Annotated in this window: 45 protein-coding genes (2 of these 45 only partly in view); 21 read left to right on the top strand and 24 right to left on the bottom strand. The window is 53.9% G+C overall.

The window, feature by feature from the left end; genetic code table 11:
• From ACW9KT_RS17760 to ACW9KT_RS17750, 3 genes are all read left to right on the top strand, one after another.
• Window positions 1-533, top strand: the end of a protein-coding gene (locus tag ACW9KT_RS17760; protein WP_457082846.1) for an ABC transporter ATP-binding protein. It extends 559 nt beyond the left edge of the window; 533 of the gene's 1,092 nt are visible here — the last part of the coding sequence; its start codon lies beyond the left edge, outside the window; its stop codon occupies window positions 531-533.
• Window positions 521-2,086 (top strand): ABC transporter permease/substrate-binding protein, encoded by a 1,566-nt coding sequence (locus tag ACW9KT_RS17755; protein ID WP_457082844.1) that lies wholly within the window; start codon window positions 521-523, stop codon window positions 2,084-2,086. The genes ACW9KT_RS17760 and ACW9KT_RS17755 overlap by 13 nt, the downstream gene beginning before the upstream one ends.
• Window positions 2,087-2,283: 197 nt before the next feature.
• Window positions 2,284-3,933, top strand: a complete 1,650-nt coding sequence (locus ACW9KT_RS17750) for a DUF4394 domain-containing protein (RefSeq protein WP_457082842.1) — start codon at window positions 2,284-2,286, stop codon at window positions 3,931-3,933.
• A gap of 71 nt (window positions 3,934-4,004) precedes the next feature.
• Here the strand turns inward: ACW9KT_RS17750 and surE are convergent, their stop codons facing one another.
• Window positions 4,005-4,859 (bottom strand): 5'/3'-nucleotidase SurE, encoded by an 855-nt coding sequence (surE, locus tag ACW9KT_RS17745; protein WP_457082880.1) that lies wholly within the window; start codon window positions 4,857-4,859, stop codon window positions 4,005-4,007.
• A gap of 141 nt (window positions 4,860-5,000) precedes the next feature.
• On the opposite strand from surE, the gene ACW9KT_RS17740 reads away from it, so the two are divergent.
• The 8 genes from ACW9KT_RS17740 to ACW9KT_RS17705 all read left to right on the top strand — a co-directional run bounded on the left by ACW9KT_RS17740 (window position 5,001) and on the right by ACW9KT_RS17705 (window position 16,012).
• The gene (locus ACW9KT_RS17740) at window positions 5,001-5,681 is read left to right on the top strand and encodes a hypothetical protein (protein ID WP_457082840.1); all 681 of its coding nucleotides are present in this window, start codon (window positions 5,001-5,003) and stop codon (window positions 5,679-5,681) included.
• Window positions 5,682-5,792: 111 nt separating this feature from the next.
• A complete protein-coding gene (locus tag ACW9KT_RS17735; protein WP_457082838.1) occupies window positions 5,793-6,227 on the top strand; it encodes a DoxX family protein in 435 nt (144 codons plus the stop codon).
• Between the two features lie 314 nt (window positions 6,228-6,541).
• Window positions 6,542-8,122, top strand: a complete 1,581-nt coding sequence (locus tag ACW9KT_RS17730) for a DUF4394 domain-containing protein (RefSeq protein ID WP_457082836.1) — start codon at window positions 6,542-6,544, stop codon at window positions 8,120-8,122.
• A 377-nt stretch (window positions 8,123-8,499) separates the two neighbouring features.
• Window positions 8,500-10,116 (top strand): DUF4394 domain-containing protein, encoded by a 1,617-nt coding sequence (locus ACW9KT_RS17725; protein WP_457082834.1) that lies wholly within the window; start codon window positions 8,500-8,502, stop codon window positions 10,114-10,116.
• A 385-nt stretch (window positions 10,117-10,501) separates the two neighbouring features.
• Complete coding sequence (locus ACW9KT_RS17720; protein WP_457082832.1) at window positions 10,502-12,136, top strand: DUF4394 domain-containing protein; 1,635 nt, start codon at window positions 10,502-10,504, stop codon at window positions 12,134-12,136.
• Window positions 12,137-12,313: 177 nt separating this feature from the next.
• A complete protein-coding gene (locus tag ACW9KT_RS17715; protein ID WP_457082830.1) occupies window positions 12,314-14,056 on the top strand; it encodes a M14 family metallopeptidase in 1,743 nt (580 codons plus the stop codon).
• Between the two features lie 90 nt (window positions 14,057-14,146).
• Window positions 14,147-15,043, top strand: coding sequence for an ABC transporter ATP-binding protein (locus ACW9KT_RS17710; RefSeq protein WP_457082828.1), 897 nt, complete (start codon window positions 14,147-14,149; stop codon window positions 15,041-15,043).
• A 201-nt stretch (window positions 15,044-15,244) separates the two neighbouring features.
• Window positions 15,245-16,012 (top strand): ABC transporter permease, encoded by a 768-nt coding sequence (locus ACW9KT_RS17705; protein ID WP_457082826.1) that lies wholly within the window; start codon window positions 15,245-15,247, stop codon window positions 16,010-16,012.
• 96 nt (window positions 16,013-16,108) lie between these two features.
• On the opposite strand, the gene ACW9KT_RS17700 is transcribed toward ACW9KT_RS17705, so the two are convergent.
• The 6 genes from ACW9KT_RS17700 to dnaG all read right to left on the bottom strand — a co-directional run bounded on the left by ACW9KT_RS17700 (window position 16,109) and on the right by dnaG (window position 23,902).
• The gene (locus ACW9KT_RS17700; RefSeq protein WP_457082824.1) at window positions 16,109-16,924 is read right to left on the bottom strand and encodes a hypothetical protein; all 816 of its coding nucleotides are present in this window, start codon (window positions 16,922-16,924) and stop codon (window positions 16,109-16,111) included.
• Between the two features lie 43 nt (window positions 16,925-16,967).
• Window positions 16,968-18,212 carry a bifunctional 3,4-dihydroxy-2-butanone-4-phosphate synthase/GTP cyclohydrolase II gene (locus ACW9KT_RS17695; RefSeq protein WP_457082822.1) on the bottom strand — a complete coding sequence of 415 codons (1,245 nt, stop codon included), beginning with the start codon at window positions 18,210-18,212 and terminating at the stop codon, window positions 16,968-16,970.
• Between the two features lie 212 nt (window positions 18,213-18,424).
• Window positions 18,425-19,240, bottom strand: coding sequence for a pyrroline-5-carboxylate reductase (gene proC / locus ACW9KT_RS17690; RefSeq protein ID WP_457082820.1), 816 nt, complete (start codon window positions 19,238-19,240; stop codon window positions 18,425-18,427).
• Window positions 19,241-19,334: 94 nt separating this feature from the next.
• A complete protein-coding gene (locus ACW9KT_RS17685) occupies window positions 19,335-20,507 on the bottom strand; it encodes a glycosyltransferase (RefSeq protein ID WP_457082818.1) in 1,173 nt (390 codons plus the stop codon).
• 11 nt (window positions 20,508-20,518) lie between these two features.
• Entirely contained in the window at window positions 20,519-21,703 is a 1,185-nt protein-coding gene (locus ACW9KT_RS17680; protein WP_457082816.1) for a glycosyltransferase family 4 protein, read from the bottom strand.
• Window positions 21,704-21,847: 144 nt separating this feature from the next.
• Window positions 21,848-23,902: a DNA primase gene (dnaG, locus tag ACW9KT_RS17675; RefSeq protein ID WP_457082878.1), complete on the bottom strand. Its 2,055-nt coding sequence runs from the start codon at window positions 23,900-23,902 to the stop codon at window positions 21,848-21,850.
• Between the two features lie 168 nt (window positions 23,903-24,070).
• Here dnaG and ACW9KT_RS17670 point away from each other — a divergent pair, with 168 nt between their 5' ends.
• On the top strand, window positions 24,071-25,174 hold the full coding sequence (locus tag ACW9KT_RS17670) for an Mrp/NBP35 family ATP-binding protein (protein WP_457082814.1): 1,104 nt from the start codon (window positions 24,071-24,073) through the stop codon (window positions 25,172-25,174).
• A gap of 173 nt (window positions 25,175-25,347) precedes the next feature.
• Window positions 25,348-25,683: a NifU family protein gene (locus ACW9KT_RS17665; protein WP_457082812.1), complete on the top strand. Its 336-nt coding sequence runs from the start codon at window positions 25,348-25,350 to the stop codon at window positions 25,681-25,683.
• Window positions 25,684-25,847: 164 nt separating this feature from the next.
• Here the strand turns inward: ACW9KT_RS17665 and ACW9KT_RS17660 are convergent, their stop codons facing one another.
• The 3 genes from ACW9KT_RS17660 to ACW9KT_RS17650 all read right to left on the bottom strand — a co-directional run bounded on the left by ACW9KT_RS17660 (window position 25,848) and on the right by ACW9KT_RS17650 (window position 28,510).
• Window positions 25,848-26,558 (bottom strand): hypothetical protein, encoded by a 711-nt coding sequence (locus tag ACW9KT_RS17660; RefSeq protein ID WP_457082810.1) that lies wholly within the window; start codon window positions 26,556-26,558, stop codon window positions 25,848-25,850.
• Between the two features lie 246 nt (window positions 26,559-26,804).
• Entirely contained in the window at window positions 26,805-27,722 is a 918-nt protein-coding gene (locus tag ACW9KT_RS17655; protein ID WP_457082808.1) for a bestrophin family protein, read from the bottom strand.
• A 398-nt stretch (window positions 27,723-28,120) separates the two neighbouring features.
• The gene (locus tag ACW9KT_RS17650) at window positions 28,121-28,510 is read right to left on the bottom strand and encodes a hypothetical protein (protein ID WP_457082806.1); all 390 of its coding nucleotides are present in this window, start codon (window positions 28,508-28,510) and stop codon (window positions 28,121-28,123) included.
• Window positions 28,511-28,651: 141 nt separating this feature from the next.
• Here ACW9KT_RS17650 and fahA point away from each other — a divergent pair, with 141 nt between their 5' ends.
• From fahA to ACW9KT_RS17635, 3 genes are all read left to right on the top strand, one after another.
• A complete protein-coding gene (gene fahA / locus ACW9KT_RS17645) occupies window positions 28,652-29,932 on the top strand; it encodes a fumarylacetoacetase (RefSeq protein ID WP_457082876.1) in 1,281 nt (426 codons plus the stop codon).
• A 377-nt stretch (window positions 29,933-30,309) separates the two neighbouring features.
• Window positions 30,310-31,449, top strand: a complete 1,140-nt coding sequence (locus tag ACW9KT_RS17640) for a zinc-dependent alcohol dehydrogenase (protein ID WP_457082804.1) — start codon at window positions 30,310-30,312, stop codon at window positions 31,447-31,449.
• Window positions 31,450-31,476: 27 nt separating this feature from the next.
• The gene (locus ACW9KT_RS17635) at window positions 31,477-32,022 is read left to right on the top strand and encodes a hypothetical protein (RefSeq protein ID WP_457082802.1); all 546 of its coding nucleotides are present in this window, start codon (window positions 31,477-31,479) and stop codon (window positions 32,020-32,022) included.
• 61 nt (window positions 32,023-32,083) lie between these two features.
• Here ACW9KT_RS17635 and acs read toward each other — a convergent pair whose 3' ends face one another.
• The 10 genes from acs to ACW9KT_RS17585 all read right to left on the bottom strand — a co-directional run bounded on the left by acs (window position 32,084) and on the right by ACW9KT_RS17585 (window position 46,058).
• Window positions 32,084-33,994, bottom strand: a complete 1,911-nt coding sequence (gene acs / locus ACW9KT_RS17630; protein ID WP_457082800.1) for an acetate--CoA ligase — start codon at window positions 33,992-33,994, stop codon at window positions 32,084-32,086.
• A gap of 88 nt (window positions 33,995-34,082) precedes the next feature.
• Complete coding sequence (locus ACW9KT_RS17625) at window positions 34,083-36,008, bottom strand: propionyl-CoA synthetase (RefSeq protein ID WP_457082798.1); 1,926 nt, start codon at window positions 36,006-36,008, stop codon at window positions 34,083-34,085.
• Between the two features lie 214 nt (window positions 36,009-36,222).
• Window positions 36,223-36,606 (bottom strand): response regulator transcription factor, encoded by a 384-nt coding sequence (locus tag ACW9KT_RS17620; RefSeq protein ID WP_457082796.1) that lies wholly within the window; start codon window positions 36,604-36,606, stop codon window positions 36,223-36,225.
• Window positions 36,607-36,705: 99 nt separating this feature from the next.
• Window positions 36,706-39,477 carry an ATP-binding protein gene (locus ACW9KT_RS17615; protein WP_457082794.1) on the bottom strand — a complete coding sequence of 924 codons (2,772 nt, stop codon included), beginning with the start codon at window positions 39,475-39,477 and terminating at the stop codon, window positions 36,706-36,708.
• 100 nt (window positions 39,478-39,577) lie between these two features.
• Window positions 39,578-39,799 (bottom strand): hypothetical protein, encoded by a 222-nt coding sequence (locus tag ACW9KT_RS17610; protein ID WP_457082792.1) that lies wholly within the window; start codon window positions 39,797-39,799, stop codon window positions 39,578-39,580.
• Between the two features lie 240 nt (window positions 39,800-40,039).
• Window positions 40,040-41,533, bottom strand: a complete 1,494-nt coding sequence (locus ACW9KT_RS17605; protein ID WP_457082790.1) for an MFS transporter — start codon at window positions 41,531-41,533, stop codon at window positions 40,040-40,042.
• Window positions 41,534-41,643: 110 nt separating this feature from the next.
• Window positions 41,644-43,269 (bottom strand): hypothetical protein, encoded by a 1,626-nt coding sequence (locus tag ACW9KT_RS17600; RefSeq protein WP_457082788.1) that lies wholly within the window; start codon window positions 43,267-43,269, stop codon window positions 41,644-41,646.
• A gap of 139 nt (window positions 43,270-43,408) precedes the next feature.
• A complete protein-coding gene (locus ACW9KT_RS17595) occupies window positions 43,409-43,831 on the bottom strand; it encodes a transposase (RefSeq protein ID WP_457082786.1) in 423 nt (140 codons plus the stop codon).
• Between the two features lie 157 nt (window positions 43,832-43,988).
• The gene (locus ACW9KT_RS17590) at window positions 43,989-44,867 is read right to left on the bottom strand and encodes a M28 family peptidase (protein ID WP_457082784.1); all 879 of its coding nucleotides are present in this window, start codon (window positions 44,865-44,867) and stop codon (window positions 43,989-43,991) included.
• Between the two features lie 648 nt (window positions 44,868-45,515).
• Window positions 45,516-46,058, bottom strand: coding sequence for an RNA 2'-phosphotransferase (locus ACW9KT_RS17585; protein WP_457082782.1), 543 nt, complete (start codon window positions 46,056-46,058; stop codon window positions 45,516-45,518).
• Between the two features lie 74 nt (window positions 46,059-46,132).
• Here ACW9KT_RS17585 and ACW9KT_RS17580 point away from each other — a divergent pair, with 74 nt between their 5' ends.
• Window positions 46,133-47,062: a flavin reductase family protein gene (locus ACW9KT_RS17580; protein WP_457082780.1), complete on the top strand. Its 930-nt coding sequence runs from the start codon at window positions 46,133-46,135 to the stop codon at window positions 47,060-47,062.
• Between the two features lie 5 nt (window positions 47,063-47,067).
• Here ACW9KT_RS17580 and ACW9KT_RS17575 read toward each other — a convergent pair whose 3' ends face one another.
• From ACW9KT_RS17575 to ACW9KT_RS17560, 4 genes are all read right to left on the bottom strand, one after another.
• On the bottom strand, window positions 47,068-47,916 hold the full coding sequence (locus ACW9KT_RS17575; RefSeq protein WP_457082778.1) for a GNAT family N-acetyltransferase: 849 nt from the start codon (window positions 47,914-47,916) through the stop codon (window positions 47,068-47,070).
• 191 nt (window positions 47,917-48,107) lie between these two features.
• Window positions 48,108-49,334: an alanine dehydrogenase gene (locus ACW9KT_RS17570; RefSeq protein WP_457082776.1), complete on the bottom strand. Its 1,227-nt coding sequence runs from the start codon at window positions 49,332-49,334 to the stop codon at window positions 48,108-48,110.
• A gap of 97 nt (window positions 49,335-49,431) precedes the next feature.
• Window positions 49,432-49,872 (bottom strand): tRNA (adenosine(37)-N6)-threonylcarbamoyltransferase complex ATPase subunit type 1 TsaE, encoded by a 441-nt coding sequence (gene tsaE, locus ACW9KT_RS17565; RefSeq protein WP_457082774.1) that lies wholly within the window; start codon window positions 49,870-49,872, stop codon window positions 49,432-49,434.
• 24 nt (window positions 49,873-49,896) lie between these two features.
• Window positions 49,897-51,504, bottom strand: coding sequence for an ArnT family glycosyltransferase (locus ACW9KT_RS17560; protein ID WP_457082772.1), 1,608 nt, complete (start codon window positions 51,502-51,504; stop codon window positions 49,897-49,899).
• 190 nt (window positions 51,505-51,694) lie between these two features.
• On the opposite strand from ACW9KT_RS17560, the gene ACW9KT_RS17555 reads away from it, so the two are divergent.
• The 4 genes from ACW9KT_RS17555 to ACW9KT_RS17540 all read left to right on the top strand — a co-directional run.
• Window positions 51,695-52,951 (top strand): pyridoxal phosphate-dependent aminotransferase, encoded by a 1,257-nt coding sequence (locus ACW9KT_RS17555; RefSeq protein WP_457082770.1) that lies wholly within the window; start codon window positions 51,695-51,697, stop codon window positions 52,949-52,951.
• Window positions 52,952-53,354: 403 nt separating this feature from the next.
• Window positions 53,355-55,766 (top strand): outer membrane beta-barrel protein, encoded by a 2,412-nt coding sequence (locus ACW9KT_RS17550; RefSeq protein WP_457082768.1) that lies wholly within the window; start codon window positions 53,355-53,357, stop codon window positions 55,764-55,766.
• 482 nt (window positions 55,767-56,248) lie between these two features.
• Window positions 56,249-56,944 carry an HAD family hydrolase gene (locus tag ACW9KT_RS17545; protein ID WP_457082766.1) on the top strand — a complete coding sequence of 232 codons (696 nt, stop codon included), beginning with the start codon at window positions 56,249-56,251 and terminating at the stop codon, window positions 56,942-56,944.
• 11 nt (window positions 56,945-56,955) lie between these two features.
• On the top strand, window positions 56,956-57,671 hold the 5' portion of the coding sequence (locus ACW9KT_RS17540; RefSeq protein WP_457082764.1) for a UbiA family prenyltransferase. It continues 322 nt past the right edge of the window; the window shows 716 of its 1,038 coding nt (coding positions 1-716); it begins with the start codon at window positions 56,956-56,958; its stop codon lies off the right edge, out of view.

Below are 57,671 nucleotides of genomic sequence, written 5' to 3'. Positions count from 1 at the left end.
GGGAGTTAGAAGAGCTGCGCTCCAAAACCATAGTTCTCGTAACGCACGACGTAACCGAAGCCTTTGAGCTCGCCGACCGAATTGCTCTGCTCAATGGGGGGCAAATACAGCAGTTGGGTACCCCATACGAGCTGCTCTTTCAGCCAGCCAACGAGTTTGTGCGCACCTTCTTTGCCGCCGAGCGCCTAGCCCTGCAGCTACGCACCTTGCGCCTGCTTGACCTAGTCGATTATCTTCCCTCTAACGAGGAAGACACAGCAATTCATGGCAACATCTCGTCTCAAATAAACTCTTCATTATCAGATCAAAATCACTTAGCACTTAATCATTCGGTTCAAGAATTACTAGAACTGCTAACTGAACCAGAGCCGGCCTCCAAGACACTACCGGAACTGCCACTCAATAGGCCGGCTCGTCACCTTTTAGTTCGAGGAGCAAATGAAAATGCCCCCCCGCGCCGCGTCACGTTGCCCGAACTGATGACTGCTTTTGCTCACGCCATTCGTCAAGCCGAAACGCCATGGAAGTCCTAACTGAGCTGCTTGCTTTTTGGCAATCCCAAGCCGGGAAGCTTGGCCACCAAACCCTGCAGCACATTGGCCTGACGGCGGCTTCGCTGCTGTTGGCAGTGCTGGTAGGCGTGCCGCTGGGGCTGCTGCTCACGCGTCGGCCGCGGCTGGCGCCGGCGGTGCTGGGCTTTACGGGCGTGCTCCAAACCATCCCCAGCATTGCCCTGCTCGGCTTCCTGATTCCGCTGTTGGGCATCGGACCGCAACCGGCCATCTTCGCGCTTTTTCTGTATTCTCTGCTGCCCATTGTGCGCAATACGTTGGCTGGTGTGCAGGGCGTAAGTCCGGCTGTGGTAGAAGCGGCTCGCGGCCTGGGCTTCACCGACGGTCAGGTGCTGCGCCGGGTGGAGCTGCCGTTGGCGCTACCCGTATTGTTTGCCGGTATTCGCACCGCTACGGTTATCAATGTGGGTGTGGCCACGCTGGCCGCTTACATCGCGGCGGGCGGCTTGGGCGAGTTCATCTTTGGGGGAATCGCCCTGAATAATCCAGCTATGATTCTGGCCGGTGCTATTCCGGCTGCGGCCTTGGCGCTGGCTTTTGATGCGGCACTGGCCCGGCTCCAACAGCTCAGCGCCCGCCGTCTTACCCGCGTGGGGGGCATTTTGCTGGCGTTGCTTCCCTTGCTGGCTGGCCTGTACCTACTGCCCCGCGCCACGGGCAAGCTGCTGGCGGGCTTTAGTCCCGAGTTTGTAGGGCGGGCCGATGGGCTGCCGGGCCTGCAAGTGAAGTATGATTTGAATCCGCTGCCCAACGTAATTCTGGCGCCGGCACTGGTGTACGAAGCCGCCCGCCACCGCGACGTGGACGTAATCGACGGCTATTCAACCGACGGCCGCATCAAGGCCTACGACTTGCGCGTGCTGCGCGACGATCAGGGGGCATTTCCTCCGTATTACGCCGCGCCCGTGGTGCGGCAATCAGTGCTGGCGGCCCACCCGGAGCTGCGCCCCGTGCTAGAAAAGCTCGCCGGTCGCATCACCGATTCTGTGATGACGGAGCTCAACTACCGCGTCGATTACCGCCACGAAACGCCCCGCGCCGTGGCTCAGGATTTTCTTCGCCACCGCGGCCTTTGGCACGACCCGCTGCCCGTGCGCGGCGCCACCATCCGGCTAGGCTCCAAGATCTTTGCCGAGCAATATATTCTGACGGAGCTGTACGCGGCCCTTATCCGAGGCTACACCAATCTGGATGTCGTTACTAAAACCGGCCTGGGCGGCACCAGCATCTGCTTCGAGGCCCTGCGCACCGGCGCCATCGACCTGTATCCGGAGTACACCGGCACGGGCCTATTGGTGCTGCTCCAGCCCCCGCCAGCTACTCTGGATTCGCTGGGGGGCAATCCGCGGGCCGTGTATGACTACGTGCAAACGGGCTTTCGACAGCGCTATCAGTTGGAATGGCTGAGTCCATTGGGTTTCAATAACACCTATGCGCTGCTTATGCGCCAGCAGCAAGCCGCCCGATTGCAGATTGCTTCGGTATCGGAGCTGGGGGCTTATTTGCGCCGATAGCCGCTTGTTTCTATGCTGTTAGTAGGGTGTGCTGCCATTCATACACTGCCTATCATCGGATAAAAGAGATCATTAAGTTTGATAGAAAAATCAGAAAAATTATAAAAATTAGTAGCATCTAAATATAGCAGAGTAGCGTAGAGGATGCATTGTTGTAGTTCAATCTTTTCTTCATTCCATCCTACTATATTGCTTATATGCTAAAAACTTCTTCCCTCGCCAAGTGGGGCGCGGCCGTCCTGCTCATGACCTCGCTCAGCAGCTGCGAAGACATCTTCGAGCAGTATTTCCCCAAGCCCAATCCTACACCGCCCCCTACTCTCCCTACCTTTCCGCCTTTAGGCCAGGATATTACGTTCTATGCCCTCTCGGGCGGCACCAAGCTCGATGCGTACTCCACCACGAACCCCGGCACCCGCATAAGCTCGGTTTCCATCACGGGCCTGGGCAGTGGCGAGACCATCCTAGCCATTGACTTCCGCCCCGCTACCGGTCAGCTCTATGGGGTAAGCAGTGGTAGCCGCCTCTATGTGATCAACCAGAATACCGGGGCCGCTCGGGCCCTGACCACCGAGGCTTTCCGGCCGGGGGTAGCGGGGAATCAGGTGGCGGCCTTCGACTTCAATCCCACGGTGGACCGCATCCGCCTAATTACCAGCACGGGCCAGAACCTGCGCCTCAACCCCGAAACGGGCACGGTAGCTAACACGGATGGTTCGATCAACGGAGCAGCAGGCGCCACCATCACCGGGGCCGCGTACACCAACAATGTGTCTGGGGTTACGACCGCGGCACTGTATGATCTGGACCCCGCTACCGATCAACTCTACCGCCAGGACCCGCCTAACGATGGTACACTCGTGGCCGTGGGGAGCCTGAACCTGAACATCTCGGGCGACGGCGGCTTCGACATTGACGCCAAGACAGGGACGGCCCTGGGCTTGTACTCGGTGAGTGGCAATCCTACCTTGTTTGCAGTGGATCTGGCTACCGGAGTGGCCCGCCCCCTAGCCCAGTACGCAGCTACAACCAACTATACCGGGCTAGCCATTCCTACCCGGCCTGTGGCCTATTTAGCGGCAGAATATACGATTTTGGGCACTGGAATATTAACACGCTTCTATATTTTTGACCCAACTGATCCATCTAATCCAACTGCTCGCGTGAACAGACCTTTGGTGGGGCTTCAGCGCAATGAGGAAGTTGCCGGGTTAGATTTTCGCCCTGCTACTGGGCAGCTTTATGCGCTGGTTTTAGGCAGCTCATCTCGGTTTGGCAGCGCCGAACCTTCGTTGCCAGCCAGCACGCGCCTTTACACCATTGACTTGGGTACCGGCCAGCTTACGCGCGTAGCTGATCTGAGCGTTCCTTTACGGTTTGGGCGCCCCCACGCCTTTGACTTCAATCCAGTGGCCGACCAGATTCGCATCGTGACCGATGAGGGCCGCAACCTGCAGGTGAATCCGGCGAACGGTGTAGTCACTGAAGACTCGCCCATCAATCCGAGCGGCGTGATGATTAGTTCGGCGGCTTACACCAACAGCTTTGCCGGAGCTACTACTACCAGCTTGTACGCCCTTGGATCTGGTAAGCTGTACCAGATAGACCCACCGAATGCTGGTACGCTGGTAGAGAGAGGTAATGCACCACGTAATTTCCTGATCGATATTGGTGGTACCACTAACACTGCTTATACATTAGCGTCTGATGCAAGCGCTTTTTTTAACTATAATGTTAACACAATCAATTTATCGACGGGCGCAACCACCGTTGCTCGCCCCCTTACCCTTGAGCCGGGCACTCCCTTTTTGTCCCCTAGAGGTTTAGCGGTAGGCTTAGGCTTCTAACAAATACAATGATGAACATTAAAAAAGCCCCCCAGAAGCTGTCTGGGGGGCTTTTATGTTATGATTTATTCTTACGGATTCACAACTCCATAATCCTCCGGCTCCACGGGCTGAGCGGCTGGAATACTAGTAGGTTCCGGCTGGCCAGGCAGCTGTAGCTCCCAGCCCTGCTGCATCTGCTTTAGGCCAGCGCGGGCAGTCAGGTCGAATTTGCAGGGCACGATTGACACGAAGTTGTGAGCCAGGGCCCACTCGTCGGTTTCGTCGCCTTCGTCGAGGTTCACGAAGCTGCCTATTAGCCAGTAATAGGGGCGCTTGTGCGGGTCGTGGCGCAGGTCGAACTCCTCCTGCCACTTAGCCCGTGCCTGACGGCACAATTTGGCTCCCAGAATGGGCGTGTCCGACTTCTTGGGAATGTTCACGTTCAGGGCCGTACCAGCCGGAATACCGTGCTCTAGTGCCTGGCGCGTGATATGCTCCACCCACTCTTCGGTGTGAGAAAAATCAGCCGAGTGTCCATAGTCGCACAGAGAGAAGCCGATAGCTGGCAGCCCTTCGATGGCCGCTTCAATTGCCGCCGACATCGTGCCCGAGTATAGCACATTTACCGACGAATTGGAGCCGTGATTAATGCCCGATACCACCAGATCTGGCTGGCGGTCCTTGAGCACGTGGTGCTTGGCTAGCTTTACGCAGTCGGCGGGAGTGCCGGAGCACTCATAGGCTTCAATGCCTTCGAAAATAGTGCTGGCATCGAGCCGCAGCGGGTGGCCGATGGTAATAGCGTGGCCCATGCCCGACTGGGGCGAGTTGGGCGCCACCACTACTACTTCGCCGATCCGGCGCATCACGCGCACAAGTGTAGCAATGCCGGGGGCTGTGATGCCGTCGTCGTTGGAGATAAGAATCAGGGGTCTGGAGGATATAGCAGTCACTGGCAAAGAACAGGTTAAGTGTTAGGTCGAGTCGCAAAGGTAGGCAAGGCAGTCGGCTTGCGGCCATGAAGCCTGTGTTAAGTAACCTCAGAGTCAACGACTAGTACGCTGCTACCGTATGGTTTTGATACTATGTTCTACTATTCTGCTTCCATCCGGGTTGTGTTAGTGTTGCTGGCGCTATCTGCCCTTGGCGCCTGCGATTCTTCCCCTACCCAAACGCCCGCAGCCTCTAGCGACGATCAGCCATTCGTTTCTGAGCGACCGGCTACTACGCCTCCCCCGCCTGGCACGGCTAAGGAACCCGTATCAGCCACTAACCCCACCACCCCCGACTCCCTGCACCTCATCAGTGAAGATCGGGTTGGCCGTCTGCGTCTGAACACTCATGAAAAGGCCGTATTATATCTGATTCCGGAAAGCCGCCGCCGCAAGTCTATGCGTACCAGCGGCAACACCACGTACCCAGTTTATGAAGTTACGGATGCGCAACAACCCGCGGCGCCTCCTTTATTACTGGAAATGGCAGCCGACACTCAGGGAAGCTACCGCATCCGGCGCATTCGGGTTATGGATCCACAGTACCGCACGGGCGATGGCATTGGTGTGGGCTCTCCCTATGGCGCGGCTCGCCAGCAGTATGGTATTAGTTCTGTAAAGCATACGCCCGATGGGCTGGTAGCTATGTCGGACGCTGGGAATATTGCGTGGCTCCTTGATGAGCAGTCGTTGCCAACCAAGCACCCCGAGCAAATGGCACCCGCCGATGTACCTACAGCCACCCGAATCATAGGAGTATTAATAGGGCGCTAGCCTTGAGGGAGCCGGTTGCGATTCGTTGCATTTCTTGTACTTTGGCAACGTCTCCGGCCTCGCTGGGGGGCTTTTTAGTATCTCACTCCCCTAAATAGTTATTTCCTGCCTATGACTTTTTTTGAAAACACCTACCGCACGCGTGATTTTGGGTTGTTGGTTTTACGAGTGGGACTGGGCATGATGTTTACTATTCACGGCTACCCAAAGCTCATGGGAGGCCAAGCCGCATGGACTGAGGTTGGTGGTGTAATGAAGCTCGTCGGGCTTGATTTTGCTCCTACTGCCTGGGGGTTTTTAGCCGCAGCAGCAGAGGCTATTGGGGGGCAATTATTGGCGGTAGGATTGTTCTTTAGAATCACGTGTTTCGCCCTTCTCATCACCATGATAATGGCCGCCATTATGCACGTAAGCAAAGGCGATGGTTTTGGGGGTTATTCTCACGCCGTCGAGGCAGCTTTCGTGTTTTTGGGTTTGCTATTTATTGGTCCGGGCCGCTACAGCGTAGACCAATTGCTTTTTCCAGAACAAGCACAGCTGTACTAGTCCAGAATTAATTTAATTCTGTAAAGCCTTCAATAAAGCGCTACTCTTATTCAGAAAGCCTCCGCTACGGGGGCTTTTTTTGTCCTATATACAGAGCGGAGGCCTCTTATTTTTCATTGTTTTATGAGATTTATAAATCAATTAAATATCAACGTATAAGCTCAAAAAGGCCATTTTCAGATGATGAGTAACAAGCATTGAAAATTAATATATCAATTTACTATAGCATCAACATCCGTTTGCTCAGCAGCAACGTAAGGCTTACACCAGATAAACATAATTCTTTCTCACTTTCATCCTATTTTCTTGGTTCTATGCTAAAATCTTCTTCCCTCGCCAAATGGGGCGTGGCTGTCCTTTTATTATCGTCGCTGAGCAGCTGCGAAGACATCTTAGAGCAGTATTTCCCCAAGCCTAACCCTACCACCCCCAATTTTCCTGCCTTAGGCCAAGACATTCCGTTTTATGCCCTATCAGGAGGCACTCGACTTGATGCCTACTCCACCAAGAACGCGGCCACACGCACAGCTTCTGTGGCCATTACGGGCTTAACCAGCGGCGAGCGACTGCTAGCCATCGATTTCCGCCCCGCTACGGGTCAGCTCTACGGGGTGAGCAGTGGCAGCCGCCTCTATGTAATCAACCAGAACACCGGCGCAGCTCGCGCTATTGGCGGAGGAGCCTTCACCCCGGCCGTCGCCGGCAATCTGGTGGGCTTTGATTTTAATCCCACTGTCGACCGCATCCGCCTGGTGACCTCTACGGGGCAGAACCTGCGCCTCAATCCTGAGACGGGCACCGTGGCGGCTACCGATGGCGTCCTGAACGGGGCCGCGGGTGCTAGCATTACGGCTGCTGCCTACACCAACAATATCAATGGAGTAACGAGTACGGCTCTTTATGCTATCAACACCCAGAACCAGCAGCTGTACCTGATCAACCCACCCAATGACGGCACGCTTGTGCCCGTGGGCAGCCTGAACCTAAACATCAGCGGGGACGGCGGCTTTGACATTGATGCCAAGACCGGCACGGCCCTGGGCCTTTATACTGTGCAGGGCAAACCGACCTTGTTCACGGTAGATCTGAGCACGGGCGCGGCCCGCCCTCTGGCCGAGTACGCTGCTAGCCTGAACTATAGTGGTATTGCCATCCCCACCCAGTCCGTCGCGTATGTGACGGAAGCTTTTGATAATCCACAAACGAGACGATTAGTAAATGTTCAGTTATTGTCCTTTGACCCCACTGATGTTTCCAATCCTAGGTCTTACCAATCCAGAACAATTAGTGGCATTGACAGCGAGGATCTGATCGTCGGTCTAGACTTCCGGCCAGCGACGGGCCAACTCTATGCGCTGACTTCTTCCAGTCGTCTCTATACTTTTAACCTAGGCACTGGCCAAGCCACCTTCGTGGCTACCCTTAGCATCCCTTTAGAACGTGGTAGCATTGGCTTTGACTTCAACCCAGTAGCTGATCGCATTCGCATTGTGAGTAGTACGGGCCAAAATCTGCGGGTGAATCCGGTAGACGGCGTAGCTATTGCCGATGGTCGTATTAATCCTAGTGGCATAAGTGGTAATGCGGCAGCCTACGATAACAACTTCGCTGGCGCCACGACGACCAACTTATACACCTCTGGTGTTAACTCCTCCAACATTAGTAGCCTGTATCTACAAAATCCGCCTAATGCAGGCACTTTGCTGGCAATCAATTCTTTGAGAAATAACATCGACCATCTTGATATTGGGGGAACGACCAATATGGCTTACGGACTTGGGGGTTCATTCACTGCGATGATTTACTCGATTAATTTGACTACTGGAGCTCAAACGCCACTACGGGAACTTAGGGGCCAACTCTTTACTGGCTTTGCCGTGGGCTTAGGCTTTTAAGCTTATCGTCCGACTTAACGCCTTCGACCAAAAAAGCCCCAGCTTGTGAGCTGGGGCTTTTTTCTTTTTGTGAACCACTTTGTGATTACAACTTTACGGAATGGTCACTAAGTCGAGCAGTAGTAGAACTCGCATGAACAGACTTGCTCCCTCTTACTAGTATGCGGCATGCGAGGCCACAGTACTTAAATAACAACAGGCTAAGACTTATGTAACTACCAAAAAGTCCCTAGAGCAGTATTCTGTACATATGTATGCCTTCCTAAAGTTTTTTTAGAAAATTTTTAATAATAGTAACATCTAAGTAGAAAAGACAACCGTAGGGAAAAATCAATCAGTACTATTGATTCTTTTTTTCATCCTATAATCCTGTTCGTATGTTAAAAACCTTTCCCCTCGCCAAATGGGGCCTGGCCGTCCTGCTCGTGTCGTCGCTGAGTAGTTGCGAAGACATTCTGGAGCAGTACTTCCCCAAACCTAACCCCACTCCGCCTACCTTTCCCAGCTTAGGGCTAGACATTCCCTTCTATACCTTATCGGGAGGAACGCGGCTGGATGCCTACTCCACCAAGGATGCAGCCACCAGAATTAACTCAGTTTCTATCACCGGCCTCCAGAATGGGGAACGCATCTTGGCCATTGATTTCCGCCCTGCCACAGGCCAACTTTACGGGCTAGGCAGTAATAACCGCTTATACGTGATCAATCAAATCACGGGAGTTGCCCGAGTTATCGGTACTCAAGCCTTCACACCCGCGATAGTTGGGGGCGTAGCAGGCTTCGATTTCAACCCCAGTGTAGACCGTATCCGGGTAGTTTCTTCCACTGGCCAGAACCTACGCCTCAACCCCGAAACGGGGGCCACTGACGCCACCGACGAGGCTATAAATGGTGCTCCAGGGGCCATGCTGACGGGAGTAGCGTACACAAATAATATAAGTGGGGCTTCTACCACTGCCCTCTACGCCATCAACTCGCTGGATAAGCAACTCTATATAGTCAACTCACCCAATAGTGGCACCATAGCCCCGATAGGCGCGCTCAACCTCAATATCTCGGGCGACGGGGGCTTCGATATCGATGCCAAGTCTGGTACTGCCCTGGGCCTATATGCCGTCAATGGGCAACCGACGCTCTTCTCCGTTGACCTCACTTCGGGCGCGGCGCGGCCTTTAGCCCAGTACAGTGCGAGTTTAGGCTACTCGGGCCTAGCCATTCGCACCCAGCCCGTAGCTTACGCCGCAGCTAATTTATGCTCGACCGGTAGCTCCTGCTCCAGCGAGCTATTGATTTTCAACCCGACTGATCCCTCCACCTTCACCAATAAACCCATTACAGGTATAACTGATGGTGAGCTGTTAAAAGGCTTGGACTTCAGGCCAAGTACTGGGCAGCTTTACGCCCTGGGTGACTTAAGGGGTATATACACCATAAACCCCGCTACGGGCGCGGCTACTTTAGTATCTCGATTAAGCATGAATCTACCGAGCGTTGTGGCCGGATTGGATTTTGATCCGGTAACCGACGTCTTACGCTATGTAGCTCCTAATGGAATAAATTGGCGGATAGATTTAGCTGCGGGACAAGCTCCCCGAGATGCACCTTTTACCCCGAACTCAACGCTCCTTAATGCGGCAGCCTACGACAATAATTTCACGGGGACCAGCACTACTAACCTCTATGTTGTTGACTACGGAACTGATAAGCTATATCTTCAGAGTCCGCCCAACGCGGGTACGTTAAGGGAGATTGGTAGCCTGGGCATCAACGTAGGAGACGATACTCACTTTGACATTGGCGGGCTGAGCAATACGGCTTACTTAATGCACACCCCGTCTGGCTTTTCCAATGTCTCGCGGCCAGGGCCTAGCCAACTATATACGGTTAACCTGGCAACGGGAGCAGCTACCCTAGTTGGTGACTTTGACTTTATTCGCATCTCGGACCGAGGACAATATCAGTTGCGTGGATTTACGGTGGGCTTAGGATTTTAAAGCTCATAATCCAACCAAAAAGCCCCCCAGACGACATCTGGGGGGCTTTTTGGTATAGGTTTTCTTCCGCCTTATGGATTGCCGATGCTTAATATACCGGCTCTACGAGGTGAACAGAGTAATCTGGCTGAATCGGACGTAAACGACCAAATAAAGTTAAGCTAGCAGAGCTTGCTCCAACTGCCTAGAGCGACAGGTCTTCTTTGTCTGGCGCTTTTACTATAGCTAGCTGCTGAGCGGCTATTTATCGGCTGCCGAATCAAGTTGGATTCTAAAAGTAATTTAATTTTCTAGCGAAATAAGCATATCTAAGTGCACACCAACTGCGTAGGCTAACTATCTCGATTTCAAGATCTTCATCCTTTCATCCTATTTTCTGGTTTCTATGCTAAAAACCTCTTCCCTCGCCAAATGGGGCGTGGCTGCCATGCTTATGACTTCGCTCAGCAGCTGCGAAGACATCTTCGAGAAGTACTTCCCCAAGCCCAACCCCACCCCGCCTACCTTCCCCAATCTAGGGCTTGATATTCCCTTCTACGCCTTGTCGGGAGGAACGAGGCTGGATGCCTACTCCACTAAGGATCCAGCCACCAGAATTAACTCAGTTTCCATCACTGGCCTGCAGAGTGGCGAACGTATTCTAGCGATGGACTTTCGCCCGGCTACGGGCCAGCTCTATGGGGTTGGCAGTACCAGCCGTCTGTATGTAATTAATCAGAACACGGGGGTGGCTCGGGCTGTCGGAGCAGGTCCTTTCACGCCTGCACTGACGGGCGACTTAGTGGGGTTTGACTTCAACCCCGAATTTGACCGGATCCGGGTAGGCACAAACACTGGTCAAAGTATACGCTTGCACCCAGAGACGGGGGCCGTAGTCAATACCTTCAGTCGAATAGCAGGCCCCGCGCTAACGGCTTTTGCATATGTTGGCAACGCCGGAGAAAGTATTTCGATCCGCTATGCTATCAATACGGAGAACCAGCAGCTCTATCTAGCCAGTATTGATTCTCAAGGTCCTGGGATTGATGAAGGCATCGAGACAGCAATGGGCTCTTTGGGCTTAAACATCAGCGGAGACGGCGGCTTCGACATCGATGCCAAGACGGGTACTGCTCTGGGCCTTTTTACGGTCAATGGCAAACCAACCCTGTTTTCCGTGAATCTACGAACAAGCGTGGATCAAAGAACGCAAACGTTGGCGGAATACAGCGCAAGTCTCAACTACACCAGCATTGCTATTCGTAGTCGGCCAATTGCCTATGTTGTCTCCAGTACCACAAATGGCCCAAATACCAAATTTGACAATCTGACGCTTCTCGATCCAACAGACGCGGCAATCTTCGAGTCGAAGGCTATTCGGGGGCTGCCAGCAGACGAAATTATAGACGGTCTGGATTTCCGACCAGCCACAGGTCAGCTCTACGCTTTGGCAAATTATCAGGGAACTGGCTTACCGCGGCCTAGTCGCCTTTACACTATCGACTTGGGTACAGGTGCTGTTACCCGCGTGGCAGATGTAAGTATTCTGATAGACCGCGCAGTATATGGCTTTGACTTCAACCCTGTTACGGACCGCATTCGCATTGTAAGTAATTCGGGCCAGAACCTGCAGGTGAATCCAACCACGGGCGTAGCTATCGCCGAGGGTTACGTTGATGGAGGCCCTTCTCCCAGACGATTAACCGCCGCCGCTTACGATAATAATTTCACTGGCGCTACGTCGACCAAGCTCTATGCAGCCGGCATTGCTCAATTCTCCAATAGCAAGCTATATCAGATAGATCCCCCTAGCAGTGGCAATCTGGTTGAGATCGGCAATGTGGGGGCTGATGTGCGACACATGGATATTGGTGGCATCAGTAACACTGCCTACGCATTAGTTAGCGTTGACAATCGTCCCCAACTCTACACAATTAATTTGGCAACGGGTACCGGTACGTTGGTGCGGCCTATTAATATTTTCATTCAGAATGCTGGTACCGAAGTGCATCGAGGCTTTGCTGTGGGCTTAGGCTTCTAAGCCGACCACATACTATAATTCAGAGCAAACACGAAAAGGCCCCGACTCTCGAGTCGGGGCCTTTTCGTGTTTGCTCTGAATTGTCACTATTTATTCTTTCGATTTAGCCAACTTAAATTTGAACAGACTAGGATTCTGTTTTTTTGGCGTTGATTGCGGAAAATTCCGTCGCGCTGTATGCTCCCCCTGCTCCTTTCCGTCTCCCTGCTTTTCACCGCTCCCACCGATTGGCGCACGCCCTTCGAGAAAGGCAACGGCAACACCACCGCCACTTACACCGAGTGCATAGAGTACTATAAAAGGCTCGACGCGGCCTACCCCGAAATTACGTTGCGCGAGGCCGGCACCACCGACATCGGCCAGCCCCTGCACGAGGTTGTCGTGTCCTTGGATGGAGACGCGGACCCGGCTTCGGTTCGGGCTAAAAACCGGCGCGTCGTCTTTATTCAAAACGGCATTCACCCCGGGGAGCCTGAAGGCATCGACGCTAGTATGATGCTGGTACGGGACTATGTGCAGAAGAAAGAACTGCGGCGCCAACTGGAAAATGTGACATTGGTTCTTATTCCGATTTACAACGTAGATGGAGCGTTGAATCGCAACAGCACAACCCGCGCCAACCAAAATGGCCCCCAGGAATATGGCTTCCGCGGCAACGCCCGCAACCTCGATTTGAACCGCGACTACATCAAACAGGACTCGCGCAACGCCCGTAGCTTCGCGGCTTTGTTTCAACGCTGGAAACCGGAAGTGTTTGTTGACACTCATACCTCTAATGGCGCTGATTATCAGTATACCATGACGCTGATCGACACTCAGCGAGACAAATTACATCCGGCCGTAAACCAATACATGCAGCAACGGCTTTTGCCATCGTTGTATGCGGGCATGGAAAAGAAGAAATGGCCCTTAACACCCTACGTCGACTTTGAAGGCCGCACACCTGAGAGTGGACTGCGGGGCTTTCTGGAAACGCCGCGCTACTCCACCGGCTACACAACATTGTTCAATACGCTGGGCTTCGTGACGGAGACCCACATGCTCAAGGAATTTGCCCCCCGGGTGCGCGTCACCTACGATTTTCTTGAGTTAATGATCCGCACCGTACATCAGGATGCGGCTCTCATCGCCCAGGCCCGCGCCGCCGCCGACCAGCGAACCCGCACCCAAACTGACTTTCCCTTGACCTGGAAGCTCGACACCACCCAGGTCGACAAATTCAACTTCCGGGGCTACGAGGGTCGCACCAAACCCAGCGAAGTGAGTGGGCAGCCGCGCCTGTATTATGACCGCAAAGCACCGTTTACCCGGCCAGTTAAGTACTACCACACCTACCGCCCCACAACTACAGTGCGCCGGCCCACAGCCTACATTATTCCGCAGGCCTGGGGCGAAGTGCTGGAGCGATTGCGCCTGAGCGGCGTGCAGCTCCAGCGTCTGCGCCGCGACACCACCCTCACGGCGGAAGTGTACTACGTGGAGGACTATAAAACTTCGCCTCGCCCCTACGAGGGCCATTACCTGCACTCGCAGGTAAAGCTCCGCGCTGAGCAGCAGGCCTTAGCGTTTCGGAAAGGCGACTTTGTTGTGATGCTCAATCAGCCGGCCGTGCGCTACCTGGTCGAGACCTTGGAGCCCCAGGCCACCGATTCGTTTTTCAATTGGGGCTTTTTTGACAGTATTCTGCAGCAAAAAGAGCACTTCTCCGATTATGTGTTCGAGGACCTAGCCGCCGAGCTGCTGCGCCGCGACCCGCAGCTTCGGCAGCAGCTCGAAACCAGCAAGAAGGAAGATGCCGCTTTCGCCCAAAATGCCGCCGCTCAGCTCGACTTCATTTACCGCCGCTCCCCCCACTACGAAAAGTCGTACCTGCGCTACCCGGTGGCGCGCTGGCTGGGGGGCAATTTACCTATTGAATAAGCCAACAAGTTTTCAGGGGTGCATTCTTCGCAGAATATTCTGGCGTTCTTGTGCCCCGCCGACCTCAATTACTATTACTACGCTCAACGAATGGCCATTCTCGAACTGGACAATCTCTCGAAAAGCTACGGGAGCACCCCAGCCCTGCGCGGGCTCAACCTCACGGTAGAGGCCGGCAGCGTGTACGGCCTGCTGGGGCCAAACGGCAGTGGCAAAACCACTACGCTAGGCCTCGCCCTGGGCGTGCTGCAGCCCTCGGGCGGCACGGTGCGCTGGTTTGGGGGGCAAATTTCGAGCGCCAGCAAGCGTCGGGTGGGCGCTTTGCTTGAAACGCCTAACTTTTTCCCTTACCTATCTGCTCGCCAAAACCTGCAAATAGCCGCCGATGTGAAGCGCGCCGATCCGGCCAGCATCACCGAGGCCCTGGAGCTGACCGGCCTGGCCGCCCGCCAGCACGACGCATTCCGGAATTTTTCTCTGGGCATGAAGCAACGCTTGGCCCTGGCCTCCACCCTGCTCGGGCGCCCAGAGGTGCTGGTGCTCGACGAGCCCACTAATGGCCTTGATCCGCAAGGTATTGCAGAAGTGCGCGCTCTTGTGCTGCGCCTCGCCGCCGAGGGCAAAACCATTATTCTGGCCAGCCACCTGCTCGATGAGATTGAGAAGGTATGCACCCACGTGGCCGTGTTGCAGCGCGGGGAGTTGCGCGCCGCCGGCTCCGTCGGTGACATATTAGCTGTAGCCGACCGCGTAGTGGTGCGCTTAGCTCCCAACGCGTCGTCGGCAGCCCTGCTGGAGGCGCTGGGGGGCTTTTCATGGATAACAGATGTACGGCCCGAGGCGGGTGGCAGTGTCAGCGCCGTACTGGCACCCAGCCATTCGCCCGCAGAGCTGAATCAGGCGCTTTTCCTGCAAGGTCTGGTTCTCAATGGCCTCGAAGTACGCCACCGCAGCCTGGAAACGCATTTTTTAGAACTGACCAAGTAGGTCAGACCGTCATGCAGGATTTCTGCGCCTTGAGCAGCAACGAAGTATCTCGCGGGCTGATGTTGCCACGCTAATTGTCATGCTGAGCTTTCAAGTGAGGCAGTATTGCAACGACCCCACGCGAGATGCTTCGGCTCCGCCTCTGCATGACGCGCTGCTTATTTCATTCAATATTATTTTATTCATTCCTCCTCTTACATCATGCTCTTACGCGCTGAACTCCGGAAGCTCCTGCCTTATCGCACGGTCTGGATTGTACTGCTGCTATTCGCGGTGCTGCTGACATTCTTCGTCTCGGTCGGGAGCAACGTTACTATCAACGGGCAAACGGTTGGCAGCAGCCTGTATGCGTTTCCGGGCCTGTGGGGCAAGCTGGCTTACGTGGCCAGCTACTTTCACTTGCTGCTCGGCATTCTGCTTATCATTCTGATTACCGACGAGTTTCAGTTTCGCACGTTTCGCCAGCAGCTCATCGATGGCAGCTCGCCGGCTGGCCTGATTCAGGGTAAGCTAGCCGTATCGGGCCTGCTGGCGGCGTTTGGCGTTGTAGTGGTGCTACTCGTTGGCCTTTACTTTGGCTTGCAGCACGCCGATGAAACTAGCTCCCCTGCCACCGAGGGCCTGTTTGATGCGTTATTGCGCTACGGCGTGCAGGCCCTGGGCTACCTAAGCCTGGCGGCCTTATTTGGCTTTTTGATCCGCAAGAGCGGGCCGGCCATCTTGCTCTTTCTGCTCTATTCCTGGGTTATCGAGCCGTTGCTGCGCCTGCCCGTCGCCGACCACATCGACCGATACTTTCCTACTAAAGTATTTTCTGCCCTCACACCCAATCCCACGCAGGCTATCCTCGATACCATGACGGGGCCAACCAGTGCTCTCACCGCCGCTCAAGCCATCCCCCTGACGTTGGCTTATGCTGGCATCTTTTGGCTGCTGAGCTACCTGCTAATTCGCTACCGCGATATGTAGATCAGGCCAAGCAATTCGTTTTCTGTCATCAAAAAGCCCCCCAGCCGAGAATTGACTCAGTTGGGGGGCTTTTTAATGCTAGCAACGGTTAACGGCTTAAGGCTGCGGGTCGCTTGTTAGCGAATTGGCATAGTTCACGATGTAAGCCAGTTCACGCGCGTTGGTAAAGTCCAGGTTGTTTTGCTTGGCGTACTGTTCAATTTGTCGGGCCTGTTTGCGGTAAACGGCCAGCAAATCCTTTTTCGGGTTACGCAGCGGAATAATAGAGCCAGTAGTCGTGCCCAGGTAAAAATTGTCTTTTATCTCGGAGTAAGATCCCGCGTAGCGCGAAGCGCCGTAGGGGTAGCCGCCAAAGCCGCCGTAACCGTACGGACTATTGGCGTACACGGGCCGTTCTACCAGAGCCTCGCGTCGCAATAAGACCGTGGGCCCGCTGCTAAGCTGCTCAAAAAACGCAGGCGATTTGTAGTCGCTGTAGTCGTTGTCGCGATTCCAGCGGTAAGTCCGAAATACGCGCACCAAGCTGGTATCGGGCCGCTCCCGGCGCTTAGGCAGGGGGCCGTTGAAAAAGGCCGGGCTGCCGTAGAAGTAGCCCCGGCGCGCGTCGTAGAAATCGTCGTAATAAAACGCGTCGCGGCGGCGGTCGTACTGCTCGCCTTTTACGGCAAAGCTTTGCACGGCCACCGCCGAGAGGGTATTTATTGTGTTGTTGGGCATGGTCATGCGCACCACGTCTTCATTGCGATGCAGCACTAGTGGGCCTTCCAGCGTATCACCATTCGCCAGGAGCACGGTGCTACCCGCGAACTCCTGCACAAAGTTAGTGCGCTGAGCCTGAGCACCCGACGCCGAAAACAAGCTGAGCGCTAGGGTGGCCGCACCAATACTGAAGAGGGAACGCAGGGTTTTCATAGCCAAAGTAATATAGCCAAAAAACGCGTTTTCGGGCTATTTGCTACGATTCTTTTTCGTTGGAAGCCGTCGTTACAACGGGGTGCAGCTCGCTCAGAATCAGATGGCCCAGCTTATCGCGCTTGGTAGCCAAATAACTTTGGTTGTGCTGGTTGGGTTCAATTTCGATGGGCACGGTTTCGACAATTTCAAGGCCGTAACCCATCAAGCCTGTTCGCTTGCGAGGGTTGTTGGTGAGCAGGCGCATCTTGCTGATGCCCAAGTCGCGCAGAATAGACGCGCCTACGCCGTAGTCGCGCTCATCCATCCCAAAGCCCAGCTCTACATTAGCTTCCACCGTGTCGCGACCCTGCTCCTGCAACTTGTAGGCTTTCAGCTTATTGAGCAAGCCAATACCGCGGCCTTCCTGGTTCATATACACCACCACGCCACGACCGGCCTGGTCGATTTGCGTCATGGCGCGGTGCAGTTGGGGGCCACAGTCGCAGCGGCAGGAGCCGAAAATATCGCCGGTCACGCACGAGGAGTGCACGCGCACCAGCGGCGGCTCGGAGCCATTCAGGTCACCTTTTACTAGCGCTAAGTGCTGGGCGCCGTTGGAGCGCTGGGTGAAGGCGTATAAGTCGAAATCGCCCCAGGTGGTGGGCAATTTCACGGTAATGTCGCGGGTGATGAGGCTTTCCTTGGCCAGGCGGTACTTGATCAGATCCTGCACCGAAATCAGCTTCAGATTCCAGCGCTTGGCTACTTCTTCTAGATCAGGCACGCGGGCCATCTCTCCGTCTTCCTTCAGGATTTCAACCAGTACGCCCGCCGGCTCAAAGCCAGCCAGCCGGGCCAAATCGACGGCCGCCTCGGTGTGGCCGGCACGGCGCAGCACGCCTTCTTTGCGGGCCTTCAAAGGGAAAATATGGCCTGGGCGACCCAGTTCCTCAGGCTTCGTAGCCGGATCGATGAGTGCCAGAATGGTTTTGGAGCGGTCGGAAGCAGAAATACCGGTCGTGACGCCATTCTTCAGCAAATCGACTGATACGGTAAAGGGGGTCGCGTGCAGAGCGGTATTGCGGCCTACCATTAGCTCCAGACCCAGCTCATCGCAGCGGTCTTCGGTTAGCGGCGCGCACACCAGGCCCCGGCCGTGCGTAGCCATGAAATTGACGACCTCGGGGGTGGCGCAACGAGCGGCACAGATAAAGTCGCCTTCGTTCTCGCGGTCTTCGTCGTCGACCACAATCACAACTTTGCCGGCGCGGATATCGGCAATGGCGTCTTCTATTGAATTAAGCATGAACGTAGATGGTGCAGATGTAAGGATAGAGCGGCTGGGGGGCCTTTTCAGGGAAATTAACCGCAAAGCTGGTTGAATAACCACCAACCGCAGCGCGAAGTTACGGGGCTTGAAGTTATGGGGCTTCGCAAGGGAATTCGCGAACGATCAGCTCCCCTGCTTACTAAGGAGGGAAGCTAATCGTCCTCCAATTCATTCCCAGTTATTTCTTCTTACTCCTTGGCTAACTCCGTAGCGCGTTGCTGCGCCGCCTTGATGCCATCAACGAGCGTCTCGGCTAGGTTGCCTGCTCGAAACGTACGCAACGCTGCTTCAGTAGTACCTCCTTTTGAAGCTACGTTGGCGATGAGTTGGTCAATGCTTTGGTCGGAGTTATTAAGCAGATGAAAGGCTCCCAGCATTGTCTGTTTCACCAACAGCCCCGCCACTGACTCCGAAAAGCCTAGTTCCTGCCCTGCCCGCATCATGGCCTGCACGATGTAGTAGAAATACGCAGGGCCGCTGCCACTCACAGCCGTCACGGCATCCAGCAGACTTTCATCTTCCAGAAAAATAGAGCGGCCGGTAGCATTCAGCAGGTTCTCTACCTGGTGCAGACGCAACCGCTCCACTTCCGGCGAGGCCGAAAAGCCCGTAATGCCCATGCCCAACAGGGCTGGCGTATTGGGCATGGCGCGCAGCACCTGCCGGTGGGCCAACTCCCGTTGCAAGCGCGCAATCGGGATGCCTGCCATGATGGAAAGCACAATCTGATTGGGTTGCAGCACCTGCCGCAACCCATCGGCCACGCGGCTGAAATCTTGGGGCTTCACGGCAATCAACACCACATCAAAAGTACCCACGGCTTCGGAAAGCAGCCCTGACGGTAGGCCCGGCAAGCTACTCGCCAGTCGCTGGCAATAGGCATCGTCGCGGCCGATGAGAAGCATATCAGTGCGAGCCACGAGGTTGTATTGCAGAAAAGCTTTGGCAAAGGCCTGCCCCATATTGCCACAGCCCAGAATGGCGATGCGTAGGTTCTTGTTCATGAGAAATCTTGCTAAGCTGAGTAAATGGTTGCCGCCGCGAAGCCTTGTGCCATGAGTATAATTTGCACAATAGCCGCTAGAACAAGGCTCTTTTCTACGCCTTTTTGAACAATTGCTCCAACCTGCTGGTAGCCGACGCCCAATTGTAGTTTTTGCGCACAAAATCAAGTCCTTGAGTAGCTAATAAAGCAGCTTCAGTGGGTTGGGCAAGTAGATCGCTGATATGCGCGGCCAGTTCGTCGGCTGTTTGCCCTACTAATAGGTGCTCACCGGGCGTACCGCGCAAGGCATTGTTTGCCAGAGGCGTGGTTACGCAGGGCAAGCGCATAGCCATAGCTTCGAGCAACTTATTCTGCAGGCCTGTACCTACCCGCATGGGCGCCACAAATACACCCGCTGCCGCGTAGGCTTCCCGAATATCGGCCAGCCAGCCACTGACGGTAACGGCCGGTGAGGCCAGCGCCTGCACCCGCGGAGCCGGCGTGGTGCCGGCAATTAGTAGGCGGGCTTTTGGATGGCTTTGGCGAACGATGGGCAGAATCTCCTCAGCCAAAAACACGGCCGCATCCACATTAGGATGATAGTTCATGTTGCCACAAAACAGCAGCTCGTACTCTGTTCTGCTCTGCACGGGTCGAAAATACTTAGTATCAATGCCATTCAGCACCACTTCAATTTCGGCCCGCCGTGGATGGTCGATAAGCTGACGGTCCTGGTCGGAAATGATGGTGTGGTGGCGAAACCAGTCGAACGCCGCCGCTTCGTAGGCTTGCAGGCGTCGCGCTTCGAGCTGAAACACAGGGCGCTGCCATTGGGGGGCTTTTTCGGCCCGGCGCAGCATCCCAGCCGAAAACACGTCCATATAATCGATGGTGCAGGGCACATGCCGGGCATGGGGGCGCAGGTATTCAGCCATGCGTATAAGCTGACAATACGCATGGTGGGGCCGAAAAGCCACCAGCACTTCATTCAGCCTGCGCTGCGCATCGGCATCATGGAAATAGCCCACCTGCAACGGGCGCCCATCGGCCAGGGCCCGGGTCATATTTAAGGCAATACGGGGGCGACGCAGCGCATGCACGTGAAGCCCGCCGGCACAGAACGGGGTTACCGCGGCCCGCGCGGCCGCCGATACAGGCTCATCGGTCAGGGCAAAAAGGCAAATCTCGTGGTGCTGAGACAAGTAGCGCAATTGATGAAACGCGCGTAGCTTATCGCCCTTGTCGAGCGGGTAAGGAAACCGAGACAGCAAGACGAGCAGCTTCATGGGGGGCAAAGTTACGCACCGGGCGCGGCCAAGGTACGGTACAACTCTACGAAGCGCTCTATCACCAGCCGATTGTCGTAGGTACTTCTGATAGTTTGAGCCGCTGCCGCTCCTATTTGGGCGTGTGGCAGGTCGCCATTGTAGTAGCTCTCAATGCGGTTAATCCACTCACTGGGCTCGTCGCAAAGCACGATATCGTGGTTGTTTTGCACGCTAATGCCCTCCGAGCCCAGGCCTGTACTAATAATGCACTTGCCCAAGGCCATTCCCTCAATGATTTTCACCCGCATTCCTCCCCCACTCAGCAGAGGCACAATCATGAGCTCATAGCGCTGCATAAAGTCAGGGGCAGATTCCACGAAGCCATGAGCGAATACGTTGGCGCCACTTAAGCGCAAGATGCGCTCGGGCGTTTCTTTGCCCGCCAAGTGCAGCTCAAGGTCAGGCATGCGCTCGTGCACCTGCGGCCATACGTGGGTTAAAAACCAGTCGAGGCCCTCCAGATTGGGCAGCCAGTTTAAGGAGCCAATCATGTACAAGCTTTTAGGCTTGGGGCAGATTGCAGGATCAGTTTTAAACCGACTCAAATCGACACCAGCCGGGACGAATACCACTGGCTCGGGGCAGCCCAAGGCCCGCAGCCGGCGCTGGTCTGGGGGGGTAATTGCGGCTACCGCATCGAAGCGGGGAAGGTATTTTTCCTCAAAGCGCTTCAGCCCTCTGGCCAAATGATGTAGATACAAGCTCTTGACCGGATTCCGCTCCCGCTCGGCCAGCATCGCCCAGATGGTATGCTCCACGTTATGAGCGCGAAGCACCACGGGCATATTTGGGGCCTGAGCCCGGATAACATCTACGTACCAGGCTACAAAAGTGCCTTCCACTTGTACAACATCAAAGCGCTCAGTGCGCAATAAGTGAGTCAGTTTATCAGCCAGCTGCGGACTTACAAAGCGCTCCACATTGTAAGGCACCTTGCCCCTGAGCAGGTTTTTCAGCGCCTTCAGTGGGTTCAGGCGTGTATCGACGGGCACGGTAATCAGGCGGACGCCGGGCAGGTGGCTCAGCACCTCATCCGACTGATGGTGCTTGGGTGTGTTGGCGGCCAGTACGGTTACACGGTGACCTTGGTGAGCTAGGCCGGCAGCAACGTCATACATGGCAATAGCTCCTCCATCGTGGGGCGGAAAAGGCACGCGCGAACAGAGCTGCAAAATATGCACAGACTTATAACAAAAGGGGGATAATGGTAAATCCAGAAGGCAGCAAAGCTACGAAGAACGCCCAACCGACAAAGCCAGCCGCTGGCTCAGGTCCGAAGCGTGGCTAATTAAACTGTGCTATCCGCTCCGCGGAATAACGGTGCCCAGCATGCCCCCCAGCTGGTTATCCATCTGCTTAAGCAGCTTGATAGCGTGCAGAGTTTCCATCAGGCTGGCTTCGTCCATGGGCTGACGCAGGGCGTCGAGGCGGGTGGCTAGTTCGCGCTGCACAGTGCACTTGTTGAGGCGCAGCACGGCGTTGTCGCAGGCTTGTTGGAGCAAGTCAATTTCGCGGGGCACGTAGATCTGGTGGGTAGTCCAGTTGGGACTCAGTTCATACTTTTCGGTAGCTAAGTCGCTTACCAGCTGGCGGATATCACCACGCCCGTGCTGGATGAGCGTGCGCACGTCGGGCCAGCGGCCTTGCTCCATTTCGGTGCGGCAGATGTGCAGCAGATCGGCGTAAATAGGCGTCAGGAAGACGTTTTCCTCCAACTGGCCAAATAAGTATTGGGCCACGCTTACTTCGGGGGCCAGCTGCTGGGGCGCGTACAGCAAAATTAGTCGTACGATTTCCCGCTCGCAGGCCTGAAGCACATCCGGCACCGGCTCCTGCTCCTCGGCGGCACCTCCATCTAGGGTCTGGGGGGCAAATGCATCGGGCGGGGCGCCGTACATGGCGGCTTCAGCTTCCTCTTCGGGCGAGAGCGGCCGGAAGCTGGTCGGAGACTGTTGGGTTCGGGGAGCCGAAGGAGTAGCGGCCGGCGCTGCCGCGCCAGCACTCTGGGGGGCATTTTTGCCCCCCGCACCTTTCACCAGCTTGTTGTACTCGGTAATAAGCACTTGCTCGTCAATCCCGAACGTGCCCGAGGTCTGCTGCAAGAAGACCTGCCGCTTGATTGGGTCGGGCACTTTGGCAATGCTCTGGAGCACGTCGCGGATGGCTTCGGCTTTCTTGACCGGGTCCTGGGCGGCTTCGCGCGCCACTAGGTCGGTTTTAAAGCTAATGAAGTCCTTGCTGTGGTTTTCGAGGTGCTCGCGAAAGCGCTGGTCGCCTACTTTGCGGATGTAGCTGTCCGGGTCGTCGCCGTCGGGGAAGAGCACCACGCGCACGTTCAGGCCGCCTTCCAGAATCAGGTCGATGCCGCGCAGAGAGGCCCGGATGCCGGCCGCGTCGCCGTCGTAGAGTACCGTAACGTTGTCGGTGTAGCGGGCAATAAGCCGGATCTGGCTCTCGGTGAGTGAAGTACCCGACGATGCCACCACGTTTTTGATACCGCCCTGGTGAAGGCTGAGCACGTCGAGGTAGCCTTCTACTAGGTAGCACGTTTCCTCGGCCCGAATTGCCTGCCGGGCCTGGTACATGCCGTAGAGCACATCCGACTTATGGTAAATATCCGATTCAGGCGAGTTCAGGTACTTGGCCGTCTTGTCATTAGCCTTCAGCGTGCGCGCCCCGAAGCCAATGGTACGCCCCGCCACGTTGTGAATCGGGAACATGACCCGGCCCCGAAACCGGTCGTAGCGCCGGCCGGTATCTTGGCCCTGGTCGCCTTCTTTCTTAATGGCCAGACCCGTCTTTTCGAGGTATTTGCGCTCGTAGCCAGCTTTTTCGGCTGCTTTTAGCAAATCGTCCCACAGATCGAGTGAGTAGCCCAGCTCGAAGGTTTGAATGGTTTGCTGGTTCAGGCCGCGCTGGCGTAGGTAGCTCAGACCAATACTCTGGCCTTCTTCCGACTCCAGCAGGAGCTTATGATAATGGTCTTTAGCCCAGTTAGAAACGATGTATTGGGAGTCTTTCTCGTTTTGAACAAGCTGTTGCTCAGGCGTTTTTTCTTCCTCCTGAATCTCGATGCCGTACTTCTTCGCCAGGTATTTGAGGGCCTCCACGTAGCTGCTGCCCTCAATATCCATGATGAACTGTACCACTCCGCCGGCTTTGCCGCAGCCAAAGCACTTGTACAGCCCCTTAGCCGGCGCTACCGAAAACGAGGGGGACTTTTCGTGGTGAAATGGGCAACAGGCCCACATATTCTGGCCTTTGCGCTTGAGGCTCACAAAGTCGCCGACTACCTCTACGATGTCGGCTAAGTGCAGAATTTGATCTATTGTTTCTTTCGGGATGCGGGCCACGGTCGGGGGCAAATTGGAAGGGCAAAGGTACATGCCTGCTGCACAAACTACCGCCTCTTCCTAATACCCTGCATTGGGCTGAAGCTGAGCGGTACCTCAATCAATGTACACTTGCCTAAACTCAAGCCAGCTTTTCCGGGTTATCTTTGCATCCTGATTCCTGAACTTATGGCTATTACCCAAGAAGACGTACTGCGTGCCCTCAGCTACGTGGAAGAGCCCGATCTAGGCAAAGACCTGGTGACGCTCAACATGATTGAGGACGTGCGCATCGACGGCCTGAACGTCTCGTTCTCCGTCATTCTCACCACTCCCGCCTGCCCGCTCAAAGAGCTGATTCATAACGCCTGCGTGCGCGCCATTCATACCATGGTCGACAAAGACGCGGTGGTGAATGTGAACCTTACTTCCCGCGTGACCACTGCCCGGGCCACCAACTCGGCCATCCTGAGCGGGGTTAAAAACATCATCGCCATTGCCTCCGGTAAAGGCGGCGTGGGCAAAAGCACCGTCACGGCCAATCTGGCTATTGCCTTGGCCCGCACCGGCGCCAAAGTCGGCCTAATCGATGCCGATATTTCCGGCCCGAGCATGCCCACCATGTTTGGCTTGGAAGACCAGCGCCCCAACGTATATCAGACGCCCGAAGGCAAAAACCTCATTCTGCCCATCGAAAAATTTGGCGTGAAGCTGATGAGCATCGGCTTCTTAACTCCCTCCGACCATGCCATCGTGTGGCGCGGTCCCATGGCCTCGTCGGCGCTGAAGCAGTTCATTTCCGAAGTCGACTGGGGCGAGCTGGACTATCTGCTCATCGATATGCCCCCCGGAACCTCCGACATTCACCTGACGCTGGTGCAAACGGTGCCCGTCACTGGCGCCCTCATCGTGACTACGCCCCAGAAAGTGGCGCTGGCCGATGCCCAGAAGGGTTTGCAGATGTTCCGCCAGCCCCAGATCAACGTACCTGTGCTGGGCGTGGTGGAAAATATGGCCTGGTTTACGCCGGCTGAACTGCCCGAAAGCAAGTACTTCATCTTCGGAGAAGGTGGCGGTAAAGCCCTAGCTGACAAGCACGAAGTGCCGCTGCTGGGTCAGATTCCGCTGGTGCAGAGCATCCGCGAAAACGGCGACCAGGGTGCGCCCGCTATTACGGAGGAGGGCACGCCCGCCGCGGCTATTTTTGAGCAGGTGGCTGAGGAAGTTGCCCGCCAGATTTCCATCCGCAACGCCGTGGCACCTCGTACGCAAGTGGTAGAAATGAACCGCTAATGCAGGTGGTTCGGCCGTTTTCCTTCGCAAGGAAGGATACAGCCGAACTTCCAAACGCAGTCTTCGGTTGATTCTTAACCAGCTAAAACCCTTACTTTTGTATTGCTCATTTGTTGTTTGCCTAACTGCTTAGCTGCAGCGGAATCAATTAAATCAGCGCTAATCTGCGATTCATGACACATTCTGCTGCCGTCGAAGAACATCCGCTCTTATCCCGCATCGAGGAGGCCCTGGACACGATTCGTCCGTACCTGGCCGCCGATGGAGGCAACGTGCGTGTGCTGAACATCACCGACGATATGGTGCTTCAACTGGAGCTGCTCGGCGCCTGCGGTACCTGCCCCATGTCGCCGATGACGTTGAAGGCTGGGGTAGAAGAATCAGTGAGAAAGGCGGTGCCCGAGATTCGGTCGGTGGAAGCGACCAACGCCACGCCGATGGAAGAGCAGCCCGCCGGCCAAACCGGCCACCCTTTGCCCCCCACGCCCGTACCAACGCCTCAGTTCTAGGATTTTACTACTTGTAATAGACAGTGCCCCGCTACTGCCGATTTTGGCGGAAGCGGGGCGCTGTGGTTTGAGGGAATTTGAGAAGGTAACGGCTCAAGCACTCTTGAAGGCAAGCGATTGTGGTGATTATACTCAATGATCTATTAATTATTAATGTTTATACTCTAAATGTCTACTGATCCAATCTGATATAGCCATTGACGAGCAAGCGCTTCTGCATAATCGATAAATGTCGTTACATTATTTATCGTATAAAATGTGTATTCTGGCTGATCTTTTAAAACTTCAACGTTGTCAAAACAGTGGTCAGGAGCAAAAAGCAATACCTGATTTGAGTTTAAGTTATAAAACGTTTCATTACCATTCGCTTCACCAACAAAACAAATTAAATTTTCAGTATCGATCTGTTTTGCACCTCCGTTCTCGCATTCCTGTTCATATAGTTGTTTCCAACCACCTAGTCCTTTTGTGCACATGGATTTTATAAAAATAAAATTCTGGTTGTCTGTCAACAGCTCCTCTTGTGTTTCATTTTGCATGTAGCTCTCTTGTATTCCACCAATGTTGTCCAACAACAACTCATGCTCTGGCAATATTTTGATACTGTTTTCACTTGATTCAAATTTGCAAAGCCAACCATATTTTAAGTTATTATCATCTATCCACGAATAAAGTTTATAATGATTAGTACGACGTTTTCTCGTCATAGTAACTTCCAAGACTTGCGCTTGTGAAATCAATTTATATAGCGTAGGAAAGGTTAAAATAAAGTTTTCAGAACAATTAAAGTCTGATGCTTTTATTTCGATTTTATCTGTCGGATTAATAAACCAACTAACTTCTCTTTTGAAGGTATCAAAGTCTTCATTATTCATATAAAAGTTTTATTAGTGAGCAGGACTTCTATAGCGGATCACCCAACTGGCGCGAGCTTGTTGCTCGTGCCTAGCCTTAAAGTGGAGGTTGTACCTCCACTGCCGCGCTAGCGGCAAGCTGTGACCGCGCCGCCTGGGTAATCTGGGCGGCGTGGTCGTTCTGGCGGGGGAGGCGCAGCCTCCCGGCCCGGCATGGCTGGTCACGAGTTACGCTGCGCTAAACTCGTGACCAGCCATGCCGGGAGGTTATAGCAGAAAGCCATTTTCTACAGGGTATGGCGCAGGTATATTTTCTTCATCCAACATTTCCCGCAGATCAATCTCTATCGTGCGGGCAATGGAGGAAATAGGCACATCATTATAAGCAGCCTCAAAAGGGTTTTCAGAGTAGTCGCCTATTCTGTCCACCAGAAAATACAACCAGATTATAACCGTGGAAAAAGGAATAGTAAGCCAATAATGTAAAGAGCGTGATTGTTCAAATATGTCAAGCAGTCCAAAAGGAATAAGCGCACAAAAAATATACATGATCCATAGCCCAGTGGAGGCATACTGCCGTGGGAATGGAAAATTTTTAATGCGCTCCGTCATGCCCTGTACGTCATATAGATTACCTATGAGTGTGTGGAGCCGCACATGCTTGTAGTCAGATAATTGCCCGCTGTTGAATAGACGTTCGATTTCCCGGCTTTGGTTTTTCAAAATCTGGCTGGGAATGTTCGTGTACTTTTTGAGCTGGATAAATTCCTCGGCCGATAAATAGGGCGCTACTTCAGGCTCCATCCCATCCTGGCATTCCTTTCTGAACTTCGGAGTAAAACCTAGCTTTTCAATAGGCTCATTGTGTTCCCACGTTCTTGTTTTTCGCATGGCGTGCTTGAGGGCAAGCAGCCACGCCAAGTGGCGATGGATGGTTCTCTTCTTCCATTCATCGCTTATCTCTTGCCCCGGCATAGTCAGGATGGCCGTAGCGAACGTTCGGCTGTCATTAATGATTTTTCCCCATATTTTTCTCGCCTCCCAGGTACGGTCGTATGAGCTGTTGTTTTTAAAGCTCAGGAAAAAAGCCACCGCAATACCAATGACAGAAATGGGCTGCCAAGGCAAGGCGAAGGGAATATGCGTGGTTTCATAGACAACAATAACCGCTGCGGAATAAAGCAACCCATAAAGCAGCGATCTACGTGACCACCGGATTGTCATCCAAAGACTATAGTAGCGTTTTACGTACATTCTTTTTCAATTTTAGTTGAAGCTAAAGTCTGTTAAAAATCACGGATGAAATGGCGAAAGCCGGATAAATGCAGGGTTGCCTCGGCTATCCCTCAACTGGCGCGATCTTACTAGCTCGTGACTAGCCTTGAGGTGGAGGTTATATCTCCACTGTCGCAGCAGCGGCAGACCATGACCGCGCCGCTTGGATAGTTCAGGCGGCATTGTCGTTTTGACGGGAAACACAGCCTCCCACTATGGCTGGTCACGAGTTAAGCTGTGCTAAGCTTGCGCTAGTTGGAGGTCGTCCAATTATTATTCGATGAGACACTTAATCTAGCCACAGTCTCTTACCTTATATTTTTGACATTCATTTCTGTTCGAATTCGATTAAGATTTTGTTTTTGAATTTGCGAATTCTTATAAATTACATAAATCAATAATAATGGAATAGCAATATAGAGAAAACCAAACCCGTTTTTCACAACGCCATAAATCATTATACCAACTAAAAACCCTATAAATCCTGCAGAAAACATTTCATTTTTTTTAACCTTTTTCTCCTCTACCAATAACTCTTCTATTGTCATTTTGGAGTAATCCTTTTTGTCCAACATATTTTTTAATGTTAAAGCCTGTGTTTTGTAGTTGCTGCTGACACCTGTATTGCGGCTACTAAATATAAGCTGAGCAGCGGTTATCCTATCAACAATACCATAATAAGCGCTATTACTCCTCATAAAACCGTAGTTGTATTCAGCAGTAGAAGGTGCAACTTAAGGTAGTGGATGTCCCTGGATTCACCTAAACATCTGCTCAGTTTGCATGTCATTTGGCGAGTGGGTCTACCTTTGCCCCTCCTACTACCAAACATCCGCCTAATGGCCAGCCCCAACGACCCCACGCTCCGCTCCTGGATTGACATTCCGCCTACCAGCGACTTTCCCATTCAGAACTTGCCCTTTGGCGTGTTTGAAACGCCGGAGCGCGGCACGCGCCTGGGCGTGGCCATCGGCGACTATGTGCTGGATTTGTACGCCGTTTGTCAATATGGCTTTTTTGAAGATCTGGACTTGGGATCGGCTCAGCCTAAGGTGTTTCGGCGGCGGTCATTGAACGCGTTTATTGCTATGGGTAGACCTGTATGGCGGGCTGTGCGCCAGCGGGTAAGTGAACTGTTGCGCCACGACAATCCCGCCCTACGGGAGGAGGAAGCGATGCGCGCTTGTCTGCTGCGGCAGAGCGAGGTGGAAATGCTACGCCCGGTGAAGCCCAACAACTACACCGATTTCTACTCTAGCATCGAGCACGCGACCAACGTGGGCACCATGTTCCGCGATCCGAACAATGCCTTGCTGCCCAACTGGCGCCACATTCCGATTGGTTACCACGGCCGGGCTAGCAGCATTGTGGTGTCGGGTACACCTATTCGTCGGCCCAACGGGCAGCGCAAGGCGCCCGATGCTGAGGCGCCCACGTTTGGCCCATCGCAGCAGCTTGATTTTGAGTTGGAAGTAGCCTTTGTAGGCGGGCGAGCGACGGAGCTAGGTTCGCCGGTGCCGTTGCAGTACGCCGAGGAGCATATTTTTGGGCTGGTGCTGTTCAATGATTGGAGCGCCCGCGACATTCAAGCCTGGGAATACGTGCCGCTGGGGCCGTTTCTGGGCAAGAGCTTCGGCAGCAGTATCTCGCCCTGGGTCGTGACGCTGGATGCGCTGGAGCCTTTCCGGACGGCCGGCCCAGTGCAGGAGCCCGAGCCGCTGCTGTATCTGCGGCAAGTGGATGCGCACAACTTTGATATCAATCTGGAGGTAGCCATTCAGCCCGAAAATGCCCCCCAGACGGTGGTAAGCCGCTCCAACTTCCGGCATATGTACTGGAGCATGGCCCAGCAGCTCACCCACCAAACCAGCAACGGCTGTAACCTGCAAGTGGGTGACCTGTACGCCAGCGGCACCATTAGCGGAGCCACGCCCGACTCGCTGGGCTCCATGCTAGAGCTGGCCTGGAAAGGCACTCGTCCGGTGCCCCTGGCCGACGGTTCGGAGCGTAAGTTTTTGCTCGATGGCGACACGGTGACCATGCGCGGCTTCGCGGAAAAGGACGGCGTGCGCGTCGGGTTTGGCGAGGTAAGCGGGATGATTCTGCCAGCGGTAGAGTAAGGTAGGTATTTGAGGAGTTTTGTAGGAGTATTTTATGTAAAAGGGCCGTTTCTAAAAAGAAACGGCCCTTTTTGCGCTATGGCTAACGCTCAAAAAAAGACTCCTTAATATATAGCTATTCATTGTGCACTGACATCTTTAAATCAAGCTAAGCTCATACCGTATAAATACGTAGCATATCTAGATTTAACACGTATTTGTTTCTCATTTTACCCCTATTTAGTACTGATTTACTCGGCCTCGGCAACTTTAGAAATAGAGCTAAGTACCATTAACACCGCTGTAAGGTGACGGTCCAGGTTGGTGTTGTTTGCAACACTGCTTGGCTACGCTTTGCAGCAATTCGAACTTCTACCAAAACCAAAACGCCGGAAACTATGCTAGCTATGGAATACCGGGGCCCGAAAAGGGTCCGTGCCGTACAAAAACCAATGCCCGAGATCAAGCATCCTCAGGATGCAATTGTGCGGGTAACCCGGACCTGTATCTGTGGGTCTGACCTGCACTTATATAACGGCAACGTACCCGATACCCGCGTGGGCACCACCTTTGGGCATGAGTTTGTAGGCGTAGTGGAGGAAGTTGGTCCCGATGTAACCAAAATTAAGGTGGGCGACCAGGTGTTGGTGCCCTTTAATATTGCTTGCGGTGAGTGCCACTTCTGCAAGCAAAACATGTTTGGCAACTGCCACGAATCGAATACTATGGCAACGGCCGTGGGGGCCATTTTTGGCTACTCACACACGGCTGGCGGTTTCGATGGTGGCCAGGCTCAATACGCCCGCGTACCATATGCCAACGTAGGCCCCACGGTTATTCCAGCCGGCATGGACCCCGATGATGCGGTGTTGCTGACCGACGTGGTACCTACCGGCTATCAGGCCGCTGAAATGGCGGGCATTCAACCCGGCGACACGGTGCTTGTGTTTGGTGCAGGACCAGTTGGTATCATGGCTGCCCGTTGTGCGTGGCTGTTTGGTGCCGGCCGCGTTATTGTGCTCGACAATGTGGATTACCGCTTGGAATTCGTGCGCGATTATGCTCCCTGTGAGGTCTATAACTTTGATGAGATAGGCGACCCAGTGCTGTTCATCAAGAAAATAACTGACTGGCTAGGTGCCGACTGCGTGATTGACGCAGTCGGAGCCGAAGCATCCGGCGACCCGATGCAGACCATTACTGGTCGCAAAGGCTTGCTTCAGGCTGGTTCGGCCACGGCGCTGCACTGGGCCATTAATGCCGCTAAGAAAGGTGGTGTGGTTTCAGTGGTTGGCGTGTACGGTCCTACCGATAACTTGGTGCCCGTTGGAAACTTGATGAACAAGGGCCTTACCATGCGGGGCAACCAGACCTCGGTGAAGCGCCTGCTTCCACGCTTGATTGACCACGTGATGAACGGCACGCTTAATCCAAAGGCCATAATCACTCATCGCATGCCGCTGGAGGAAGTGGCCGACGGTTACCGCATGTTCTCCGCTAAGCTGGATAATTGCATCAAAACCGTTCTGATTCCTTAATCCGCTACTACCTAAAGCCGACTGATCATGGAAAATACAGTAAAAGATTACAAGCAGATAAAAGGTTGGGGAGTAGATGCGGACCCGGAGAACGACCCGACCTACCCCATGCGGAACCGAATGAATGCGTCGCAGGACCCCGACAGCCATTCGCACCCGACGCCCATGCAGCATGACGACACGGAGGTGCTAAAGTCGAATGAGCGGCCCCGCGTATCAACTGTTTACGGAACTACCGTGCCCCCAAGCGGACTAAGCGGCATGATTCGGCGCTTTGCCTTCAATTACAGCGAAAACGAGTATCGCCACTGGTTGCCCCTCTTGGTTGCTGACCGCGTGAACGTGGTAGAAGGTATCTTAGAAGATCTGTCCAAAGGCACCATCCCGAACATCTTCGCTGAGAAGGGATATGCTATGGAGTGGAAATACAACCGCACTGCCTTCGTAACCAAGATGGCTACTATTGCGGCCGTAACGGCAGGTGTCGTGATCTGGCTCAGCTCAGATTCGAAGAGCAAGAAGAACAAGGGTTCACGCCGCCGAAAGGAATACAGAGGCTCAACTTCGTATTAAGTTTTCTACAAAAAAGCCCCCCAGAAATGTTCTGGGGGGCTTTTTTGCTTTATAACCACTGCTACTTCTTACCTGCAATAATCTCATCGACCACATTGGGGTCCAGCAGGGTTGTCGTGTCGCCGAGGTTACTGATTTCGCCCTCGGCCACTTTGCGCAGGATGCGGCGCATTATTTTACCGGAACGGGTTTTGGGCAAGCCCGAGACAAACTGAATCTTGTCGGGCTTCGCGATTTTGCCGATTTCAGCCACTACCGTTTCAATAATGCTGGCTTCTACGTGCATGGCCTGCCCATCGCTGACGGGCTCATGGCAGATGACGAAGGCGTAGATGCCCTGCCCTTTCACGTCGTGCGGATAGCCAACCACGGCCGACTCCACCACGTTGGTGTTTTCGTTGATGGCATTCTCAATTTCGGCCGTACCGAAGCGGTGACCCGATACGTTGATGACATCATCGACCCGGCCGATAATGCGATACATACCGTCTTTGTCGCGGCGGGCGCCGTCGCCGGTAAAGTAGTAGCCTGGATACGGCCCGAAGTAGGTCTGACGGCAGCGCTCATGGTCGCCGTAGGTAGTGCGGATGATGCCCGGCCATGGGTATTTGATAGCCAAGTAGCCTTCCTCCTCATTGCCTTCAATCTCCTGGCCTTCCTGGGTGAGCAGCACGGGTTGCACGCCGGGTAAGGGCTGACCGGCGTGGGCCGGCTTGAGTGGAGAAATGCCCCCCAGGGCCGAAATCATGATGCCGCCGGTTTCAGTTTGCCACCACGTGTCCACCACGGGGCAGCGCTCCTTGCCTACGTGGGTGTGGTACCAATCCCAAGCTTCCACGTTGATCGGCTCGCCGACAGTGCCCAGGATGCGTAGAGAATCAAGGGAGTAGCTGAGCACGTTATCAAGAGGTGTGGCCATTAGGGAGCGAATAGCCGTGGGCGCAGTGTAGAACACGTTGACGCCGTGCTTATCAATAACTTCCCAGAAACGGCCAGCACTCGGGTACGTGGGTACGCCCTCGAACATAAGTGTACTAGTGCCGCTCAGCAGCGGGCCGTAGAGCAAGTAGCTGTGGCCCGTAACCCAGCCAATATCGGCGGTGCACCAATAGATGTCGTTTTCATTGACTTGGAAGACGTTGCGGAACGTGTAGTCGGCCCAGACCATGTAGCCGGCCTGGCTGTGAACTACGCCTTTGGGCTTGCCGGTGCTGCCGGAAGTGTAGAGGATAAAGAGCGGATCTTCGGCATCCATCTCTTCCGCGGGGCAGGATTTGTCGGCTTCTTCGGCCTCCTCATGGTACCACACGTCGCGGCCTTCTTCCATGTGTACGGGCCAGCCTAAATGCTCAACAACAATAACGCGGCGCACACTAGGGCAGGTTTCCAGGGCTTCATCTACCACGCGCTTCACCGGAATCTGCTTGGCACCGCGGTTTAGGCCGTCCGAGGTAAGCACGGTAGTCGCTTGGGCGTCGTTTACGCGGTCGGCAATGGCCGTGGCGGAGAAGCCAGCAAATACCACCGAGTGTACGGCTCCGATGCGGGCACAAGCCAGCACCGCAATAGCCAGCTGCGGAATCATAGGCATATAGATGCACACTCGGTCGCCCTTCTCCACGCCGTTGTTGTGCAGCACATTAGCAAACTTGCACACCTCCTGATGCAGCTCGCGGTAGGTGTAGCGGATCTGGCGGGTTTTGGGGTCGTTGGGTTCCCAGATGAGAGCCAGCTTGTTGCCGCGGGTGGCGAGGTGACGGTCGAGGCAGTTTTCGGTGATGTTGAGCTTGGCGCCGCTGTACCACTTGTTATGGCCATTCACCATATCGGCTTCCAGAACGGTGTCCCACTTACGGCGCCAGGTGAAGGGCTCAGCTACTTCGGCCCAGAACTGCTCGGGGTTTTCAACGCTTCGTTTGTAAGCATCCGTATATTCTTCGAACGTGCGAATGCGGGGGTGTTGAGTGGGCATGGTAGGGAGAGAGTTATGTGGAGGAAGTTCTATTCTATATTCGCACTAGGCCTTTTAGAATCTAGCTCTAGATGCAGCTTACGTTGATTCATATTTTCTCAAAGGCTACCCCTATCCCCCGTCTTTCCAGCCCGGCCCGGATTTCATCCAGAATCTGGGGGTCGTCGATGGTAGAGGGGATGATGAACTCGTCGCCGTCGGCTAGCTGCCGCATGGTTTTGCGCAGGATTTTCCCCGAGCGAGTTTTAGGGAGTCGCTTTACTACCAGCACCTGTCGAAAGCAAGCAACGGCCCCTATCTGGGAGCGGATCAGGTGCACCAGATCCTGCTCTAAAGTGTCTTCTGTAATGGTTTGCCCATCTTTTAGCACCACCAGGCCGATGGGGCGCTGGCCGCGCAACTCGTCAGCGATGCCGAGCACGGCGCACTCGGCCACGGCGGTGTGAGAGGCGAGCAACTCTTCCATTTCGCCGGTGCTGAGGCGGTGGCCGGCTACGTTCATCACGTCATCTACCCGACCCATAATGAAGAGGTAGCCGTCTGGGTCGCGGAAGCCGCCATCGCCGCTGAGGTAGTAGCCCGGGAAAGTGGTCAGGTAGGATTGGCGGAACCGTTCATCGTCCTGCCAAAGCGTGGGCAGGCAGCCGGGCGGCAGCGGCAGCCGCACTGCTACTAGGCCGGTAGTACCCCGCGGCACTTCCTGTCCGGCTTCGTCCAGAATCTGGACATCGTAGCCTGGCACCGGATGGCCTGCACTGCCGGCACGCGGCGGGGGCATTTCGCCAAGACCCACCAGCGTCGCCAGCATCGGCCACCCCGATTCGGTTTGCCACCAGTGGTCCACTACGGGCACGCCCAAGGTTTGGGCTGCCCACTCGTAGGTAGCGGGGTCGCAACGCTCACCGGCCAGAAACAGGTAGCGCAGCCGGCTCAGGTCGTAAAGCTTGGCAAATTCGCCCCCCGGGTCTTCCTTTTTTATGGCTCGAATGGCCGTGGGCGCCGTGAATATGACCCGCGCGTGGTGCTCGGCGGCCACGCGCCAAAAAGTGCCCGCATCGGGCGTACGAACGGGTTTGCCTTCAAACAAAATGGTAGTACAGCCGTGCAGCAGCGGCCCGTACACAATGTAGCTGTGGCCCACGGCCCACCCAATATCGGAGCCAGTAAACATGGTTTCGCCAGGCGCTAGGCCATAAATTGCGCTCATGCTGTACTTGAGGGCCACGGCATGGCCACCATTGTCGCGCACTACGCCTTTGGGCTTACCGGTGGTGCCGGAGGTATAAAGGATGTACAGCGGATCGGTGGCGGCTACGGGCACGCACGGCTGCGAGTCGGCTTCCAGCATCTCTGTGTAGTCTAGGTCGCGGCCGGGTTGAAGCTTGGCGTGCACGCAGGCGCGCTGTAGCACCACGGTATAATCGGGCTGGTGCGTGGCTAACGAAATGGCCTCGTCCAGCAAAGGCTTGTAGGGAATAACCCGGTCAATCTCGATTCCGCCTGAAGCCGATACAATGACTTTAGGCCGGGCATCATCAATGCGCACGGCTAGCTCGTGGGGGGCAAATCCGCCAAATACCACCGAATGCACAGCGCCCAGTCGGGCACAAGCCAGCATGGCCACCAAGGCTTCTGGCACGTTGGGCATGTAAATAATCACCCGGTCGCCTTTCCCAACGCCCAGGTTGCGCAAGCCGCCGGCGAAGCTCGCCGTAAGATCTAGCAGTTCTTGATATGTGTAGCTGCGCTTGGTGTTCGTGACTGGTGAATCGTAGATGAGCGCCACTTGCTCAGCGCGGCCAGTTGCTACGTGATGGTCGAGGGCGAGGTAGCAGGTATTAAGTTCCCCACCCTTGAACCAGCGGTAGAAACCGTTTTCATCGGTGCTCAACGTTTCTTCCGGGTCCTTAAACCAGGTCAGCTGCTGAGCTTGCGCGGCCCAAAACGCTGCCGGATCGGTGAGGCTGGCGGCGTGGGCGGCGGCGTACGTAGCGGGTTGGGGGGCATTTTTCATGGGACTGACAAGTAAGTTCTGTCCAAGTGGGTGGTGACGCTTTGGCGAGCAGCCCATTATTCATTGAACGTCATGCAGAGCAGAGTGAGGCATCTCGCATGTTTAGCTGGATTAGTAATCTCATTACCGATGGCGAGATGCTTCGCTCCGCTCTGCATGACGTTCTATTGTGTAGATTGAGAGTAGAATGTTGCATTACGATTGTCATTTGGCACTAACGCGTTGCGGTGGCAGCTACTAGTTCTTGCACTTTGCTCACGAGTTGGCGGGTGCTGAAGGGCTTGGGAATGTAGAGGTCGGCGCCCACGTCGTAGCCTTTCTGCACGTCGGCTTCTTTGCTTTTGGCGCTGAGGAAAATGACCTTGGTGTTTTGACGGTCGGGGCGGGTTTTGACGTGGCGACACACTTGATATCCATCCACGTCGGGCATCATAATATCAAGCAGAATGACGTCGAAAGCCGTCTGGTTGATGGCTTCCAGGGCCTCTGTGCCATTGCGGGCAATGCTGACGTGGTAGCCATTTTTGCGCATCAGGAATTCCAATGACATGACAATGTTAGGCTCATCATCGACGATTAAGATATGGGGGTGCCTCATAGCAGATTGGTCAAGCAGGTCGGGGACTTTCTTAATGGAGAATGAGGAATTGGGAAACGACAACTGCATTATCTTTTCCAGCCCCTCTTAAGTAATTCTTCATTCTTTATTCTTCATTGATTCAACGGGTAGCTCCACGGAGAAGCGGGCACCTTGGTCGAGAGCACTCTCTACCCAGATGCGGCCCGCGTGCAGTTCTACAATTTTCTTGGTGATGGCCAGGCCCAGGCCGGAGCCTTCGGGTTTGCGGGTTGTTTGGTTTTTGGCTTGGAAAAACTTGTCGAAAATCAGCTCGTGGTAAGCGGGGTCGATGCCTTTGCCATTGTCGAGCACGCTGATGCGCAGGGCGTCACCGACGGCCTCGGTCACGACCCCAATTTGCCCCCCACCATCGGCTCGGCACGATTTGACGGCGTTGGATAGCAGATTGACGAGCACCTGCATCAGGCGGTCGCGGTCGCCGGAGAGCAGCGGCAAGCTGGGCGGCACCACCACATCGAGCTGAATGTGCTTGTCGCGCATGAGCTGGCCCACCGACTCGATGGCGTCATTGATGATTTCGGCCACGTCCAAGGGCGCGCACTCCAGCGTCGCCTTCCCCGATTCGTACTTCTCCAGATCCAACACGAGCGTTATCAACCGGCTCAGGCGCTCCGACTCGCGGGTAATGGTGTGCAGAAAGCGCAGGCGCTCCTCCTCCTCTATCTCGGGGTTATCACTCAGGATTTCGGATAAGGCCCGAATGCTAGTCAGCGGCGTGCGCAGTTCATGCGTCACAGTGTACAGAAACTCATCCTTGCGCATATCCAGCTCCTGTAGCTGCGTGTAGGCGTCGCGCAAATCTTCGGTGAGGCGCTGCAACTGCCGCGACTGTTTCTGGAGCTGGCGGTTGGCTTCCAGCACTTGCTGGGATTCTTTCAAAATGCCCACCACATTATCGAAGCTGATTTCCTCCACTCCCACCGCCGACGACAGCAGCAAGCGGGCTGAGGCAGGGCCGATACTACCGGCCAGCAGCTTTTCGGCATAGGCTACTAGGCGTGGATCGGCCTGGGGGGCAATTGTGTCGGCTAATTGGTTGTCGGCGTCGGGGAAGCGCTCTGCGAAGGCGTGCAGGGCTTGCGCCGTGCGCTTTTTACCCAAGAAGCCGGTGAGCAAAGCGCGCAAATCGGGTAAGGGCGCGGCAGCACTGGGCCAGCCCGTAGGGCCTTCGAACACGGTGCGGTAGCGGAATACATCCACAAAGACATCAGCCTGACGTTCTTCCAGGGCCGTGGGTTGGCCGGCCAGCGATACGCCTACGTACAAACCGACGTTGAAAAACCAGCTCCAAAACAAGCCGTGGGATAGATAATCTAGTCCGTCAAGCCCAAACAGCGCGAAGGGCCGCAACCAACTCTGGCCAAATAAGCCTTCGCTAAGAATATTACCTGGCAATAAACCCGGCCCCACCATCGTGGGTAGCACTAAAGTGAAAAACCAGATAAAAAAGCCCCCCATAATGCCGGCCGTGGCGCCTTGGTGGGTACCGCCTTTCCAGTACAGGCTGCCCAAGACCACGGGTAAAAACTGCGCTACCGCCGCAAAAGACACCAGTCCAATATTGACTAGAGGCAGCAGATGTCCCACAAAGGCATAGTAGCCATAAGCCAGCAGCAGCACCAGTACCACGGCCAGGCGCCGGCTTTGCAAGGCCACCCGGCTCAGGTAAGCAAACCAATGGGTGCGAATTTCCGAGCGGGCAGCGGGAATGCGCACGAGCAAGGGCATGAGCAGGTTGTTGCTCATCATCACGCTCAAGGCAATGGTCTCGACGATAATCATGCTGCTGGCTGCCGATAAGCCCCCCAGATAGGTGAGCATAGCCAGCCAGCTTTGCCCCGCATTCAGCGGCAAGGCCAGCACAAAGGTGTCGGCATCGAGGCCGCGGCCACCGTAGAGTAGCACTCCCCCAAAGGCAATAGGCAGCACAAACAGGTTGATAATGATGAGGTAAAGCGGAAACAACCACATGGCTTTGCGCAAGTGGTCCTCGTTCACGTTCTCCACCACAGACACTTGAAACTGCCGAGGCAGCAGCAGAATGGCCGATATGCTCAGCATGAGCAGCGTAAGCCACTGCGTGGAACTAGTACCAGCCCCATCTAAAGTAAACAGGCGGCTCAGTGCGGGCTCGGCGGCGGCTTTTTCAAACACATCGCCAAAGCCATCGAAGAGGCTGAACGTAACAAACAGGCCCACGCAGAGGAAGGCAATTAGCTTTACTAGGCTTTCCACGGCTACGGCCAGCACCATGCCCTCGTGGCGCTCGGTGGCTTCCACTGAGCGCACCCCAAATATGATAGTGAAGAAGGCCAGAGCCACTGTAGTATACAACGCCGAGCTGGCTGCGGCCCCACCTTCGACGACAATAGAAGCGGCCGTAGCGCCGCGCGTCATAATATCAAACGAAGCCGCTATAGCTTTGATTTGCAGGGATATGTAAGGAATGATCCCGAGTACGCACACTACCGTAACCAAGGCGCCGAGCGAGGCGCTTTTCCCGTACCTGGCTGAGATGAAATCGGCAATGGAAGTCAGGCGCTGAAGGCGGCAGATGCGGATTATTTTGCGCAGCACCAGCCACCAGGCCGGAGCCAACAGCGTGGGCCCAAGGTAGATAACGACAAACTCCAGTCCGTGGCTGGCGGCGTGACCCACACTGCCGTAGTATGTCCAAGCGGTACAGTACACGGCCATGCTTAGGGCGTACACGTAAGGGTTGCTCACCAACGACCGGCGTGCGGCCGAGCGTCGCTCCGCCGCGTAGGCCACGCCAAAAAGCAAAGCTAAGTAGCCGAAAGAGAAGCCGATGATGAGCAGCTTGGACATTTAACAATTAACAGTTATCAAATAGGACTTGAGGAAAGCTGTGTTTCAGTGAGGCGAGTAGAAATTTGCTCTGGCTTTACACGTTGCTAAACACTACCCATTAATTCTTAATTGACCTGACTAGCCAGCCGGTTAGCACCACTACCGTAATCCAGGCAAGTAGCACGTAGAGGTAAAGCACCGGAATGCCCCCCAGCCGACCGGCGCGGTCGAAGACCGCCAACAGAGGAAAGTTGAGCAGCACGGCAAATAGGAAACTTAGGAAAAGCAGGCGCTGCCCGCGTCGGTGTTCGGCTTGCTCGTGGGGCGACATGGGAGGCATAGGGAGATGGAAAAGGGAATTTTTGCGCCGAAGAATAAGAGAAGGTAGTACAAAGCAAATACAAAAGCTGGGCTAGAAGACGCGAGTAGAAATTACGCATTCGGCGCCAAAAAAGCCCCCCACTAGCTTGCTAATACGCGTACTGGTTTCGCTATCCGTCTCAACTAAAAAAGTCCGTCGTGCCACCGGCCCGACGGACTTTTTCAAGTTAACAGCGCTGGGCGTTCTGTTATAAAATGCTTAGTGCGTATTGCCAGAGCCTTCTTCCATGAGACGCACGTTACGCACGTCCTTCATCATTGCCTGCCCGATAAACCAGCAGATAAGAGCAATGCTAACTGGATAGAGCAGACCGGCAAAGCTGCTATACTCCTTGAAGAAAGAGCCCTCGGGCTGGGAGGCGGCCCAGAACACGACCGACGTAGCAATAAGTGGCACAAAGCCCCCGAATACGCCGTTGCCGATGTGATAAGGCAGTGAGAGGGACGTGTAGCGCACTTTAGTGGGAAACAGTTCGACTAGGTACGCGGCAATGGGCCCATAAGCCATGGTTACGAAGAGCACCAGGCAGAACACCAGAGCCGTCATGGCCATCAGATTAGGAGTTAGGGCTTTCATCACAGCCGGAACGGCCTTGCCAGTAGCATCCACGGTGGCAGCTGTTACTTCCGTCAGAGGGCCGGCGAAGGCTTTGAGGCCATAGAAAATTGGGATGGTAAACAATGCCCCGCACAGTAGGCCCATCATGATGATTTTCTTGCGGCCAATGCGGTCAGAGAGGCTGCCAAAGTATACGAAGAAGGGAGTCGCCAGCAGAAGGGCCACGCACAGCACGATGCTGGCATCTATCAGGTCGAGTTTGAGCGTATTCTGCATAAAGGAATACGCGTAGAATTGACCCGTGTACCATACCACGCCCTGGCCCATAGTAGCGCCAAACAATGAAATTAACACCAGACGGCGGTTGACGGGATTCACGAACGACTCGCGTAATGGGCTCTTGCTGGTTTTACCTTCGGCTTTGGCTTTGGCAAACAGGGGTGACTCGTGCAGCTTGCGGCGGATGTAATAGGAAGCAATTACCAAGGCACCGGAGAGCAAGAATGGAATGCGCCAGCCCCATTCTTTGAAGGCTTCTTCACCCAAGCTTTTGCGCGTAACGATGATAACCAGAATACTCAGGAACAGACCCGCCGTGGCCGTAATCTGAATGAAAGAGGTGAAGTAGCCACGCCGATTATCCGGCGAGTGCTCGGCTACATAGGTAGTAGCGCCACCGTATTCGCCCCCCAGGGCCAGGCCTTGCAACAGGCGTAGCAGCGTCACGACGATAGGAGCCGCGATGCCAATCTTGTCGTAGCTCGGAATCAAACCGGTGATGAAGGTGGCGCCACCCATGATGAGGAGGGTAAGCAAAAACGTGTACTTACGCCCAATCATGTCGCCGATACGGCCGAAGAATACGGCCCCGAAAGGTCGCACCACGAAGCCCGCCCCAAATACGGCCAGCGTACCCAGAATCGTGTCCTCGATTTTGCCCGTTGAGCCGAACAGCACCGGCCCGATGATGGCCGCCAGCGAGCCAAAAATGTAGAAGTCATACCACTCGATCACGGTACCTACCGAAGAGGCCGTGATAACCTGCCAGATTTTACTTTGAGACACCTGGTTATTGTCGTGCTCGACTGGCGCGTCCGCGACAACGCCGTAACCGGGATTTACCGTTTTTTCCATGTTGAGTAGGAGTTTTTAAAGCGTTGAAGGTCAAAAACTAAAATTCAGAACAAGCTAGCTGCTGGGCTTATGCTAAGGTGTCGGCACGAAGACAGCATACCAGCGGTGGCTTACAAGAATACCTGGGTTTGCAATGTGATTTCCGGCTTGTAGTCTAGGTTGTCGATGTTGGTGAAGTCAGGACGAGCACGGTAGTTGAGCGTGAACTTGGCGTTGTGACCGTCGATGTAGAAGTTTGAGCCGATATCGAAGATGTTCACGTTTCTGATATCGCCGCCGCTGGTACGGAGCCCTTCGTAACGGGCAAGCAGGTGCGAGGCATAAGGCTGCACACGCACTTTAGGGCCTAGCAAGTTTTTTGGCAACAGGTAGCCGGCTTCGGCAAAGCCGATGTGGCCAGTGCCCGATTGTGGTACGGCGTTGCCACGGCGTGCGTCGGTGCCGTAGCCGGTGTTCGATAGCCCGATAAAACGCGTATGGTTCGGGCCCATATCGAAGTTGTAGTATACCGCGTAAGCAGTGAAGGCCGTCCCGGTTTCCTTATTGATGGGGGTATCGAAGAAGGCATCCAGCGCCCACAAGCCGATGTCGTGCAGCCGCGTGCCATTGGTACTGTTGTTAAAGGAGCCGGTGCCCCCGTTCAGCGCAGCGTCGATAGCGCTTGCATTTAAGATGCTGCTGTTAGGACGGGAAACCATGCCGTCCGGATTGTAGAAGAAACCACCACCTAAGTTAAACACCCGTTTGGTGCCAAGGTAAGTACCCACGTTGAAGGGAATCAGGTTGGCTTCCAGGTCCAGGAACTCCCAGCTGAGGTAGCCCTGATAGATTTTTTTAGTACCCTGTGGGTTGTATTGGGCCGTGTTGGTGCCCGTGTTTACCCGCGCAGTGCCCACCCCTGTCGTCTGGCCTAAGCCCACCGGGGTACTAAACCCGCCGGTCTGGTTAGTCAGGAAGGGCTCGTTTATGCTAAACGCATAGTCGAGCCTGCTGACGCGGCCCTTGGCGTAAACCCCAATGCCCCGCGCAAACTGGTCGATGGCTTCAATTACGGGCCAGTTGGTGATGGGCGCGTCCATGGTCAGGAAGTTGAGCGTGCTGGCTCGGGTCATCCGCGAAAGACCATTCTGATAGTGCATGCCGGCGCCCACGTTCATGTACTTGTTCACCTTGTATTCCACCACGGCTTCGTGAATGAAAAGCTGAGGCTTTTTGCCGTCCACAGCGGGATTAACGCCCCCACTCACGGCCGTCTGGTTATTGATACCAAAGTGCGTGTACACCAAGAACCGCGGGTTCAGCTGCGACAGCATAATAAAGCGGGAACGGCGCAGCACGAAATCAACCTGGTCGTCTTGCGGTTTGCCGGGTGCGCGCAAGGTCCCGCTGTTGTTTTCGGTGTAGCGCGCCCATACCTGGTGCCATGAAAAAAAGCGCAGGTACTTCGAACCATCGGCCGAAATGTTCACCTTCATACCCGCACCATAGGGAATCGACTCTACGGGGGTGGGGCTAGCTCCACTACCTGCCGCCGGAGCTACCGGTGCCGATGGCGTTTGCTGGCCCGATGGTACCGGGTTGTTTCCGGCCGGAATCTGCTGATTGGTGGGTGGTACGGTTGTGGGCGCTGGGGTGGCGCTCCGCGTCGTGTCTTGGGCAGGCGGCGTTACTTGGGCCGTCGCCGCGACGCTAACCAGCAGGCCGCTGAGGGCCAATGCGTAACGGTTATTTCGCATAAGGGTTGGGGGGTTGGGTGAGCGGTGGGATGCAACTACCCGACGGCCAGGAGCGATTCTCCCGGTTCGGCCCAACCAAGTAGGAAAATCCTCGCAGCGAATGCACGTCTGTGCTATACTTCTGCTAACTTCTATAGCTCTACCCGCTTTTGAATCGCTCCCAGCGAATCATCATGTACTTGTCGCCTAACTCTGTTACGACCAGCCCCGCCCCTTTCAGCTGCTGTGGATCCTGAAAAAACTCCGCTAGCTCCTTCTGATTGAGTATTTTATAAGTGGGGTGATACTCGGTTTGCCGGGGGGCTTTTACGCCGTACTTCTTCACCCAGTTCATCACGCTCACGTGGCTCACACCTAGTAACCGCTCAATTTCTCGGTAGCTTACGCCTTCCACATAGAGTTGCAAGGCCTTAATGACATAGTAGGAATTGATTTCCCGACCCACCTTAGCTACCGAGAAATGATAGCCGCAGTTCTTGCACTTAAAGCGCTGCCGGCCACCTACCACGCCGCTTTTGGTAGCTTCTGTAGCATCACACTTAGGGCAGGCGGGCTTGGTCATGGGAGCGGAATTTAAGTGAGTATCGTCGCGACTATAGCTATTTAGTAAAGATATAGCAGATTAGCTAAGTTTAAATGAAAACACATTCTGAGGAAGGCTTACAGCTAATTCATAATTACTTCATAACCAAGCCACGAGCTAGCGCGCTTACTTCCACCTACACCTGTAACAACGCCGCTAGCACCGCATCTACAGCTAGCCCCAGGCGGTGCAGATCCAGTCGGTCCAGGGTGTCGGTGGGCTCATGGTAGTGCTTGTTGCGGTAGAAAGCGGTGTCCGTGATGAGGACGGCCGAGTAGCCGAATTTCCAGTAATTAAGGTGGTCGGAGAAGTCAATTCCGGGTAGCCAGGCGGGCGCTTTAAAGCGGCGCACGGGCAAGGCCGCTTCTGTTCTGCAGCGCCGGGCAAACTGCCGCCCGAAGCGGCCACTTCCAAATTTTTGAGCGACGGTCAGGTAGTTACCCCGACTGCCATATACCCAGCGCAAAGGACCAAATGGGTAGTCTTGGGAGCCTTTGCGGTCGTCGTAATAACCGAGAGTTTCCAGGGCCACCATGCCAACCACGGGTATATTTTGGTCGTGCAAAGACCTGGCGTGGATGTAGCTACCCATGTTTTTGGTCCGGAAAAAAGGCGGTTCCTCTAAGGTATAAGCAACCAGATCAACGCGATACTTTAGCTCCCGTTGCTGCCCAAGTAGCCGCGCCAGCTCCAGCAAGGCGGCCACGCCCGAGCCGTTATCATCGGCGCCGGGTTGCTCGCCGCATACATCGTAGTGGGCGCCTACGATAAGGCGCGGCCCCTCAGCTGGGCCGTAGGAGCCGATGACGTTGCGGTAGATTTGCCCCCCAACCTCGTAGGGCTGGTTACTGAGGCGGGCGCCAACAGCGATTAGCTCCTTTTCTAAGTAGCTCGCCGCCTGATTTAGAGAAGCGAGGTGCAGGTAATTGCGCGGTTGGGGCGTATTGATGAGAGCAAGCAGATGCTGACGCAAGCGGGCTGTATCGGCAGCGGCTGGTGCAGCAGTGGCCCTCAACCCTAGACAACTTACTAAAGTCAGCAGAAGGAATAACCGTAAATGCATAAACTGCGCAGGTACTATCTTAAAATAATAAGTCGTGAAGGTATCGATTAGCCGCACTTCGTTGCGGACAACGGGATTAGTTCTGGTTGTTCTGCTTTGTCTGCATGCACAGGTCAGCGATTTTTTCTTTATGGTGCTTCAACTAGCATTCGCTTTGTTGTTTCTGTTACTCTACCTTCTTCTTTTTTTCAATCCATCACCCGAAGCTGCGCAGATGCGGCATCTATTATTTAGATTATTATTGGCTGCCTTTCTTAGTGCTCCCCTAATGCTGCCAATCTGGAAATGGCAAACTAAAGTGACCCGCACACGCGCTGCTACTATTATTCAGCAACTAGATACCTATCAAAGGCAGTATGGCTATTACCCTGATTCGTTATCGCAGCTTGTGCCGCATTACTTATCCAGTGTGCCCACAACAGGCTATGGATTGTGGCATTCTCCTACTTTCGAGTACCACCTTCGCTCTTCGGCCAATCTAGGTAGAACCCGGTGGTTTGAACTTAGATATTACTCTGGCTCTTTTGCGACTATGACTTTTGATAGCCAATCCAAGAAATGGCGCTATGACGATTGACCACCACTTTGGCGCTGGTCCCCCTACTTTTCGCTCACTTCCAGATATTCCGGTGGGACAGCACCCGTCAGCCACACTCCATTTTCAGAAAGATAAAATTGCCCCCCAGCCCGGTGCAACTGACCCGCTTGCACCGTCAACACTACGGGCTTGCCATGCCGGCTTCCCACCGCCACAGCAGTAGCCTGGTCGGCAGACAGATGCACGTGTTGTCGGCTGCCACTTCTGAGTCCGGTTTCGCGAATCGACGTCAGAAAGCGCGTAGCCGTGCCGTGGTAGAGCAACTCAGGCGGCGTCATTGGGATTAAGCCCAGCTCCACGGCCACGGAGTGACCTTGATTGGCACGTATCTTCGCCCCATCGGCTGACAAGCTGAACCGTTGCTTGTCGTTGGTGGCTACTACTTCGTGCAATTGCTCCTGCGTTACACTATGTCCGCGGGCCCGTAGCGCGCTGAGTAGTTCGGCCACACTCACCCAGCCTTGGGCATCTAATTTTAGTTTAAACTCCTCGGGCTTGTGCCGAAGCACGTAGCTTAAGGTTTTACTTAACGCTTGATTCTGCATACTTCTGGTCGTATAGCAATTCTTTTTACGGCTCCGAAAGTACAACTCATCTCCACCCCAATCCCTAAAGTTTGATGCCTTCCACCCTTCTACCCTTCCGCACCATCGACCCGGCTACCATCAAACCTAGTGAGCTGCACCCGTTTTTGGTAGGGGCCGTGGCACCGCGCCCCGTGGCGTTTGCCAGCACCGTGGATGCGGAAGGAAACGTAAATCTGAGCCCGTATAGCTTCTTCAACTGCTTCGGCTCCAACCCGCCTATTCTGGTGTTTTCGCCAGCCAACCGCGTGCGCGACAATTCGCAAAAGCACACCCTACAAAACGTGCGCGAGGTGCCTGAAGTCGTCATTCATATCTGTGACTACGCCATGGTAGAGCAGATGTCGCTGGCCAGCACGGAGTATGAGAAGGGCGTGAATGAGTTTGTGAAAGCGGGTTTTACGGAAGTACCAAGCCAGAAGGTGAAGCCGCCGCGCGTGGCCGAAGCCCCGGCTGCTTTCGAGTGCGTGGTGGAGCAGGTGATTGAGCTGGGCCAAAATAATGGCGCCGGTAACCTGGTCATCTGCCGCGTGGTGCTAGCGCATTTCCGCGAGGACATCGTGCTGCCCAGCGGCACCGGCATCGATCCGTTCAAGCTCGATGCCATTGCCCGCCTCGGCGGCGACTGGTACTGTCGGGCCTCGGGCAGCAGCCTGTTTGAAGTGCCCAAGCCAAACCGCAACATGGGCATCGGCATCGACCAACTGCCCGAGCACATTCGCACTTCCGATGTGCTAACGGGCAACAACCTTGGTCGCTTGGGCAATATCGAGGCTCCTGCCCTGCCATCGGTGGAAGCCGTAGCAGAGTTTCGCCGCGACCCGCTGGTGGCCTACACGCTCAGCAAACACGAAAATGCCCCCCAGGAACAACGTCGGCAACTGGAGCTTCTCGGCAAGAAGCTGCTGGAAGAAGGGCGGTTAATAGAAGCCTGGAAAACCTTACTGCTAGCCCAGCCTGAATAAAACAGCTACAGCGGCCGGATCATTTCGAACAAGGGCAAAGGCACTACTTCCCACTCTGCGGCCTCCAGAAACGAATAGTGCGCTCTATCTGTCACCATCGTAATGATTAGCGGGTTAGCGGGAAAAGCAGCCTCTACAGCTCGGAGCAGCTTTCGGCCCAGCCCCTGTCGCCGGTGCTCGGAGCGCACCAATACGGTCAGCACCAAGGTGCGCTCGGCCTCCGGGCGCAGCACAACAAAGGCATTTTGGTTGATATGAAACGCTCTGGTGGGTGGCGCGGCTGCCACCAGCGACTCGGCTGCAAACATCCACGGCCGGTTTGGCTCACCCTCCAGCATTACAAATCGGGCTACCTCCGTCGGGTCTATTTCTTGTAGCTCTAGGTTGTCGTCTGGGGGGCTTTTTGGGCTGGGCAACCGCCGAAAGGTAAACAGCTCACGCTCATTGCGAAAGCCGAAGCGCTCGTAGAGGCGGCGCGCCGGCTCATTCACTACAAACACCTCCAGTAGCATCGTTCGGTCGCCGCGGGCTGTGGCCTCGTCGATTGCCGCCTGCAGCATTTGGCGGCCCAAGTTTTTGCCCCGCGCCTCTTGCACCAGGCCCATCGCCGCGACCCGGCACGTCCAGCCCCGCCGGGCAATAAAGACAACCCCTACCAGCTCCTCCCCCTTAAACCAGAGCTTACTAGCTTCAGCATCCAGATGCTCACTCCGAAACCGCCGCTCGAAGCTAACGGGCGTAAACACCAACGGTACAAAGTACCCCTCGAAGGACTGGTTCATGGCCTCAGTTACCTGAGCAGACGTGAAATCGAGGACTGGACGAGCAATGAGTGCAGTATCGGAAAGGATCATGGCTGTAAGCGTTAGTACTAATAAACTCAACTTTTCATTGCTGGCTGCACATACTCTATTCGTGGCAAGTTTAGTTTTTTGGCCGCTTCTGCTGAAAGAAACGGTGCGAAATACCGCAATAAAAAAGGTCGCTTCCTGATAGAAGCGACCTTTCATTATTAAGGCAGATAGCCTGCAAGACGAGCTATAGCTTAGTTGCGCACGGCAATCATTAGCCCCAGCTCTTTGTAGCGCATGTTGAATTTCTTGGCAATAGCCGCATTGGTCAAAGAGCCTTTATAGATGTACACCCCAGCGCGGAAGTGCTCATTCGCAAATAGCACCTCGTTCACGCCACCATGCTGACTGATTTCCTGTAAGATGGGCGTAAAAATGTTGCTCAATGCGCCTGTGGCGGTGCGGGGCACGCGCGAGGCTACGTTCGGCACGCAGTAGTGTACTACGTCGTACTTGCGGAACACGGGCTTGCTGTGGCTGGTCATCTCAGAAGTTTCGAAGCAACCACCTTGGTCAATGCTGACGTCGATAATGACGGAGCCGGGCGCCATGGTGGCCACTACGCTTTCGGGCACCATGAAGGGCATACGGCCTTCTTCTACATTTAGAGCGCCAATAACTACATCAGCCCGACGAATCTGCTGGTTGAGCACGTAGGTGTCAAGCGTGCTGGTGTAGAGCTGAGTGCCCAAGTTTTGCTTGAGCCGCCGCAGCTTATAAATATGGTTGTCGAACACCTTTACCTCGGCGCCTAGCCCAGTGGCGGCGCGGGCGGCATACTCGGCCACGGTACCAGCGCCGAGAATAACTACTTGGGAGGGCGGCACGCCCGTAATGCCCCCCAGAATAATTCCTTTGCCCTCGTTGGAACGAGCCAGATACTCGGCCGCGATGAGCATAACCGTAGAGCCAGCAATTTCGCTCATAGCTCGCACCACCGGCCGCGCGCCCGAGGGATCTTTAATAAGCTCAAACGCAATAGCGTTAATTTTTTTGCGGGTGAGGGAGGCAATATAGTCGCCAGTAAGCGAGCCAAACTGCAGAGCCGAAATCAGCGTTTGGCCGGCCCGCATCAGGTTGATTTCGTCAGTAGTAGGTGGGGCTACTTTCAAAATAATGTCGGCCTCGTACACCTCCTTTTGAGAATAGGCGATGGTGGCGCCGGCTTCCGAAAACTCATGGTCAGAGTACTTGCTGGGCTCTCCGGCCCCACTTTCGAGCACTATTTCGTGGCCTTCGTTTATCAGGTGCTTCACAGCCTCGGGGGTCAGGCCCAGACGATTTTCCTGCAAAGACGATTCGCGGGGCAAGCCGATGAACAGCTTACGGCGCCGCGTTTCTACGGCCAGCATCGACTCCTGCGTGAAATAAGCACGGCTTGTAGCCAACGACTCGAATCCTGGGGGTACTGATTCCTGCATTATGGCAAGTAAAAATGTTGACCTATAAACGATGAAATACGAGGTGACGCCAAAACACAATTGAGTGAAAATGATTGCCTCCCATTCCTCCCAATTTCTAATTCATCGTTTGTACTTGAAGAATTCGTGCTTCTTCGCCGGTGACGGTAAGCGTGACGAGCAAGTGATACGCGGGTAAAAGGTCGGCCACTCGGCTAGGCCATTCTACCAAGCAAAGATAACCAGAATCGAAGTACTCAAGCGCACCCATGGCCAGGGCTTCGCCCGAATTGTTGAGGCGGTAGAAGTCGAAGTGATAAATAGGCTGGTTGCGGGCGTCGCGGTACTCGTTTACCAGAGAAAAAGTGGGGCTGCTGACTTCGGCCGCCGGCACGCCCAGGCTTTCGCAGAATGCTTTGATAAAAGTGGTTTTGCCAGCCCCCATCTCGCCCTCAAACAAGATAATGTTGTGGTCGCCGAGGGCGGCCCGCAGCTGCTCGGCGGCGGCGGGCAAGGCAGCTAGTGAAGGGATAGTAATTTCGATATCAGTGGTTGCCATTGTAATTGTTGACGACGGGATTTGCTACCCTAGAATCTGATAAATTCGCACGTGCTCGTCTTTGTGCACTCGCGGGTTTAGGGCGTGCAGTACTTGGTCATAGGGCGAGGGCGTGATGGTGTGCTCCAGCTTCAGGTGCGGAAATAACAGACGCATGCGCATCAGGCGCCGTTCGATCTCCTTATCGCCTACCAGCAATAAATACGTGGGGCGCCGCTTGGTCTGGTTCATTTGACTGATGAGCCGGCGTAGGGAAATCTTATCGTTGAGGGCATAGGTGACCACAAAATTGGCGGGTAGCGGCCGCTGCTGGCGGTAGCGGGCCCACACCCCACTGGAATCGGGGATAAAGACGCTGGCCTCAGCCGCTAGCCGACCTAGGTAAAAGATGGGGGGCATTTTGGTGCCATTAGGTCCCGACTCCAACACCACACCCCGCAAATCAGCTTTCTGCGACAGGTACACCATGGGCTCAACCCGGCTTTTCTTGGAGTAAGTAAGTGCCAAAGCCAGGGTTACGATTCCATTCAAAACCCAAAAAAATCGCCAGCTATTAGCCAACAGCCGCGGGTGTTGCTGCCAGAAAGCTGCTCTCGCCACGTAGCGCTCCCACCCAATCACTCCCAGAATAATAAGCAAGGGAAACAAGGGTAAAATAAACCGTTCTTGCTTATTGGGAAACAAGGAGTGAGCGACGAAAAATAGTACGCCACCCCAAAAAAGCAAGGGGGCCAGCCGCCGGGTGCGGGCATAACCAAACACAAGAAACGCGCTAATCGGCGGTACCAGAAAGCCGAGTATCGTGATAGCAAAGCGGTAAATTGGCCCTGTGCTGTATTGGTAAGCCCCCTTGGAATTGAAGAGGAAATACGTCACTAATGAGTGCATGGGATAGTCGAACAGCACCGCATCAATGGTGCCCTGCACCAAGCCGGCCACGATGATGAAGCCTAACGCCAGCCAGCCAATGGCTTTCCATTGCTGACGAACCAGCAGCACCAGCCCGGCACCCATCAGGAACAGCGCGGTGTGATAGCGAAATAGAAACGACACACCAAACAAAGCGCCAGCTAGCAGAAAATGACGCGCCTGCAATTGGTTGCGGTAGCGAACAAGCACATAAAAGCCTCCCAGATACGGTGGAATGCACACCATCTCGACCAGGTTGCGCACGCTCATAAAGGGCATAAACCACAGCATAGCCAGCAGTAGCCCCACCCGACGTGCGTAGGTTTCGCCGGCCAGCTCTTCCGTGATTTTGTAGCCTAGGTACACCGTAAACATCGAATATAAACCGTGCAACAGGCGCACGAGCGTCATTTTGGCGTCGGGGTTGGTAAAACCTGCCGCATCTAGCAGCCAGAACAGGCCGTAATGCAACCCGGTGTAGGTCATGCTATGGCGGGGCGGCAGGGGTTGATGGAGCCAGGTTGTGAGGCCATATACCCAATCTTGGGCAATGGTGATGACGTCGAAGTGGTCGTCATGAAATGCGTAGCCTTTGGAGAAGAATGCCGCCAGCACCCGCAGTCCTAGCGCCAGCAATAATATGGTGCGCAGAGACGGTAGATACTCCCGGCGCGCCGGCACCTGCTCGGCTTGGGGAGGCAACACGGGTAGCAAATCAGGCATGTTGTAGACCGAAAAACAGCGAGCGGCCAAGTAAAGACCGGCGTTATTAAACGGGTGCAAGTTCAGCATTTCCGCCGGGCTCACGGTTAGTTTTGGTGGTATTTTACTGTGCTGCTAGTTCGCTTGTCTGCGGGCACCTTTGCTTTGGGGCTACCAACTCCCTGTTATATTTAAGCAAAATTTGCCCCCTATGACTGTATCCAAGATGGCCGGTAGCCTTATCGGCTCCGAAATCATAAAAATTGGCAATGAGGTAAGCGAGATGATTAAAAAGGGCGCAGATATCTGCAACCTTACCATCGGCGACTTTGATCCTGCTATTTTTCCCATCCCCGCAGAGCTGCGTGAGGCCATCACTGAGGCCTACGCGGCGGGCCAAACCAACTACCCGCCCGCCAACGGCGTGGCCGACCTGCGCGCAGCAGCAGCCGATTTTCTGCAACAACGTCTGGGCCTCACCTACTCGCCGGCCGATGTATTGGTGGCAGGCGGCTCGCGGCCTCTGATTTATGCTACCTACCTAGCTCTGCTTGACCCCGGCGACAAGGTGGTATTCCCGGTGCCCTCCTGGAATAACAACCATTACTGCCACCTGGCCAGTGCCGAGGCAATAATGGTGGAGACTGATCCGGCCAACGATTTTATGCCCACGGCTGCCGAAATTGCCCCCCACCTACCTGGCGCTACGCTCCTGGCCTTGTGCTCTCCGCTCAACCCAACCGGTACCGTATTCACTCGCGCCGACTTGGAGGCCATCTGCGACCTAGTAATCGCTGAAAACCAGCGCCGCGGTCCGAATGAAAAGCCTCTCTATATTCTCTACGACCAGATTTACTGGATGCTTACTTTCGGCGAAGCGCAGCACTACGACCCCGTAAATCTGCGCCCTGAACTTCGCGACTATGTGATTTATATTGATGGCATCTCTAAGTGCTTGGCTGCCACCGGCGTGCGCGTCGGCTACGCTTTCGGGCCAACTGGGGTCATTGATAAAATGAAGTCAATTTTGGGTCACGTGGGTGCTTGGGCGCCAAAAGCCGAGCAAGTCGCTGTAGCTCACTACTTGCCCAATGCTTCGGCAGTCGACACGTATATAGAGGAGTTCAAGCAGAAAATTCAGCGCAGCCTCGATACGCTCTACGCTGGTTTGCAGGAGCTAAAGGATGCAGGCTTTCCCGTTGATGCTATTGCTCCGGCCGGAGCTATTTATCTGACTGCTCGCTTTGATGTGTTAGGCAAAACGACTAATAACGGGCAGTTGCTAGCCACGACCCGCGACCTGACGTCGTACCTGATTGCGGAAGCCGGCTTGGCACTAGTGCCTTTCAGCGCCTTTGGCAATGCAGACACTTCGCCGTGGTTTCGGTTGTCAGTAGGCGGAGCCTCGCACGAGTCAATTGAGGCGGCGCTACCCCGGTTGCGGCATGCGTTAGCGAGCTTGCACTAGTTGCTCCTACTGCCTTGATCCTGAGTGCTCGGGACCTTTTTGCCAAAATAAAATAATTCTTCTATTCTTTAATTCCTTCTGTAATTCCTTAGATTGTCAAAATTTCAGCCTCAGTGATACTTTATTCAAAGATTCACATCAGGTGATTTTTCATTGGCGTTTCTACAGTTTACTTCCAGCAATTACTAAGCTTCCCGCCCTGTCTCTAGTAAGCCAGTAACATTAAATTTTTTACTACCTACGGCCTTTTGCATCCGCCGCCGTTGTTGCCGTGTTTACTCGTCCTGCTTTCTCACCCACATCTATCGTTAACCCCTTAATTCTCTAGCCTTGCTTCTACTTAACTAGTCATATGCTAAGTGCTTTACCTATCGCGGCTGTGGGCCGACTAGGTTCTATATTAATGACCATTCTGCTAGTTTCGCAGCAGGCTCTAGCTCAAGGTGATACTCCCGCAAGCGTCACTGGTCGAATTCGTGCAGCCACGGAGGGTACACCTGTATCATTCGCTGCTGTTACCCTACATCGGGCATCCGACTCGCTGGCCGTCAAAACTGAATTTAGTAATGAACAGGGAGCGTTTCGGTTGGAGCAATTGGCTGGGGGCCCTTTTTTACTTTCTGTAACAAAGATTGGCTTCGTACACTACTGGAGCTCACCATTTGAACTGCTGGCTGGGGGGCAAAATTTCCCCGCAATTCCCTTACAGGCAAGTGCTGCTACACAGTTGGCAGAAGTAAAGGTATTAACGCACAAACCGCTGTACGAGCGCTTAGCTGATCGCACCGTAGTGAATGTGGAAGGCTCGACGCTAGCCGCCGGCAACACTACCTTAGACATTCTTAGCCGGGCGCCGGGCATGATGATAGATGGCAGCGACAACCTTACGCTGCGCGGGCGCCAAGGCGTATTAGTGCTTATTGATGGCAAGCGCCAACCCATGACGGGCGCTGAGCTAGCAAACTACCTACGATCCCTGCCGGCGGAGCAAATCTACAGCATAGAGCTAATTACCAATCCACCAGCAAAATACGACGCCCAAGGTGGGGCCGGCATTATTGCTATTAACCTGAAGAAAGATCAGAAGCTCGGCACCAATGGCTCCGCGAATGCCAGCTACGGTCGGGGCCAGTATGGCAAATTTGTGGGAGGTGGTGCGCTAAACCATCGCAGCAAAAAGCTGAATCTCTTCACGTCCTATACTTATGCTATTCGGGAAGGCTTTCAGAACTTAGACTTTCAACGGGCTTATCGCTCCGACGGTATGCTGCGGAACACCACTAATCAACAGAATGACCTGCGCAACCAGCCCGAGTCCCACACTTGGCGAGTTGGTGCAGACTACAATCTATCTAAGCATACTGTGCTTGGAGCTGTGGTTAGCGGTCTGTACCTACGCAATCCCAGCTTTGCCACCAACAACATTTATTTAACAGATGCCCAAGGTCAGCAGTATAATAGCTTTAGCGCTACCAATGACCGGGTGCTCGAAACACCTAACGTAGCTGCTAGCCTCAATCTGAAGCATAATTTTGGTAATTCTACCGGCAGCCCCGAATTAAGCCTAGACGCAGATTATGCAAGCTACGGTACCAACCGAAAGCAAGCTTTAACGACTTTTTTCGATGCCGAGCCCAGCCGCCCTAGTGTTCTGCTTAACGGCACTCAGGACGGCGAGTTAACTATTCAATCGTTGAAAGTTGACTACATCCGCTCGCTGCCACGCAAAACCCGGCTGGAAACTGGCGCCAAAGCAAGCTATGTAAGCTCTGATAATGATATAATGTTTGTCAATGTTATAGACGGCATCGTTACCCCCAATCTGAACTTGACGAACCGTTTTCACTATAATGAGAATATCAACGCCGCTTATGCCACGTTAAGCCGCGTCAGTTCTAAATTTACCTTTACAGCTGGACTGCGTGGAGAGCAAACGAACGTACACGGTCGTCAGGAAGTGGGAAATGAAAAATTCGACCGCAACTATTTTCAGCTCTTCCCCAGCGCTAAAATAGAGCGTTCTATCGCGCCAGATCATGACTTAGCTCTTTCCTTAAATCGTCGCATCAACCGGCCGACGTATAATCAGCTCAACCCATTTCGCTCATTCGTCGATGCTACCTCCTATCGAGCCGGTAACCCTAGCCTGCGTCCTGAGACTAGCTACAATATTGATATAGCGCACACCTTTAAGCAGAAATACACCACTAGTCTGAGCTATGCTCACACTCGGCGGGTCTTCGTTAATATCGTTCAGCCCGACATTAGTGCCCCCTTGCTTATCGTCAGCCGGGATGAAAATTTGCGAGCCCAACATTACTATGCACTCACCCTTACCGCGCCAATAGAACCGTTAAAAGGCTGGAGCATATACAATAATGCTGTCGTTTACTATGCCCACTTCGACGGCGCTTTAGCGGGCACGCTGCTAAGCCGGGGCCGCCTCGCTTACCAAATAAGCAGTAACAGTACAATCAATCTGGCCCACAACTGGTCTTTTGATTTGAGTGCCAGTTATCAGTCGCGGGAGCAGTATGGATTTCAGGATTTACGGCCGGTCGGACAGGTTGCGGCGGGAGTGCAGAAAACCTTTCTAGCTAAGAAGGCCACCATGCGTTTTAACGTAACCGATATTTTCTATACTACCCCAGTACGCGTGACTTCCACCTACGATAATTTTGTGGAAACCTTTCGCTTGGCCCAAGACTCACGCGTAGCTACGCTTGCCTTCACTTATCGCTTTGGCAACGAGAAATTGCCCCCCACACGGCGCCGTCAGAGCGGCGCAGAGGACGAAAAGCGTCGGGCCCAGTAACGGAAGTTATCCTTATAAGACTGTTAAAAAGTCCTTCTTCAAGGGCAGAACTACCGCGTATTGACAACTCTAGCAGTCAGTTAAGTCTAATGACTTATAATGTCAACACTTAGCCCTCGCGCTAGCCTGTCAACTATACCTTCTTAGTTACTAATATAAAAGCGGGCTCTCATAAATGAGTTCTAATACATGACTGTATGCTCATGACCTGCTCCCTTTGCTATACTAGATTATAAATCTAACACCTACTAAACCACGTACTGCGTTGATTTGCCTTATAAATGTAGTTATATTGTGTTTTAATATTAATATTTATATACATGTTTAGCTTTACCGCGGCGTTTTAAATGGAAGGTCAGGCATAAATCCACACAGATTATAATATTTATTATAGTTTATGAGTCATAAATTGAACTATTATTCAATTTAACACATAGCTTTGCTACATATATTTATTGTAATTATTGTCTATAAAATATGCAATGAATAATAGAATTAATGCAAACTGGTTAGTTATTAAAGTTGTTATTCTGGACGTAGACGGAACACTCTATGATCAATTGCGGCTACGTAAGAAAATGGCCTATGCCTTAGCCGCTCACTATAGTATGCGCCCTTGGCGGCTACGAGAAATGCTTATTCTTCATCACTTTAGAGCTGAACGAGAGAAACGATCTGGCTATACAGGGGGTGATTTAGAAAACGCTCAATACATCTGGTGTGCTGACAAGGGCAATAATTCACTTGATAAAGTAAAACGGGTTGTAAATCAATGGATGTTCACCTTTCCGAACCAGTATTTGGCCGATTGTACCTATCCGGGTGTAAAAGGCTTCTTTGCTGAACTCAAAACCAGAAACATCAAGATTGCAATCTACTCAGATTATAAGGCTCACGATAAGTTGCAGGCGATGGGGCTGGAGGCGGATTTAGTTGTTAGTTCAACTGATCGAGAAGTAGACCGCCTCAAGCCAGATCCTAAGGGTTTGCTTTACATCGCCAACGAGCTACAGGCGAAACCGCAGGAATGCTTATTCATTGGCGACCGGCAGGAATTAGATGGCGAGTGCGCTATAAATGCTAATATGCCCTATTTAATAGTAGACAAAAAACCATTCACTTCCTTCGATTTCTATCAACACCTCGTAAATACACTTCCACCCATACTACCCACCTAAGCACACCCATTATGAATAACTCTTTAACTATGCAGGGAGATGAAAGTAGCGAAGCCACACTAACAAGCAATGCTGCTGGTGTTAGGGACTATATAGCCCTAACGCGTCCAGACAATTGGGTAAAAAACATATTCATGATTCCGGGGGTACTTTTCGCCGGCATAGTTTATGCAACGCCACTTACAACAACCTTATTCCTTAAAGTTTTTATTGGAGTAGTAAGCACTTGTTTAATTGCTTCAGCAAACTATGTAATAAATGAGTACCTAGATGCAGAATTTGATAGATTCCATCCTTTAAAAAAAGCTAGAGTATCGGTAGTTCGAGTCGTTAATCCAGCAATAATATACTCTCAGTGGCTTTTGCTGGCTATCCTAGGCTTAAGTCTAGGTTATATGATTTCTATTCCTTTCGTTCTAGTATCTGCTTTTTTACTGTTCATGGGTATTATGTATAATGTACGCCCGTTTCGCACTAAAGACAGAGTTTATCTAGACGTTTTGTCTGAATCAATTAATAATCCGATTAGATTTATTCTTGGATGGTTTATTGTAGCACCAGCAATAAAAGCAATCAATTTAGATGTACTATCCTTCTTCAACGTATTACCTCCATCTAGTATTCTTGTAGCATATTGGATGGGCGGTGCTTATTTAATGTCTACAAAGCGCTTTGCCGAATACAGGTTAATTAGCAACCCCGAATTAGCTGGTCTTTATCGCAAGTC

This window comes from Hymenobacter sp. HD11105 (genome assembly GCF_054051685.1).
The sequence above is the reverse complement of the archived record's forward strand: the minus strand, read 5'-3'. Positions and strand labels throughout refer to the sequence as shown.

Excerpts from the sequence above, each read along its gene's own strand:
- ACW9KT_RS17750 (WP_457082842.1), top strand. The coding sequence starts at position 2,284 with ATGCTAAAAACTTCTTCCCTCGCCAAGTGGGGCGCGGCCGTCCTGCTC.
- ACW9KT_RS17635 (WP_457082802.1), top strand. The coding sequence starts at position 31,477 with ATGGAAAATACAGTAAAAGATTACAAGCAGATAAAAGGTTGGGGAGTA.
- ACW9KT_RS17705 (WP_457082826.1), top strand. The coding sequence starts at position 15,245 with ATGCTCTTACGCGCTGAACTCCGGAAGCTCCTGCCTTATCGCACGGTC.
- ACW9KT_RS17615 (WP_457082794.1), bottom strand. The coding sequence starts at position 39,477 with ATGTCCAAGCTGCTCATCATCGGCTTCTCTTTCGGCTACTTAGCTTTG.
- ACW9KT_RS17595 (WP_457082786.1), bottom strand. The coding sequence starts at position 43,831 with ATGACCAAGCCCGCCTGCCCTAAGTGTGATGCTACAGAAGCTACCAAA.
- ACW9KT_RS17555 (WP_457082770.1), top strand. The coding sequence starts at position 51,695 with ATGACTGTATCCAAGATGGCCGGTAGCCTTATCGGCTCCGAAATCATA.
- ACW9KT_RS17650 (WP_457082806.1), bottom strand. The coding sequence starts at position 28,510 with ATGAGGAGTAATAGCGCTTATTATGGTATTGTTGATAGGATAACCGCT.
- ACW9KT_RS17560 (WP_457082772.1), bottom strand. The coding sequence starts at position 51,504 with ATGCCTGATTTGCTACCCGTGTTGCCTCCCCAAGCCGAGCAGGTGCCG.
- ACW9KT_RS17660 (WP_457082810.1), bottom strand. The coding sequence starts at position 26,558 with ATGAATAATGAAGACTTTGATACCTTCAAAAGAGAAGTTAGTTGGTTT.
- ACW9KT_RS17610 (WP_457082792.1), bottom strand. The coding sequence starts at position 39,799 with ATGCCTCCCATGTCGCCCCACGAGCAAGCCGAACACCGACGCGGGCAG.
- ACW9KT_RS17640 (WP_457082804.1), top strand. The coding sequence starts at position 30,310 with ATGCTAGCTATGGAATACCGGGGCCCGAAAAGGGTCCGTGCCGTACAA.
- fahA (WP_457082876.1), top strand. The coding sequence starts at position 28,652 with ATGGCCAGCCCCAACGACCCCACGCTCCGCTCCTGGATTGACATTCCG.
- proC (WP_457082820.1), bottom strand. The coding sequence starts at position 19,240 with ATGAACAAGAACCTACGCATCGCCATTCTGGGCTGTGGCAATATGGGG.
- ACW9KT_RS17550 (WP_457082768.1), top strand. The coding sequence starts at position 53,355 with ATGACCATTCTGCTAGTTTCGCAGCAGGCTCTAGCTCAAGGTGATACT.
- ACW9KT_RS17545 (WP_457082766.1), top strand. The coding sequence starts at position 56,249 with ATGAATAATAGAATTAATGCAAACTGGTTAGTTATTAAAGTTGTTATT.
- ACW9KT_RS17570 (WP_457082776.1), bottom strand. The coding sequence starts at position 49,334 with ATGCAGGAATCAGTACCCCCAGGATTCGAGTCGTTGGCTACAAGCCGT.
- ACW9KT_RS17625 (WP_457082798.1), bottom strand. The coding sequence starts at position 36,008 with ATGAAAAATGCCCCCCAACCCGCTACGTACGCCGCCGCCCACGCCGCC.
- ACW9KT_RS17665 (WP_457082812.1), top strand. The coding sequence starts at position 25,348 with ATGACACATTCTGCTGCCGTCGAAGAACATCCGCTCTTATCCCGCATC.
- ACW9KT_RS17695 (WP_457082822.1), bottom strand. The coding sequence starts at position 18,212 with ATGCTTAATTCAATAGAAGACGCCATTGCCGATATCCGCGCCGGCAAA.
- ACW9KT_RS17720 (WP_457082832.1), top strand. The coding sequence starts at position 10,502 with ATGCTAAAAACCTCTTCCCTCGCCAAATGGGGCGTGGCTGCCATGCTT.
- tsaE (WP_457082774.1), bottom strand. The coding sequence starts at position 49,872 with ATGGCAACCACTGATATCGAAATTACTATCCCTTCACTAGCTGCCTTG.
- ACW9KT_RS17755 (WP_457082844.1), top strand. The coding sequence starts at position 521 with ATGGAAGTCCTAACTGAGCTGCTTGCTTTTTGGCAATCCCAAGCCGGG.
- ACW9KT_RS17730 (WP_457082836.1), top strand. The coding sequence starts at position 6,542 with ATGCTAAAATCTTCTTCCCTCGCCAAATGGGGCGTGGCTGTCCTTTTA.
- ACW9KT_RS17735 (WP_457082838.1), top strand. The coding sequence starts at position 5,793 with ATGACTTTTTTTGAAAACACCTACCGCACGCGTGATTTTGGGTTGTTG.
- ACW9KT_RS17580 (WP_457082780.1), top strand. The coding sequence starts at position 46,133 with ATGCCTTCCACCCTTCTACCCTTCCGCACCATCGACCCGGCTACCATC.
- acs (WP_457082800.1), bottom strand. The coding sequence starts at position 33,994 with ATGCCCACTCAACACCCCCGCATTCGCACGTTCGAAGAATATACGGAT.
- ACW9KT_RS17700 (WP_457082824.1), bottom strand. The coding sequence starts at position 16,924 with ATGAAAACCCTGCGTTCCCTCTTCAGTATTGGTGCGGCCACCCTAGCG.
- ACW9KT_RS17575 (WP_457082778.1), bottom strand. The coding sequence starts at position 47,916 with ATGATCCTTTCCGATACTGCACTCATTGCTCGTCCAGTCCTCGATTTC.
- ACW9KT_RS17605 (WP_457082790.1), bottom strand. The coding sequence starts at position 41,533 with ATGGAAAAAACGGTAAATCCCGGTTACGGCGTTGTCGCGGACGCGCCA.
- ACW9KT_RS17670 (WP_457082814.1), top strand. The coding sequence starts at position 24,071 with ATGGCTATTACCCAAGAAGACGTACTGCGTGCCCTCAGCTACGTGGAA.
- ACW9KT_RS17740 (WP_457082840.1), top strand. The coding sequence starts at position 5,001 with ATGTTCTACTATTCTGCTTCCATCCGGGTTGTGTTAGTGTTGCTGGCG.
- ACW9KT_RS17600 (WP_457082788.1), bottom strand. The coding sequence starts at position 43,269 with ATGCGAAATAACCGTTACGCATTGGCCCTCAGCGGCCTGCTGGTTAGC.
- ACW9KT_RS17710 (WP_457082828.1), top strand. The coding sequence starts at position 14,147 with ATGGCCATTCTCGAACTGGACAATCTCTCGAAAAGCTACGGGAGCACC.
- ACW9KT_RS17685 (WP_457082818.1), bottom strand. The coding sequence starts at position 20,507 with ATGAAGCTGCTCGTCTTGCTGTCTCGGTTTCCTTACCCGCTCGACAAG.
- ACW9KT_RS17585 (WP_457082782.1), bottom strand. The coding sequence starts at position 46,058 with ATGCAGAATCAAGCGTTAAGTAAAACCTTAAGCTACGTGCTTCGGCAC.
- ACW9KT_RS17620 (WP_457082796.1), bottom strand. The coding sequence starts at position 36,606 with ATGAGGCACCCCCATATCTTAATCGTCGATGATGAGCCTAACATTGTC.
- ACW9KT_RS17715 (WP_457082830.1), top strand. The coding sequence starts at position 12,314 with ATGCTCCCCCTGCTCCTTTCCGTCTCCCTGCTTTTCACCGCTCCCACC.
- ACW9KT_RS17725 (WP_457082834.1), top strand. The coding sequence starts at position 8,500 with ATGTTAAAAACCTTTCCCCTCGCCAAATGGGGCCTGGCCGTCCTGCTC.